Annotated in this window: 52 protein-coding genes and 9 pseudogenes (1 of these 61 only partly in view); 28 read left to right on the top strand and 33 right to left on the bottom strand. The window is 71.3% G+C overall.

Translation table 11 applies throughout. The features are described from left to right. From IE277_RS27645 to IE277_RS27630, 4 genes and pseudogenes are all read left to right on the top strand, one after another. A protein-coding gene (locus tag IE277_RS27645; protein ID WP_229881997.1) for a methyltransferase family protein crosses the window boundary here: on the top strand, positions 1–11 show its final stretch. 388 nt of this gene lie to the left of the window's left edge; 11 of the gene's 399 nt are visible here — the last part of the coding sequence; its start codon lies off the left edge, out of view; its stop codon occupies positions 9–11. Between the two features lie 97 nt (positions 12–108). Next, complete coding sequence (locus IE277_RS27640) at positions 109–858, top strand: SDR family NAD(P)-dependent oxidoreductase (protein WP_189956421.1); 750 nt, start codon at positions 109–111, stop codon at positions 856–858. A gap of 61 nt (positions 859–919) precedes the next feature. Beyond that, on the top strand, positions 920–1516 hold the full coding sequence (locus tag IE277_RS27635; RefSeq protein WP_373310885.1) for a YdeI/OmpD-associated family protein: 597 nt from the start codon (positions 920–922) through the stop codon (positions 1514–1516). 37 nt (positions 1517–1553) lie between these two features. Continuing rightward, positions 1554–2072: pseudogene (locus IE277_RS27630) on the top strand (aldo/keto reductase); the annotation flags it as partial. Positions 2073–2161: 89 nt separating this feature from the next. Here IE277_RS27630 and IE277_RS27625 read toward each other — a convergent pair. The 5 genes from IE277_RS27625 to IE277_RS27610 form a co-directional block, all read right to left on the bottom strand. Further along, positions 2162–2611 carry a peptidoglycan-binding domain-containing protein gene (locus IE277_RS27625; RefSeq protein ID WP_189956419.1) on the bottom strand — a complete coding sequence of 150 codons (450 nt, stop codon included), beginning with the start codon at positions 2609–2611 and terminating at the stop codon, positions 2162–2164. 184 nt (positions 2612–2795) lie between these two features. Continuing rightward, on the bottom strand, positions 2796–4220 hold the full coding sequence (locus IE277_RS27620; RefSeq protein WP_189956418.1) for a phytoene desaturase family protein: 1425 nt from the start codon (positions 4218–4220) through the stop codon (positions 2796–2798). A 211-nt stretch (positions 4221–4431) separates the two neighbouring features. Next, complete coding sequence (locus IE277_RS50260; protein ID WP_465270132.1) at positions 4432–4509, bottom strand: 50S ribosomal protein bL37; 78 nt, start codon at positions 4507–4509, stop codon at positions 4432–4434. A 61-nt stretch (positions 4510–4570) separates the two neighbouring features. After that, a complete protein-coding gene (locus IE277_RS27615) occupies positions 4571–4798 on the bottom strand; it encodes a hypothetical protein (RefSeq protein ID WP_308433429.1) in 228 nt (75 codons plus the stop codon). An 18-nt stretch (positions 4799–4816) separates the two neighbouring features. Next, positions 4817–7345: an ATP-dependent Clp protease ATP-binding subunit gene (locus tag IE277_RS27610; protein ID WP_189956417.1), complete on the bottom strand. Its 2529-nt coding sequence runs from the start codon at positions 7343–7345 to the stop codon at positions 4817–4819. 205 nt (positions 7346–7550) lie between these two features. Between IE277_RS27610 and IE277_RS27605 the strand changes: the two are divergent. Further along, positions 7551–8477: pseudogene (locus IE277_RS27605) on the top strand (LysR family transcriptional regulator). Between the two features lie 22 nt (positions 8478–8499). On the opposite strand, the pseudogene IE277_RS27600 reads toward IE277_RS27605, so the two are convergent. Further along, positions 8500–10805: pseudogene (locus IE277_RS27600) on the bottom strand (FdhF/YdeP family oxidoreductase). 178 nt (positions 10806–10983) lie between these two features. On the opposite strand from IE277_RS27600, the gene IE277_RS27595 reads away from it, so the two are divergent. After that, positions 10984–12228, top strand: coding sequence for a molybdopterin molybdotransferase MoeA (locus IE277_RS27595; RefSeq protein WP_189956416.1), 1245 nt, complete (start codon positions 10984–10986; stop codon positions 12226–12228). Between the two features lie 67 nt (positions 12229–12295). Beyond that, positions 12296–12667, top strand: coding sequence for a thioesterase family protein (locus IE277_RS27590; RefSeq protein WP_189956415.1), 372 nt, complete (start codon positions 12296–12298; stop codon positions 12665–12667). A gap of 19 nt (positions 12668–12686) precedes the next feature. Here the strand turns inward: IE277_RS27590 and IE277_RS27585 are convergent, their stop codons facing one another. The 3 genes from IE277_RS27585 to IE277_RS27575 all read right to left on the bottom strand — a co-directional run bounded on the left by IE277_RS27585 (position 12687) and on the right by IE277_RS27575 (position 15729). After that, positions 12687–13064 (bottom strand): NUDIX domain-containing protein, encoded by a 378-nt coding sequence (locus tag IE277_RS27585; RefSeq protein WP_189956414.1) that lies wholly within the window; start codon positions 13062–13064, stop codon positions 12687–12689. Between the two features lie 139 nt (positions 13065–13203). Further along, positions 13204–14085, bottom strand: a complete 882-nt coding sequence (locus IE277_RS27580) for a diacylglycerol kinase family protein (RefSeq protein ID WP_189956413.1) — start codon at positions 14083–14085, stop codon at positions 13204–13206. Between the two features lie 51 nt (positions 14086–14136). Continuing rightward, complete coding sequence (locus tag IE277_RS27575) at positions 14137–15729, bottom strand: FAD-binding oxidoreductase (RefSeq protein ID WP_189956412.1); 1593 nt, start codon at positions 15727–15729, stop codon at positions 14137–14139. A gap of 127 nt (positions 15730–15856) precedes the next feature. Here IE277_RS27575 and IE277_RS27570 point away from each other — a divergent pair, with 127 nt between their 5' ends. Together IE277_RS27570 and IE277_RS27565 are read left to right on the top strand one after the other, a co-directional pair. Then, positions 15857–16456 (top strand): TetR/AcrR family transcriptional regulator, encoded by a 600-nt coding sequence (locus tag IE277_RS27570; RefSeq protein WP_189956411.1) that lies wholly within the window; start codon positions 15857–15859, stop codon positions 16454–16456. Continuing rightward, positions 16453–18036, top strand: coding sequence for a glycerol-3-phosphate dehydrogenase/oxidase (locus IE277_RS27565; protein ID WP_189956410.1), 1584 nt, complete (start codon positions 16453–16455; stop codon positions 18034–18036). The genes IE277_RS27570 and IE277_RS27565 overlap by 4 nt, the downstream gene beginning before the upstream one ends. A 75-nt stretch (positions 18037–18111) precedes the next feature. Here the strand turns inward: IE277_RS27565 and IE277_RS27560 are convergent, their stop codons facing one another. Next, the gene (locus IE277_RS27560; protein WP_189956409.1) at positions 18112–19563 is read right to left on the bottom strand and encodes a WGR domain-containing protein; all 1452 of its coding nucleotides are present in this window, start codon (positions 19561–19563) and stop codon (positions 18112–18114) included. A 107-nt stretch (positions 19564–19670) separates the two neighbouring features. Next, positions 19671–20321, bottom strand: a complete 651-nt coding sequence (locus IE277_RS27555; RefSeq protein WP_189956408.1) for a TetR family transcriptional regulator — start codon at positions 20319–20321, stop codon at positions 19671–19673. A 160-nt stretch (positions 20322–20481) separates the two neighbouring features. Here IE277_RS27555 and IE277_RS27550 point away from each other — a divergent pair, with 160 nt between their 5' ends. After that, a complete protein-coding gene (locus IE277_RS27550; protein WP_189956407.1) occupies positions 20482–21267 on the top strand; it encodes an SDR family NAD(P)-dependent oxidoreductase in 786 nt (261 codons plus the stop codon). A gap of 44 nt (positions 21268–21311) precedes the next feature. Here the strand turns inward: IE277_RS27550 and IE277_RS27545 are convergent, their stop codons facing one another. From IE277_RS27545 to IE277_RS27530, 4 genes and pseudogenes are all read right to left on the bottom strand, one after another. Then, a complete protein-coding gene (locus IE277_RS27545; protein WP_189956406.1) occupies positions 21312–22916 on the bottom strand; it encodes an ABC-F family ATP-binding cassette domain-containing protein in 1605 nt (534 codons plus the stop codon). Positions 22917–23125: 209 nt separating this feature from the next. Continuing rightward, the gene (locus IE277_RS27540; protein ID WP_189956405.1) at positions 23126–24094 is read right to left on the bottom strand and encodes a threo-3-hydroxy-L-aspartate ammonia-lyase; all 969 of its coding nucleotides are present in this window, start codon (positions 24092–24094) and stop codon (positions 23126–23128) included. A 205-nt stretch (positions 24095–24299) separates the two neighbouring features. Further along, positions 24300–25286, bottom strand: a pseudogene (locus tag IE277_RS27535) (aldo/keto reductase). Between the two features lie 535 nt (positions 25287–25821). Next, positions 25822–26454: a M15 family metallopeptidase gene (locus IE277_RS27530; RefSeq protein ID WP_189956404.1), complete on the bottom strand. Its 633-nt coding sequence runs from the start codon at positions 26452–26454 to the stop codon at positions 25822–25824. A 305-nt stretch (positions 26455–26759) separates the two neighbouring features. Here IE277_RS27530 and IE277_RS27525 point away from each other — a divergent pair, with 305 nt between their 5' ends. Continuing rightward, entirely contained in the window at positions 26760–26981 is a 222-nt protein-coding gene (locus IE277_RS27525) for a hypothetical protein (RefSeq protein WP_189956403.1), read from the top strand. A gap of 321 nt (positions 26982–27302) precedes the next feature. On the opposite strand, the gene IE277_RS27520 is transcribed toward IE277_RS27525, so the two are convergent. Then, on the bottom strand, positions 27303–28007 hold the full coding sequence (locus IE277_RS27520; protein WP_189956402.1) for an SDR family oxidoreductase: 705 nt from the start codon (positions 28005–28007) through the stop codon (positions 27303–27305). Positions 28008–28147: 140 nt separating this feature from the next. Between IE277_RS27520 and IE277_RS27515 the strand changes: the two genes are divergently transcribed. Further along, on the top strand, positions 28148–28390 hold the full coding sequence (locus IE277_RS27515) for a hypothetical protein (RefSeq protein ID WP_189956526.1): 243 nt from the start codon (positions 28148–28150) through the stop codon (positions 28388–28390). A 355-nt stretch (positions 28391–28745) separates the two neighbouring features. Here IE277_RS27515 and IE277_RS27510 read toward each other — a convergent pair. The 4 genes and pseudogenes from IE277_RS27510 to IE277_RS50245 form a co-directional block, all read right to left on the bottom strand. Beyond that, positions 28746–29517, bottom strand: a pseudogene (locus IE277_RS27510) (ABC transporter ATP-binding protein); the annotation flags it as partial. Next, positions 29514–29732, bottom strand: coding sequence for an iron chelate uptake ABC transporter family permease subunit (locus IE277_RS50255; protein WP_506005345.1), 219 nt, complete (start codon positions 29730–29732; stop codon positions 29514–29516). The pseudogene IE277_RS27510 and the gene IE277_RS50255, both read right to left, overlap by 4 nt. Before the next feature lie 130 nt (positions 29733–29862). After that, a pseudogene (locus IE277_RS50250) lies at positions 29863–29949 on the bottom strand (hypothetical protein); the annotation flags it as partial. A 113-nt stretch (positions 29950–30062) separates the two neighbouring features. After that, positions 30063–30203 (bottom strand): annotated as a pseudogene (locus IE277_RS50245) (ABC transporter substrate-binding protein); the annotation flags it as partial. 98 nt (positions 30204–30301) lie between these two features. Here IE277_RS50245 and IE277_RS27500 point away from each other — a divergent pair. Continuing rightward, positions 30302–31105 (top strand): SAM-dependent methyltransferase, encoded by an 804-nt coding sequence (locus IE277_RS27500; protein WP_189956401.1) that lies wholly within the window; start codon positions 30302–30304, stop codon positions 31103–31105. A gap of 432 nt (positions 31106–31537) precedes the next feature. After that, positions 31538–33016 (top strand): glutamate-cysteine ligase family protein, encoded by a 1479-nt coding sequence (locus IE277_RS27495; RefSeq protein ID WP_189956400.1) that lies wholly within the window; start codon positions 31538–31540, stop codon positions 33014–33016. 6 nt (positions 33017–33022) lie between these two features. Here the strand turns inward: IE277_RS27495 and IE277_RS27490 are convergent, their stop codons facing one another. Together IE277_RS27490 and IE277_RS27485 are read right to left on the bottom strand one after the other, a co-directional pair. After that, a complete protein-coding gene (locus tag IE277_RS27490; RefSeq protein ID WP_189956399.1) occupies positions 33023–34396 on the bottom strand; it encodes a S41 family peptidase in 1374 nt (457 codons plus the stop codon). 152 nt (positions 34397–34548) lie between these two features. Further along, complete coding sequence (locus IE277_RS27485; RefSeq protein WP_189956398.1) at positions 34549–34941, bottom strand: winged helix-turn-helix transcriptional regulator; 393 nt, start codon at positions 34939–34941, stop codon at positions 34549–34551. Between the two features lie 148 nt (positions 34942–35089). Here IE277_RS27485 and IE277_RS27480 point away from each other — a divergent pair, with 148 nt between their 5' ends. Next, positions 35090–35740 (top strand): FMN-dependent NADH-azoreductase, encoded by a 651-nt coding sequence (locus IE277_RS27480; RefSeq protein WP_189956397.1) that lies wholly within the window; start codon positions 35090–35092, stop codon positions 35738–35740. A 63-nt stretch (positions 35741–35803) separates the two neighbouring features. Here IE277_RS27480 and IE277_RS27475 read toward each other — a convergent pair whose 3' ends face one another. Then, positions 35804–36142: a branched-chain amino acid transporter permease gene (locus IE277_RS27475; protein WP_189956396.1), complete on the bottom strand. Its 339-nt coding sequence runs from the start codon at positions 36140–36142 to the stop codon at positions 35804–35806. Then, positions 36135–36833, bottom strand: a complete 699-nt coding sequence (locus IE277_RS27470) for an AzlC family ABC transporter permease (protein WP_229881996.1) — start codon at positions 36831–36833, stop codon at positions 36135–36137. Before IE277_RS27470 ends, IE277_RS27475 begins: the two co-directional genes overlap by 8 nt. 49 nt (positions 36834–36882) lie before the next feature. Between IE277_RS27470 and IE277_RS27465 the strand changes: the two genes are divergently transcribed. From IE277_RS27465 to IE277_RS27445, 5 genes are all read left to right on the top strand, one after another. Next, positions 36883–37086: an Lrp/AsnC ligand binding domain-containing protein gene (locus tag IE277_RS27465; RefSeq protein WP_229881995.1), complete on the top strand. Its 204-nt coding sequence runs from the start codon at positions 36883–36885 to the stop codon at positions 37084–37086. A gap of 103 nt (positions 37087–37189) precedes the next feature. Further along, a complete protein-coding gene (locus IE277_RS27460) occupies positions 37190–37984 on the top strand; it encodes a thioesterase family protein (protein ID WP_189956394.1) in 795 nt (264 codons plus the stop codon). A 29-nt stretch (positions 37985–38013) separates the two neighbouring features. Continuing rightward, positions 38014–38622: a flavin reductase family protein gene (locus tag IE277_RS27455; RefSeq protein ID WP_189956393.1), complete on the top strand. Its 609-nt coding sequence runs from the start codon at positions 38014–38016 to the stop codon at positions 38620–38622. A 151-nt stretch (positions 38623–38773) separates the two neighbouring features. Beyond that, positions 38774–39454 carry a maleylpyruvate isomerase N-terminal domain-containing protein gene (locus IE277_RS49265; protein WP_189956392.1) on the top strand — a complete coding sequence of 227 codons (681 nt, stop codon included), beginning with the start codon at positions 38774–38776 and terminating at the stop codon, positions 39452–39454. Between the two features lie 199 nt (positions 39455–39653). Continuing rightward, positions 39654–41402, top strand: coding sequence for a carbohydrate binding domain-containing protein (locus IE277_RS27445; RefSeq protein ID WP_189956391.1), 1749 nt, complete (start codon positions 39654–39656; stop codon positions 41400–41402). Positions 41403–41560: 158 nt separating this feature from the next. Here IE277_RS27445 and IE277_RS27440 read toward each other — a convergent pair whose 3' ends face one another. Together IE277_RS27440 and IE277_RS27435 are read right to left on the bottom strand one after the other, a co-directional pair. Continuing rightward, on the bottom strand, positions 41561–42226 hold the full coding sequence (locus IE277_RS27440; protein ID WP_229881994.1) for a WecB/TagA/CpsF family glycosyltransferase: 666 nt from the start codon (positions 42224–42226) through the stop codon (positions 41561–41563). Next, entirely contained in the window at positions 42223–43221 is a 999-nt protein-coding gene (locus IE277_RS27435; protein WP_268252658.1) for an NAD-dependent epimerase/dehydratase family protein, read from the bottom strand. Before IE277_RS27435 ends, IE277_RS27440 begins: the two co-directional genes overlap by 4 nt. 183 nt (positions 43222–43404) lie before the next feature. Between IE277_RS27435 and IE277_RS27430 the strand changes: the two are divergent. Next, positions 43405–43977 (top strand): annotated as a pseudogene (locus IE277_RS27430) (sugar transferase); the annotation flags it as partial. On the opposite strand, the gene IE277_RS27425 reads toward IE277_RS27430, so the two are convergent. Both IE277_RS27425 and IE277_RS27420 read right to left on the bottom strand, forming a co-directional pair. Continuing rightward, positions 43971–44687 carry an MATE family efflux transporter gene (locus tag IE277_RS27425; RefSeq protein ID WP_229882008.1) on the bottom strand — a complete coding sequence of 239 codons (717 nt, stop codon included), beginning with the start codon at positions 44685–44687 and terminating at the stop codon, positions 43971–43973. The pseudogene IE277_RS27430 and the gene IE277_RS27425 overlap by 7 nt on opposite strands. Then, positions 44633–45238 (bottom strand): oligosaccharide flippase family protein, encoded by a 606-nt coding sequence (locus IE277_RS27420; protein WP_189956387.1) that lies wholly within the window; start codon positions 45236–45238, stop codon positions 44633–44635. Before IE277_RS27420 ends, IE277_RS27425 begins: the two co-directional genes overlap by 55 nt. 419 nt (positions 45239–45657) lie before the next feature. Between IE277_RS27420 and IE277_RS27415 the strand changes: the two genes are divergently transcribed. The 3 genes from IE277_RS27415 to IE277_RS27405 are packed head-to-tail and all read left to right on the top strand — an operon-like array spanning position 45658 to position 49113. Beyond that, positions 45658–46665 (top strand): UDP-glucuronic acid decarboxylase family protein, encoded by a 1008-nt coding sequence (locus IE277_RS27415; protein ID WP_189956386.1) that lies wholly within the window; start codon positions 45658–45660, stop codon positions 46663–46665. Between the two features lie 10 nt (positions 46666–46675). Then, positions 46676–47704 carry a UDP-glucose 4-epimerase GalE gene (galE, locus tag IE277_RS27410; RefSeq protein ID WP_189956385.1) on the top strand — a complete coding sequence of 343 codons (1029 nt, stop codon included), beginning with the start codon at positions 46676–46678 and terminating at the stop codon, positions 47702–47704. Between the two features lie 20 nt (positions 47705–47724). Beyond that, positions 47725–49113, top strand: a complete 1389-nt coding sequence (locus IE277_RS27405) for a UDP-glucose dehydrogenase family protein (RefSeq protein ID WP_189956511.1) — start codon at positions 47725–47727, stop codon at positions 49111–49113. A 15-nt stretch (positions 49114–49128) separates the two neighbouring features. Here IE277_RS27405 and IE277_RS27400 read toward each other — a convergent pair whose 3' ends face one another. Next, positions 49129–50406, bottom strand: a complete 1278-nt coding sequence (locus IE277_RS27400) for a glycosyltransferase (protein ID WP_189956384.1) — start codon at positions 50404–50406, stop codon at positions 49129–49131. 324 nt (positions 50407–50730) lie between these two features. Between IE277_RS27400 and IE277_RS27395 the strand changes: the two genes are divergently transcribed. From IE277_RS27395 to IE277_RS47490, 3 genes are read left to right on the top strand one after another with little or no spacing between them, the layout of a single operon-like run. Beyond that, a complete protein-coding gene (locus IE277_RS27395) occupies positions 50731–50898 on the top strand; it encodes a Wzz/FepE/Etk N-terminal domain-containing protein (RefSeq protein ID WP_189956383.1) in 168 nt (55 codons plus the stop codon). 54 nt (positions 50899–50952) lie between these two features. After that, entirely contained in the window at positions 50953–52185 is a 1233-nt protein-coding gene (locus IE277_RS27390) for a tyrosine-protein kinase domain-containing protein (protein ID WP_189956382.1), read from the top strand. Positions 52186–52234: 49 nt separating this feature from the next. After that, positions 52235–52549 carry an arsenate-mycothiol transferase ArsC gene (locus IE277_RS47490; RefSeq protein WP_229881992.1) on the top strand — a complete coding sequence of 105 codons (315 nt, stop codon included), beginning with the start codon at positions 52235–52237 and terminating at the stop codon, positions 52547–52549. 31 nt (positions 52550–52580) lie between these two features. On the opposite strand, the pseudogene IE277_RS47485 reads toward IE277_RS47490, so the two are convergent. The 4 genes and pseudogenes from IE277_RS47485 to IE277_RS27370 all read right to left on the bottom strand — a co-directional run. Next, positions 52581–52799, bottom strand: a pseudogene (locus tag IE277_RS47485) (DUF4012 domain-containing protein); the annotation flags it as partial. 99 nt (positions 52800–52898) lie between these two features. Continuing rightward, complete coding sequence (locus tag IE277_RS27380; RefSeq protein WP_189956380.1) at positions 52899–53312, bottom strand: hypothetical protein; 414 nt, start codon at positions 53310–53312, stop codon at positions 52899–52901. A gap of 149 nt (positions 53313–53461) precedes the next feature. After that, positions 53462–54274, bottom strand: a complete 813-nt coding sequence (locus IE277_RS27375) for a dynein light intermediate chain family protein (protein WP_229881991.1) — start codon at positions 54272–54274, stop codon at positions 53462–53464. Further along, a complete protein-coding gene (locus IE277_RS27370) occupies positions 54271–54912 on the bottom strand; it encodes an RNA polymerase sigma factor (RefSeq protein WP_189956379.1) in 642 nt (213 codons plus the stop codon). Before IE277_RS27370 ends, IE277_RS27375 begins: the two co-directional genes overlap by 4 nt. 361 nt (positions 54913–55273) lie before the next feature. Between IE277_RS27370 and IE277_RS27365 the strand changes: the two genes are divergently transcribed. Continuing rightward, positions 55274–56023, top strand: coding sequence for a hypothetical protein (locus IE277_RS27365; RefSeq protein ID WP_189956378.1), 750 nt, complete (start codon positions 55274–55276; stop codon positions 56021–56023). The last annotated feature ends 98 nt before the right edge of the window (positions 56024–56121 follow it).

Genomic DNA, 56121 nt, shown 5'->3' with positions numbered 1-56121 from the left:
TCGTCTTCTGATCTCCGCCGACCTGCTCCGATCTCCGCTGACGTGCTCCGGCAGGTCGAGGTCCGTTCGCCGCCAGCGTCCCTCTCGTCCCGCCGGTGAGATGGACACATGACTTCACACACGAACCTGAACGGCAAGAAGGCCCTCGTCACCGGCGGCAGCCGGGGCATCGGTGCGGCGACGGCACTGCGACTGGCGCGGGAGGGCGCGGATGTGGCCGTGACCTATGTGCACGGGAAGGAGGCCGCGGAGGAGGTGGTGCGGGCCGTGGAAGCGCTGGGGCGGCGGGCGGTCGCCCTGCGCGCCGACGCCGCGGACGCGCAGGAGGCGGCAGGTGCGGTGGTCCGTGCGGCCGAGGCACTCGGAGGTCTGGACATCCTGGTGAACAACGCGGCCGTCGGCGTCATGCGACCGCTGGAGGACATGTCGCTCACCGACGTCGACCACGTGATCGCGGTGAACGTACGCGGGGTCTTCCTGACCGCCCAGGCCGCCGTCGCGCTCATGGCACCCGGCGGGCGGATCATCACCGTCGGCAGTTGCCTCACCCGGCGCACACCGGGCCCCGGCAGCACGCTGTACACGATGAGCAAGTCGGCGGTCGTCGGGCTGACCAAGGCGCTGGCCCGCGAGCTGGGCGGGAGCGGGATCACCGCGAACGTCATACATCCGGGTCCGATCGACACGGACATGAACCCCGCGGACGGCCCCTTCGCGTCCGACCAGGCAGCCATGACATCTGTGGGCCGTTACGGCACGGCGGAGGAGGTGGCGACCGCGGTGGCCTATCTGGCGGGACCGGAGACGGCGTATGTGACGGGCGCGGAACTCTCGGTGGACGGGGGGTATGCGGCCTGAGCGAGCGGGGCACCACGCGCTCCGCCGGGATGGATTGACCCCATCGACGGGACGGGTTTTGATGGGGCACATGTCGGACGGAGCACCGATCGGGGCCGATCCGATCCTCGCTTTCGCCTCGCAGGAGGCATGGGAAGGGTGGCTGGAGGAGCGGCACGCCGACGTGCGCGGTGTCTGGCTGAAGATCCCGAGAAAGGACTCCGGGATCGACGGCGTCGGCTACCCGGGGGCACTGGAGTCGGCGCTCTGCTTCGGCTGGATCGACGGGCAGAAGAAGAAGCTGGACGAGCAGCACTGGCTGCAGCGCTTCACCCCGCGCCGGCCGGGCAGCAGATGGTCGAAGGTGAACCGGCAGAAGGCCATCGAACTGGCGGAGCAGGGCCGGATGCGACCGGCCGGTCTGCGGGAGGTGGAGAAGGCAAAGGCGGACGGTCGCTGGGAGGCGGCGTACGCCAATCAGCGCACGGCCACGGTCCCCGACGACCTCCGGGCGGCCCTGGACGCCTCGCCTGCGGCGCGTGACTTCTTCGCCACACTCGACAGCCGCAACCGGTACGCGGTCCTCTACCGGATCCAGGACGCGAAGAAGCCCGAGACGCGTGCGGCCCGCATCGAGAAGTTCGTCGCCATGCTCGCCGCGCACCAGAAGCTTCACTGATCGCCGAGGGCACTTGCCTCAAGCGCACTTGAAGGAGATGGCACAGGTGTGCGGTCACATGCCGGTCAACGCCGGTTCGACGAGCGGGACCTGGAGCATCAGCGCGGCCTACGGACAGACCGACGAGGCCCTCATCGACACCGCCGACATGTACGGCGTCGGCGCCAACGAGGAGTTCCTCGCGCCGTTCGTGGCCGCGCATCGCGACGAGATCATCCTGGCCACCAAGTTCGGTATCGGATACCGCGCGGACGACCCCGCATACCGGGCCATCCGCAACGATCCCGGCTACCTCAGGACGGCGGTCGAGGCGAGTCCGCCCCGGCTGAACGTCGAGGTCATCGGCCTGTATTACATGCACCGTCGCGACCCCGTGATCCCGCTGGCCGAGTCGGTCGGCGCCATGGCCGAGCTGGTGCGGGCGTCGCTGTTCAGCCGGGACGTGGAGCGCAGTGTGGTGGGCGCGGCCGCCGAACCGGGTGTCGCCTTCGTGCCGTACTCGCCCCTAGGCGGCGGCTTTCTGACCGGCTCCTTCTCCGACGCGGACAAGGAGCTGTGAAACGCAACGGCCCGCCCCCGTCCCGGACTTCTCGTCCGGAACGGGGGCGAGGGAAAGGACGGACCGGTCAGCCGGCCCGGGGGGACTCAGCGGCCGTTGGCGAAGTGCTTGAAGGCGGCCCTGGTGCCGGAACCGGCGATGCCGTCGATCCCACCGGTGTAGCCCCAGTAGGCCTTCAGCAGGCGCTGCAGGCCCTGGACCGTGCCCTTGCCGACGATGCCGTCGATCGGGCCGGTGTAACCCCAGTACTTCTTCAGGCAGCGCTGGAAGGCCTTCCAGCTGTTGGTGCCGAGCCGGCCGTCGATGGCGCCGGTGTAACCCCAGTACGTCTTCAGCCAGTGCTGGACCTTCTTGGCCTCGGTGGCGTTCAGGCCGAGGTTGTTCACCGCCTGCGGGGTGACGGCCTCGGTGGTCGCCGCCGGGCGGGCGGCCGAGGGCGCGGCGAAGCCGGTGCCCGCGGCGGCGAGGCTGCCGGCGGCCAGGGCGACGACGGTCGTGGCGCTGAGGAGCGTCCTACTGAGGATGGTGGTTCGCATGGTTCTTTCCCCCTGTTGTCGAGTGCCCATCGGCACGCCACAGAAGCTATGCGTACCTGCTTCCGCCGTCGCCAACCGGGGAGTTGACTCCTGGCTCCACCGACCGCGGTAGCGCGGCGCGGCGTACAACCCGCGCGGTATCCGGGCGGGCCGCGGAGCGGTCGGTTCCGGCGGTCAAGAGCGTCTAGCCGGACCCGCCCCGGAGGTGGCGCAGCGCGGCGGCCGCGGCGCCGGCACCGCACATGCCGTGCGCGCCGGGGCCGGGCGGGGTCGCCGCCGAGCACAGGTACACACCCGGCAGGCCGGTCGCGTACGGCTCGGCGGTCGGGCGGGGGCCGAGGATGAGCTGCGGGGTCGTCCGGGCGCCGGTGATGATGTCGCCGCCGGCGAAGTTGGGGTTGGCGGTGGCGAACGCGGCGGGCGGGGTGGCCTGTCGGCCCACGACACGGTCGCGGACGCCGGGGGCGAACCGTTCCAGCTGACGGAGTATCGCTTCGCTCGCGTCCCCGTCGTAGCCGTGCGGGACATGGGCGTAGGTGTACAGGGGGTGGACGTCGCCCACCGAGCGGGAGGGGTCGGCCAGGTACTGCTGGCCGACCAGCACGAAGGGGCGCTCCGGCATACGACCGGCCACGACGTCCCGCTCCGCACGGACCACCTCGGCCGACGGGCCGCCGAGGTGCACGGTGCAGGCCCGTCGCGCGTGTTCGTTCGTCCAGGGCACGCCCCCTTCGACGGCCAGGTCGAGCTTGAAGGCCGCGGGTGCGCGGCGAAAGCGCCGGTAGGCGCCCCGCACCCGGGCCGGGAGCCGGTCCCCGTAGAGCGCGGCGACCTGGCCGGGGTCGAGGTCGAGGAGGGTGACGTCGGCGGGCGGGAGCTGCCGGTGGTCGGTGACGCGGACGCCGGTGTGGATGGTGCCGCCGTGCTTGCGCAGCACCGTTTCCATGCTGCGGGCGATGGACTGTGAGCCGCCTTCGGCCACGGCCCAGCCGGCGGCGTGTCCCGCGGTGAGGATGCCGAGCCCGCTCGCCGAGGTGAACGGGCGCGACAGCGGACGGAAGGCGTGCGCCGCGACGCCCGCCCACAGGGCCCGCGCCTGCGGGGTGGTGAAGAGACGGGCGAGGACGGTGGCGGGAAGGGTGGTGGGCAGGCCGAAGCGGGCGAGCAGCAGCGGGTGCGAGGGGATGCGTAGCAGGGGGCCCATCACCTCGTGCGCCAGTGCGTCCCAGTGCCGTACCGGAGTGGCGAAGAGGGCGCGGTAGCGGTCTCCGTCGGGCCCGAGCATGCGGGCGGTGGCCTCGACGGACCGCAGCAGTACCCCGGCGCTGCCGTCGTCCAGCGGGTGGACGCAGTCGATGTCCGCCGTGAGCCAGCGCAGCCCGTGTTCTTCGAGGCCGAGCGCGCGCAGGGCCGGGGAGGTGACCGCCGTGGGGTGGACGGCCGCGCAGTGGTCGTGCAGGAGCCCCGGCAGCAGTGCCTCATGGCTGCGGGTGCCGCCGCCGACCTCGTCGGCCGCCTCCAGCAGCGTGACGTCCAGTCCCGCCCTGGCGAGCAGAGCGGCGCCGGCGAGCCCGTTGGGTCCGCCGCCGACCACCACGGCGGACGTCATGCGGTACACCTCGACCTGATCGCGTTCGAGGGGGCGCGAGGTGGCGTCGTGGGTCTCATGGGTCCGAGTCTGCCGGTGAACAGGTCCGTTCTCCCAGTGGATCCGTGCGCTCACCGCTCGCCGCGTGGCTCGAAGCCGCCGCTCGCACGAGGAGGGCGCCGGCCACGGATGCTGCCGGCGCCCTCGGTCCCCTCCCGGTCCCTCCCGGGCTTCAGGACTGGGGCCGCTTGCCGTGATTGGCGGCGTGGTTGCGCCGCGACTTCTTCTTCCGGCGTCGCTTCGAGGACATCGAAACCTCCTGTGGGGAGCGGGGATCTGGTGAGGGCAGGGGCTCGGACACCGTGCCGGTGTCAGCTCTGCTCGCGGTCGGTCTCGGGCTGTTCCTCCTCGCGCTGGGGTCCGGAGTCCTCCCACTTGCCGACCGGCAGCCCCGTCTCCCGGCGGTCCTCGCGGGTGCGCTCGTCGCGTTGTGCCTCGTCGGGCCGGCGCGGCGCGCCCCGGCCGTGACCGGTGTCCGGGTCTTTCCCGACCCGCTCGTCGGGCTTGTGGTGATGGTGCGCCATGGAGACCTCCGTCATCGCTGCGTCATCGCTGCGTCATCGCTCCGTCGGCGCGGCGCCGGTCTCGGCGGGCTCGTCGGAGCTGCTGTTCTTCCGCACCGTGCAGTGCAGGGAGTCGTGCTGGACGTCGGCGACGATGGTGTCTCCCGGCTCGGCCTCGCCGCCGAGCAGCAGGGTGGCGACCCGGTTGTCGAGTTCCGCCTGGATCGTGCGGCGCAGCGGCCGGGCACCGAACTCCGGCTGATGGCCGTGCGCGATCAGCAGCTTCTTCGCGGCCTCGGTCACCTCCAGCGTCATCCCCTGGGCGTGGACGCGGCGCTTGCTCTGCTCCAGCAGATGGTCGACGATCTCCCCCAGGTGGTCCTCGGTCAGACCGTGGAAGATGATGATGTCGTCGATCCTGTTGAGGAACTCCGGCAGGAACCTCGTCCGCAGATCCTCCGTCAACGCGTCCTTCAGCTCCGACACATCGCCCTTGTGATCGAGGATCCGGTGTGCCCCGATGTTGGAGGTCATGATGATGACGCAGTGCCGGAAGTCGACCGTGCGGCCCTGGGCGTCGGTGAGCCGGCCGTCGTCCAGGATCTGCAGCAGTGTGTTGAAGACGTCCGGGTGTGCCTTCTCCACCTCGTCGAACAGCACCACGCTGTAGGGCCGGCGGCGCACCTTCTCCGTCAGCTGGCCCGCTTCCTCGTAGCCGACGTATCCGGGAGGGGCACCGACGAGCCGGGCGACGGTGTGCTTCTCCTGGAACTCGCTCATGTCGAACCGGATCATCCGGTCCTCGTCCCCGAACAGCAACGCGGCCAGGGTCTTGGCGAGTTCGGTCTTGCCGACACCCGTGGGGCCGAGGAAGAGGAAGGATCCCACCGGCCGGTTCGGGTCCCCCATCCCGGCCCGGTTCCGCCGTACCGCCTGGGACACGGCCGTGACGGCCTCGTCCTGGCCGACGATCCGGGCGTGCATCTGCTCCTCGAGCCTGAGCAGCTTCTCCTTCTCGCTCGCCGTCAGCTGCGCCACCGGGATCCCGGTACGGCGCGAGACGACATCGGCGATGTCCGCGGCCGTCACCGACACCACACCCTCGCGGCGCTCCTCGATGCCGGCGAGTTCGCCCTCCACCTCCGCGATCTGCCGCTTCAGCTCCGACGCCTTCTCGAAGTCCTCCACGGACACGGCCTGTTCGAGTTCGCGGCGGAGCCCGGCGACGCGGTCCTCGCGGCTGACGATCTCCGTGGACCGGCCCGCGCTGCGCAACCGGACCCGGGCCCCGGCCTGGTCCATCACGTCGATCGCCTTGTCGGGCAGGAAGCGGTCGGTGATGTAGCGGTCGGACATCTCGGCGGCGGCCGCCAGCGCGCCGTCGTCGAAGCGGACCTGGTGGTGTGCCTCGTAGGAGTCCCGCAGTCCCTCCAGGATCTGTACGGTCTCCTCGACCGTCGGCTCGGGCACCATCACCGGCTGGAACCGGCGCTCCAGCGCGGCGTCCTTCTCCACGTACTTGCGGTACTCGTCGATCGTCGTGGCGCCCACGACATGCAGCTCGCCTCGGGCGAGTGCGGGCTTGAGCATGTTGCCGGCGTCCATCGACCCCTCGCCGGTCGCCCCCGCGCCCACCACCGTGTGCAACTCGTCGATGAACAGGATGATCTGGCCCTTGGCCGCCCGGACGTCCTCGATGACCTTCTTCAGCCGCTCCTCGAACTGCCCCCGGTACTGCGCGCCCGCCACCATGCCCGACAGATCCAGCGCCACCACCCTCTTGTCCTTCAGGGTGTCGGGCACCTCCCCCGCCACGATCCGCTGTGCCAGCCCCTCCACGATGGCGGTCTTGCCGACACCGGGTTCGCCGATCAGGACGGGGTTGTTCTTGGAACGCCGGGAGAGGATCTCGACGGTCTGCTCGATCTCCTCGCCGCGCCCCACCACCGGGTCGAGCCTGCCCGCCCTGGCTTCTTCGGTCAGGTCCCGGCCGAACTCGTCCAGCGTCGTGGCCGGCTGTCCGCGTTCCGCGGGCAGTGCGTCGGCGCGGGCGGCCTGTTCGGTCAGATCCGCCAGCTTCTGTGTGTCCCGGCCTTCGGCGCGCAGCAGCTTGGCGGCGCCCGTGTCTCCGTCGCCGAGCAGCGCGCCGAGGATGTGCTCGGGGCCGATGTAGGACACACCGGCGGCCTGCGAGTGGGCGTAGGCGGCACCGAGGGTGCGTTTGGCCGCGGGGGTGAGGCCCGGTTGCGCGGACGGCTCGCCGGACTCACGCGGCAGGATCTTGGCGATCTCGGCCGCGAGCGCGTCGGGATCGACACCCACCTGGGAGAGCAGTCTGCGGGACGGCTCGACCTGCGTGGCCGCCCACAGCAGATGTTCCGTGTCCAGATCGGACGTGCCGTCCTCGACCGCCCGCCGCGCGGCGAGGCTCAGCAGTTCCTGCGACGACTCCGTCAGCAGCCGGCCGATGGGCACGCGCTGTACCGCGGGAGGTGAGGACGCCGGCGACATCCCGAAGAACCGGTTGAACAACTCGCTGAAGGGATCCGACGAACCGAACGGTGCACCGAACGACATCGACATGACTGCTCCTGGACGTGGGGCCGGTGATCCGCGCGGGGTCGTTGTTCCGGGGTCCGTACTCACTGAACCCCGCCGGACACAGCACCGCAAACGGAGGACACGTATCACCACGTCCGACAACGTTGAGTCACCGCCCCTCGCTCGTCCGTAGCTCCCGCACGGCCGCGGACTGGCTTTGCGAGCGGCGGTCGGGTACACCCGTGCCGTGCTCTTCCGTCAGCTGGAATATCTCGTCGCCCTCTCCCGGGAGCGGCATTTCGCCCGTGCCGCCCAGTCCTGCCATGTCTCCCAGCCCGCGCTGTCGGAGGCGCTGCGCAAGCTGGAGGAGGAGCTCGACATGCCGCTGGTGCGGCGCGGCCGCAGGTACGAGGGCCTCACCCCGGAGGGGGAGCGCATCGTCGTCTGGGCGCAGCGGATCCTCGCCGACCGTGACGCCCTGTAGGACGGGGTCGACGCGCTGCGCAGCGGGTTGAGCGGCCGGATACGGATCGGTTCCGTGCCGACCGCGTCCGGCGCCGTCGCCCAGCTGACCGGCCCGTTCTGCGCGGCACATCCACCGGTCACGGTGGAGGTGATCGCGGATCTGCAGTCGGTGGACATCCTTCGGCAGCTGCAGAACTTCGAGCTGGACGCCGGGATCACCTATCTGCGTGAGGATCTGTCGGCGCACTTCCACACGGTTCCGCTGTATCAGGAGCGCTACGTCCTGCTGCTCACGGCCGCCGACGGCCTGGCCCGGCGTACGACGGCCACGTGGGCGGAGGCGTCACGGCTGTCGCTGTGCCTGCTGACCCCGGCGATGCAGGGGCGCCGGGTGCTGGACGAACTGTTCGCGCGGGCCGGGACACAGCCCTCGCCACGGCTGGAGACCGACTCCGTGGCGGCGCTGTTCGCCCATGTGCGGACGGGACGGTGGGCGAGCGTCGTACCGCATGCCTGGCTGCATGTGTTCGGTGTCCCGCCGGGGATGCGGGCCGCACCGCTGGTCGAGCCCGCCGCCGCGGTGCCCGTGGGCCTGGTGGTCGCCGCCCGGGAACCCGACTCGGTGATGGCGCGGGCCCTGACGGACATCGCCCGCACGACCGACGTGGCCGCCGCGCTGGAACGCGTGCCCGGAGACCCGGGCCGCTAGCCGTGTCCGGGCGGGTGCGGATTCAGCTGGGGCGGTCGGCGTCGGCGGATGTGGGCTCCATGCGGATCAGCACGGCTTTGGACGTGGGGGTGTTGCTGATGTCGGCGACGCTGTCCAGCGGCACCAGGACATTGGTCTCGGGATAGTAGGCGGCGGCGGAGCCGCGGCTGATGAGGTAGGCGACGACGTGGAAGTCCCCCGCCCGGCGCTCCGGCCCGTCGTGCCAGACGGCCACCAGGTCCACCCGGTCACGGTCGGCGAACCCGAGGGCCGTGAGGTCGGCGGGGTTGACGAGCACGACCCGGCGGGCGTCGTGGATGCCGCGGTAGCGGTCGTTCATCGCGTACGGCACGGTGTTCCACTGGTTGTGGGAGCGCAACGTCTGCAGCAGCAGACGGCCCTCGGGGATGTCGGGCATCGTGAACTCGTTGACGGTGAACACGGCCTTGCCGCCCGGTGTGCGGAACACCCGCTGGTTGACCGGGTTGGGCAGCCGGAAGCCACCGGCCCCGGCCACCCGGGCGTTGAAGTTCTCGAAGCCTGGTACGACGCGGGCGAAACGGTCGCGGACGGTGCCGTAGTCCGCCTCGAACTCCTCCCAGGGGATGGCCGGTGTGTCGCCGAGGGTGGCGCGGGCCAGCCGGCTGATGATCGCGACCGCGCTGAGCAGGTGCGGGGAGGCGGGTGGCAGGCGGCCGCGGGAGGCGTGCACCTCGCTCATGGAGTCCTCGACGGTGATGAACTGCTCGCCGGACGCCTGGACGTCGCGGTCGCTGCGGCCGAGGGTGGGCAGGACGAGGGCGGTGTCTCCACAAACCGTGTGGGAGCGGTTGAGCTTGGTCGAGATGTGCGCGGTGAGCCGGCAGCGGCGCATCGCCTCCTCGGTGACCCGGCTGTCGGGTGTGGCCCGTACGAAGTTGCCGGCCACGCCGAGGAAGACCTTCGCGGTGCCGTCGCGCATGGCCAGGGATGGCGTCGGCGGAGTCCAGTCCGTGGTGTGCGGGCGGGGTGAAGCCGAACTCTCGGCCCAGGGCATCGAGGAACGTCTGGGGCATGCGCTCCCAGATGCCCATGGTGCGGTCGCCCTGTCCGTTGCTGTGGCCGCGCACCGGACACACCCCCGCGCCGGGCCTGCCGATGTTGCCGCGCAGCAGCAGGAAGTCGACGACTTCGCGGATGGTGGGGACGCCGTGCTTGTGCTGGGTGAGTCCCATGGCCCAGCAGACGATGATCTTCCCGCTCCGCAGCACGAGGTCGTGGACGCCTTCGATCTCCTCGCGAGCGATCCCGGTCGCGGCGAGGACGCCCTCCCACGAAACCTTCCGGGCATGGTCGGCGAAATCGGTGAAGCCGGTGGTGTGCGCGCTGATGAAGGCGTGGTCGAGCACGGTGCCGGGCCGCTCGTCCTCGGCCTCCAGCAGCAGCCGGTTGAGCGCCTGGAACAGGGCGAGATCGCCGCCGGGGCGGATCTGCAGGAACCGGTCGGCTATCGCCGTGCCCCGGCCGAGGACTCCGCGGGCCTTCTGCGGATGCTTGAAGCGGATGAGTCCGGCCTCCGGCAGCGGGTTGACCGCGATGACCTTTCCGCCGTTGCGCTTGGTCTCCTCCAGCGCGGTCAGCATCCGCGGATGGTTGGTGCCCGGGTTCTCCCCCACGGCGAAGACGAGGTCCGCGGTGTGGATGTCGTCCAGGGAGACACTGCCTTTGCCGATGCCCAGTGTCTCCTGCAGCGCGGAGCCGCTGGACTCGTGGCACATGTTGGAGCAGTCCGGCAGGTTGTTGGTGCCGTAGGCGCGGGCGAAGAGCTGCAGCAGGAAGGCGGCTTCGTTGTTGAGCCGGCCGGAGGTGTAGAAGAGGGTCTCGTCCGGGGAGTCCAGCCGGCGCAGTTCCCCGGCGAGGACGTCGAACGCCTCGTCCCAGCCGATCGGTTCGTAGTGGGTGGCGCCCGGCCGCTTGATCATCGGCTCGGTCAGCCGGCCCTGCTGATTGAGCCAGTAATCGGATCTGGCGCCCAGTTCGGCGATCGAATTCCGGCGGAAGAACTCGGCCGTGATCCGCCGCGAGGTGGCTTCGTCGGCGATGTGCTTGGCGCCGTTCTCGCAGTATTCGTTTCAGGTGCCGTTTGCCCGGCGCGGGCTCGGGCCAGGCGCATCCCGGACAGTCGAACCCTTTGGCCTGATTGATGTTCAGCAGGGTCAGCGCGGTGCGTCGTACGGTCGCCTGGCCCAGCACGTACTGCAGTGCGTGCGTGACCGCCGGCACACCGGTCGCCCAGCTCTTGGGCGGGGTGACCGTCAGATCGTCGCCGGGGTCCTCGATCTCGCTCAGGATCCGGTCCGCCTCTTTCTGTTGTGACCGCAGGACAGAATCCGCCCCTGCCCGCAGACAAGTCAAAGAGGCCTTCTCGATCACTTGATAAGTGCGGGCTATCGAATAGGAGCCGCCTATCGGTAAACAAACCAGGCCTCTTTGAGTTTCGCCGGACGGCTGTTCAACGATGACCGGCATGACGGCATCCCGGACGGCCGACGGCCTGGCAGCGAACGGATCGCGGACCGAGCCCGGCGCGCTCCGGTCCGCCCGGACCTGGGAGCGGGCCCGCTCGATCGCCCGGTCCTGCGCCGGGCAGCCGCTGCCCTCGGTCCCCCGCGCCCTGGCCGACGCGCTGGGGCACGCGCTGGCCGAACCGCTCCTGGCACTCACCGACCTGCCACCGTTCGCGACGGCCGCGATGGACGGCTGGGCCGTGTCCGGACCGGGCCCCTGGCGGCTCGCCGGCGCCGGTGTCCTGGCCGGCCAGGAGCCCCTGCCGCTCGGGCGGGACACGGCCGTCCCCATCGCCACCGGCGCCCCGGTGCCCGCGGGCGCGACCGCCGTGCTGCGGCACGAGCACGGTGCGGCGGACACCGCGCGGGGCAGGCTCGACGACCGCTCCCCCGCACCGGTGCCCGAGAGTCAGGACATCCGGCCGCGCGGCCAGGAGTGCCGCTCCGGCGAGCCGCTGCTCCCCGCCGGCACCACCGTGACCGAGCGGGTGCTGGGCCTGGCGGCGGCGGCCGGGTACGACCGGCTGACGGTGCACCGCCGGCCGAGTGTGGAACTGTTCGTCCTCGGCGACGAGTTGCTCACGCGGGTCGCGCCGCGCGCGGGGCGCGTCCGTGACGCGCTCGGCCCACTGCTGCCGCCGTGGCTGCACGCGTGCGGCGCCGAGCTGATCGGCCGCCGGCTGATCGCCGACGACCTCGCCGCGCTGCGGGAGGCCGTGCTCCGCTCGCCCGCCGATGTCGTGGTCACCACCGGCAGCACGGCCGCCGGACCGGTGGACTTCCTGCACGACACGCTGCGGGCGGTGAACGCCCGGCTCCTGGTCGACTCCGTGGCCGTACGCCCTGGTCACCCCATGCTGCTCGCCGAGCTGCCCGCCACCGCCGACGGACGGGCGCGCCGGCTCGCCGGGGTGCCCGGCAACCCGCTGGCCGCCGTGGCCGGCCTGGTCACCCTGGCCGAGCCGCTGCTCAGCCGTCTCGGCGGGCGTCACGGTGCCGAGCCGCTCCGGCTGACGGCCGGCTCCGCACTGCCGGGGCATCCGCGCGACACCCGGCTGCTGCCGGTGTTCACGGCGGGCCAAGAGGTCTCGCCGCTGCCGTTCGACGGTCCGGCGATGCTGCGGGGCCTCGCCCTGGCGGACGGTCTCGCGGTGCTCCCGCCGGGCGGCGCCCCGGTGGACCTGCTGGAACTGCCCCGCCGCTGAGGCCTCGGCGGCCCGCCCGCCGGGCCCATGACCGTGTCGTGCGCGGGACAGGACCTAGCATGACAGCATGCGCCATGTGGTGACCGATGCCGACACCGCTGCGGTGGTGGGCAGCGGGGATGTGCCCGTTCTCGCCACCCCCCGGTTGATCGCCTGGCTGGAGGCGGCCACCGTACGGGCCGCCGCCCCCTTCACCGAGCCCGGACAGACCACGGTCGGCACCGAGGTGCGGATCCAGCATGTACGGGCCACGCCGGTCGGCGGCCGGGTGGAGGTGAGCGCCGAACCCGCCGCCTCCGTGACGGGCGGGCGGCTCACCTTCGCGGTGCGGGCCGTCGACGGCTCGGGCCAGCTGGTCGCGAGCGGCGAGATCGATCGGGCGGTCGTCGACCGGCAGCGGTTCCTGGCGCGCACACCGCACCCGGCGGCGGACCGCTGACCGGCGGGTCCGCCCGGTCTCACACGGGCGTGTGGCCCCGGAGGTATTCGCGTACGACGGCCGGGAGCGCGGCGTCGACGGCCTCGCGGACCGGCGCCCAGCGCACCCGGTCCCGGGCGAGGTCCGCCCCGTCCGACGGGGACTCGCTCAGCAGCTGGCACACCACGGCCGACGCGCCGTCCGCCGGGACGCGGCCGTGCGGGGTGAGGCTCTCGGTGCCGTCGACGAGGTACCCGGTGAGTTCGTAGACGACGCGCGCCGCGGTGGCCTCCGCCGGTTCGGCCGGTTCGGGGGTACCCGATGGCAGCGCCCAGCCGTCTCCGTCGTCCACCAGCAGCAGCCGTCCGTCGTACAGGACGACGGCCTGTACGACGCCCTCGGCGGGCTCCAGCGCCATGACACGGACCAACCCCTCTCCCGGCGCGCTCGGCCGGGTTCCCCTCCCCTACCCAGGGCCGGCCGGTCGTGCACCGACGCCGTGACACTTCTCGGTCCGCGCCCGGGGTTTCCGGTGCGGTGAAGGGTGGAGCGGGCGGTCAGTACAGCATCAGCAGGTCTCCGGGCCGTACCCGCACGGTGACCGGGAGGGTGGCGTCGACCTCGCCGTCGGCGCCGTAGGGGACGGGCCGGGCGGCCTCGATGCGCAGTTCCTTGCCGCGCAGGACGCGCACCTCGGGGCGGCGGACGTGGCCGCCCGTCTTCAGCTCGCTCATGAGGGTGAAGAAGAGCCGGCGCGGTGCCTCGCGGATCATCACCACGTCCAGCAGTCCGTCATCGACCCGCGCATCAGGGGCGATGAGCCGGCCGGAGCCGTAGTACGGGGAGTTGGCGGCGACGACCGTGTAGCCGCGGTGGGTGTGCTCCTCGCCGTCGACGGTGACGCGGTAGTCGGCCGCTCGCCAGGTGGTGACGGCGCGCAGGCCGCCCGCGTAGTAGGAAGCGGCACCGCGCAGCAGCCGGGCGTGGTTGGCGTGCCGGTTGGCGACAGCGTCCACGCCGGCATAGACGCTGCCCAGGACCACGGTGCGCGGATGGACCGCCGACTCCACCTCGATGGTGTCGACCGGCCGCGGCTCGGCGTGCAGCAGGATGCCGGCGAGTGCGGCGGGGTCGGCGGGCAGCTTCAGCGCGCGGGCGAAGTCGTTGCCGCGTCCCGCGGGAACCAGACCGAGGACGGTTCCGGTGCCGCTCAGTGCCCCGCCGATGCCGCCGGCGATGCCGTCACCGCCGACGGCCAGGACGATCCGGCCACGCTCACCGGCGCGGCGGGCGATGTCCTGGGCGTGGGCGAGGCTGTGGCTGTACTCCGTCTCCAGCTCGGCCCCGGCCTCACGGAGCAGCCGGGCCAGCCGCAGCAGCGTCGCCGCCCCGGTGGAGCCGCCCGCGGTGGGGTTGACGACGGCGGTGAACTGTCGCATCGGTGTGCCTCCGAAGCAGGCGGGTCGGGTGGGTCGGTCGTGTGTGGTGGGTCAGTCGGTGGGGAGCAGGACACCGGGGTTGAGCAGGCCCTCGGGGTCGAGGCGGTCCTTCACGGCGCGCAGCGCCGCGATGCCGAGCGGTCCGGCCTCCCGGACGTACCAGTCCCGGTGGTCGGTGCCGACCCCGTGGTGGTGGGAAATGGTGCCACCCGCCGCCAGCACCGCTTCGTTGGCCGCGTGCTTGGCGGGCGTCCAGTGGGCCAGCGGGTCCTCGCCCTGGGCGCTGACGACCGTGAAGTAGAGCGAGGCGCCGTTCTCGTACACGTGGGAGATATGGCACATCACCAGGGGCGGGGTGCCGGCCTCGGCGAGGGTCTCGGTGAGCGCGGTGCGCACCGTCGTGTAGAGGTCGGGGATACGGGACCAGAAAGCCGCCGTCTCCAGGGTCTCGGCGAAGGCGCCGACGTCGAGCAGGGCGTCACGCAGATACGGCGCCGAGAAGCGGCCGTGCGCCCAGCGCTCGCCCGGTTCGGCGCCGACGAGGGTGCCGCCGCAGGCGGTGAGGACGGCCGCCGCCTGCTCGCGGCGCTGTGCGGTGTCCTCGGCCGTGCCCTCGTAGCCGGTGATGGCGAGGCAGCCGGCCGCGCTCTGGGACAGGTCGCCGCCGATGGCGTCGGGCTGGGCCAGGCCGATCAGCGTCTCGGTCTCGTCGGACAGCCGCAGCACGGTCGGCCGGGGTCCGTCCTGGGCGAGCCGGCGCAGGGCCGCGCCGCCCTCCTCGAACGAGGCGAACCGCCAGCCCTCGTAGACGCGTACCTCGGGCAGCGGGCGGATGCGGACGACGACGGAGGTGATGACACCGAAGGCGCCCTCCGAGCCGAGGATCAGCTGCCGCAGGTCGGGGCCGGCGGCCGAGCGCGGGGCGCGGCCGGTCTCGACGGTGCCCTCGGGGGTGGCGAGGGTCAGGCCGAGGACCATCTCGTCGAAACGGCCGTACCCGGCGGACGCCTGGCCGCTGGAGCGGGCGGCGGCGAAACCGCCGATGGTGGCCCATTCGAAGGACTGCGGGAAGTGACCGAGGGTGAAGCCGTGTCCGGCGAGCAGGGCCTCGGCCTCGGGGGCGCGCAGTCCGGGCTGGAGGACGGCGGTGCGCGAGACGGCGTCCAGGTCCAGCAGACCGTTCATCCGGCGCAGATCCAGGGCGATGAAGGCGGCGCGCTCGGGGGCGAGTCCGCCGACGACCGAGGTGCCACCGCCGAAGGGGACGACAGCGAGGCCGTGCGCCGCGCAGGCGCGCAGGACGGCGAGGACCTCGTCGTGGGTGGCGGGCAGGACCACGGCCCGCGGGACGTCCGAGAAGTCCCCGGCGCGGATGCGCAGCAGGTCGGGGGTGGACTTGCCGCGGGTGTGGCGGACCCGGCTCTCGCTGTCGGTGCGCACATGCTCCTCGCCGCCGACGGCCTCGGCGAGCGCCTTGAGCGCGGCCGGGTCGGCCGTGGTGCCGGGCAGGCGGATGTCGTCCAGGCAGAGCGCGGGGGTGGTGCGGGGCTTGACGCCGAGCAGGTCGCGCAGCAGGCCGGTCACCGAGTCGGGCAGCGGTGCCGCCTTGGCCGGGTCGCCCCAGCCGTTCCACAGCATGTCCATCGAAGGGTCGTCCTCACAGATCGGTGTGCTCGGTTCGGTGTGCTCGGTTGCGCGCGGCGGCCCGGCGGCCGTCCCGGGACGGCGGTGTCCGCTCCCGTCCGGCCCCCGGGGCGTTACACTGTGACACATGACGCCTATTCGTCACAACGGTTCGGACAATGATCATGTGCTCGACGCGGTACGCGACTGTGTGCTGGCCGTCGGAGTGCGCCGCACCACCCTCGCCGACGTGGCCCGCCGCGCCGGCGTCTCCCGGATGACGCTGTACCGGCGCTGGCCGGACCTGCGGACCCTGGTGGGCGATCTGATGACCCGTGAGTGGATCGACGTGGCCACCCGCGCGATTCCCGAGCCCGCCACCGGCATCGCCACGCGCACCCGGATCGTGGACGGACTGGTGGCGGGGGTCGAGGCGTTCCGGGCGCACCCGCTCTTCCGCAAGATCGTCGACGTCGATCCGGAACTGCTGCTCCCCTATGTGCTCGACCGGCGCGGAGCGAGCCAGGAGGCGCTGCTGGCGCTGCTGGCCGACGCGCTGCGCGCAGGCCGCACGGACGGGTCGGTACGCCCCGGCCATGTCGAACGGCAGTCCCGCGCCCTGCTGTTGACCGTGCAGTCCTTCGCCCTGTCCCTGCGCACGATGACCGACGAGGACGATCCGGAGCTGGACTCCGCCGCCTTCCTCGGTGAGCTGCGCGCCCTCCTGGAGAGGACCCTCACGCCATGAGCCACACCAGCGCCCACCCCGGCTCGTCCCTCGACGCCCCCCGTCGCGGCCGGGAACTGGCCGAGGCCACGGACGGCAGGATCGCCGACGTCCTGGTCGTCGGACTCGGCGCCACCGGGGCCGGAGCCGCGCTGGACGCGGCCGCCCGTGGGCTGGAGGTCGTCGCGGTCGACGCCCATGACCTGGCCTTCGGCACCTCCCGCTGGAGCTCGAAGCTCATCCACGGCGGGCTGCGCTATCTGGCCTCCGCCCAGTTCGACGTCGCGCACGAGAGCGCGGTCGAACGCGGGGTGCTGATGACCCGCACCGCCCCGCACCTGGTGGCCGCCCAGCCCTTCGTCCTGCCGCTCACCCCGCTGGTGTCCAGGTCCCAGGCGTCACTGGCGTGGGCCGGATTCCGCGCCGGGGACATGCTGCGGATGGCGGCCCGGACGCCCCGGCAGGTGCTCCCCGCGCCCCGTCGGCTGTCGGCCACGGAGGCCCGGCATCTGGCGCCCTCGGTGCGCTCGGCCGGGCTGCGCGGCGGACTGCTGTCCTGGGACGGCAAGGTGACCGACGACGCCCGGCTGGTCACCGCACTGGCCAGGACGGCCGCCGCACGCGGGGCACGGGTACTGACCCGGGTCAGGGTGCTGGAGCTGACCGGCACCGGCGCCCGGATCCGCGACGAACTCACCGGCGAGGAGGGCGAGATCAGGGCCCGCGCGGTGATCAACGCGGCCGGGGTGTGGGCGGGCGACCTCGTCGAGGGCATCCGGATCCGGCCGTCCCGCGGCACCCATCTGGTCCTGCGCTCGGAGCGGCTCGGCGCATTGCCGGCCGGACTGCACATTCCGATCCCCGGTGAGACCAACCGCTTCGTCCTGGTCCTGCCCCAGGGCGACGGCCGGGTCTACGTCGGCCTCACCGACGAGCCGGTCGAGGGCGGCATACCGGATGTCCCGGAGGTGCCCGAGACCGACATCGGTTTCTTGCTCGACGTGCTCGGATCCGCGCTGGACACTCCCGTGATCCGGGAGGAGGTCGTCGGCGCCTTCGCGGGACTGCGTCCGCTGCTGGACATGTCCGGGCACGACACCCGCTCCGGCGCGCCCGCCCGCACCTCCGACATCTCCCGACGGCACGCGGTGCTGACCTCCCCGGACGGCATCACGACGATCGTCGGCGGCAAGCTCACCACCTACCGGCGGATGGCGCAGGACGCCGTGGACGCCGCGATCACCGCCCGGGGGCTGCCCGCGGCGCCCTCCCCCACCGCCGTGCTGCCCCTGGTCGGCGCCGCCGCGCCCGAACGGCTGCGTGCCCTGTCCGCGCCCCGCCGGCTGGTCCGCCGCTACGGCACCGAGGCCGAGGCCGTCCACGCCCTGGCGGCCGAGGACTCCGCCCTGGCCGAGCCCGTGCTGCCGGGCCACCCGGTGACCCGCGCCGAACTGCTGTGGGCCGTCCGGCACGAGGGCGCCCTGGACGAGTCCGACCTCCTGGACCGGCGCACCCGCATCGGCGTGGTCCCGAAGGACCGCGCCGAGGTGCTTTCCGTGGCACGCAACCTGCTGGCGGAGGCGACGGCCACACGGCGCTGAGGTGCCGGCCGGACCGGACGGCGGGAAGGCTCGGCAGCGGCAGCGGCAGCGGGAACAGGGGCGGGAGCGGGAGCGTCAGAGCAGACGGCGGATGTCGCCGCGGACGCGGTAGAAGCCGCCGGACGCGGGGTGCAGGGCGTCCACGACGTAGCGGGCGCCCGGCTGCCGTATGGCGCGCGGGAACTGGACGTTCCAGGAGGTGTCATAGCCCTCGGACACCACGTGCACGCGGAGCCGGCCGCTCTCCTGCACGCACTCCACCACCACGGCACCGGCGGGAGCCTGGGCGACGGTGGACACCTCGGCCACGGCGGTCGCGGGGGCGTACGTGGGCAGGGCGGCGGCGAGTTTGACGTCCCGTGCCACCGGCACCGTGCCCTGCTGAGCCGCGGTGATGGCCGACTCGCTCGCGTCGACGCATACGAGCGAACCCTCGGTGGTCACCAGATACAGCCGTTCGTCGCGGTACTGCATCGACAGCGCCGAGCCGCCGCCGGTGCCGAGCTTCCACAGGCGTGTGCCGTGCCGGTCGAAGCAGTAGACGGACGAGGCGGAGTCCCCGGCGAAGACGAACCGGCCGCCCGGAGAGGTGGCACACGAGTAGACCGGGCTGTCGCAGGAGTACGTCGCCTCGATCGAGCCGGTCGCCTTCGACAGCCGCTGGACCACGCGGTGCCCGGTCCCGGCGTAGACGGCGTCGTCCTCCTGCCAGCCGAAGAGCACGCTGCCCCGGGTGGCGGTGTGCCACAACTCGCCGCCGCCGTCGGGTGCGTAGGCCGTCACGCCGCGGTGGTGGCCGTGGTAGACGGCGCGGTCGTCGGCGCGGACCATCCAGGCGTGCTCGCCCTGGCTGCGGCGGGCCCACTGGTGTTCGTCCTCGTGGTCGATGACGGTGAGCCGGCCGTCGCGGTCCGAGACGTTGAGGATGCCTTCGTGGATGTCCAGCCAGAAGATGTCGACGTCGGCGGCGATGTCGTAGGCGGCGAACGGCAGCTTGGAGGAGAGGTCGTAGACCTTGCCGTCGTCACAGCCCGCGTAGATCCAGAAGTCGTCGGCGACCAGGCACTTCACCCCGTCCGGCAGGCTGAACCGGGCGAGGACGGCGCCGTCGTGGCCCAGGGTGTAGACGTCACCGGCCTGATTGCCCACCCAGCAGTGCTCGTCGTCGACGTGGATGCCGAACGCGGCGGAGCCGGTGCGGAACCGCCACAGCACGGGTGCCACGGCCCGAGCGGTCGACGGGGCGGAGGCGACCTGGCGCCGGGTCACCGCGCGCGGGGCGCGCCGGCCCTGGACGGCCGGGGCGTAGCCCTTGCGGACCTTCTCGCCCACCTTCTTCGCGGCGGCCGCCCTGGCCTTCTCGACGGTCGGGAAGGACGTCGTCTGGACCTGCCCGGCTGCGCCGATCCTGCCGTACCGCACCGTCACCACCAGGCCGTCGACGGTCACTTCGTAGAACTTGTGGGCTCCCCCGCCCTCCTGCGACAGCTCCAGATACGTCGTCGACACCGCGGACGCCGTGGACATGGCAGACCCCTCCCCAGGGACGGGCCCGCGGCCGTTTCCGGCAGGCCCTCACTGATCAAACCGTAAGGGCGACCACTGACAACGGGCCGCGCCCGGCGGGCGCCGCCTCAGCTCCCGCTGTCGCCGCGAGACGTCAACGCGCCCATTGCGCCCACCAGTTGGCGCAGGCAGTCGACCGCAAGGGCGGCCGGTGCGGCCTCGCCCGTGACGGCGGCCTCCGTGCCGGCCCAGGTCTCGAGCGCGATCCGGATGGCGTCCGTGGCCGCCGCCGCGACCAGGCGCACCTGCATCGCGTCGAGGTGCCCGTCGGCGAGGCGGGCCACCACCGGCACGAGCCGTTCCTCCGACTCCTGGTTGACGCGGTACCAGACCGCGCGCAGGGCGGGATCGTCGGCCGCCGCCCGCAGCAGTCCGCGGGTGCGCAGCAAGGCCCGCGCGGCCTCCGCGTCCGGCGCCGCCAGCGACCGCTCCACCGCGCTCTCCAGCGCCAGGGCCAGGTCGGTGCCCGGCTCCGCCGCCTCCAGCAGGGCACGCCATCGGTCGGCCCCGTCGGCGAGCAGCGGGCTCACCGCGTCCTGCTTGGAGCGGAAGTAGCGGTAGAAGGTGCGGAGCGCGACGCCCGCGTGCCGGGCGATCTCCTCGGCCGTGGTCGCGTGCGGCCCCTGCGTGGCGAACAGTTCGGCCGCCGCGTGTGCGATCTCGAGCTGGGTGGCGGCCTTGCGGCGCTCGGTCAAGGAGGAGGGCTGCTTGGTGCTCACCCCAGAAGGGTACGGCCCGACGACAAAGAGTGGCACGTATAGGCGTGATGGCAAAACGTGCCACCTAGGCGTAACATGAATGGAGTGAGGGCGTCGGCGGGCAAGGGACCCGGCGTCGTGAAGGCCCTGCCGCGCTGTGGCAGGGCGGGCAGGAGAAGACATGAACCGCTACGAAGGCCGCCGTGCGCTGATCACCGGCGGCGGCTCGGGCATCGGCCAGGCCACCGTGCTGCGCCTCCTCGCCGAGGGCGGCACCGTCGTGGCCGCGGACGTGAGCGAGCGGGGCCTGAGGGACACGGTGGAGAAGGCCGGGGCCGATGCCGACCGGCTGACCACGGTCGCCATCGACGTCGCCGACGAGACCTCTGTACGGGAGGGGGTCGCCACGACCATCGCCGCGCTCGGCGGTCTGGACGTGCTGGTCAACGCGGCGGGCATCCTGCGCTCCTCGCACACCCACGAGACGAGCCTCGCGGACTTCACCCGCATCCTGACGGTCAACCTCGTCGGCACCTTCCTCGTCATCCGCGAGTCGATACCGGCGCTGCGGGCGGGCCGGGCCGCGGCGGTCGTCAACTTCAGCTCCACGTCGGCCCAGTTCGCGCACCCGTACATGGCGGCGTACGCGGCGAGCAAGGGCGGCATCCAGTCGATGACGCACGCCCTCGCCGCCGAGTACGCGAAACAGGGCATCCGCTTCACCGCCGTACAGCCCGGCTCCATCTCCTCCGGGATGACCGACGGCAGCGGCGCCAGCGGGCAGAGCGCCGGTCCGGGCCTGCCCGAGGACGCCGACATGACGCTGTTCGCGGGGCTCTCCCCGGCGCTCGGGCAGGGTTTCGCCGGCCCTGGGACGGTGGCGTCGGTCGTCGCGATGCTCGCCTCGGCGGACGGCGTGTTCGTCACCGGCACCGAGATCCGGATCGACGGCGGCACCCATTTCTGAGCGCGAACACGCCGCCTTCTCGGCGCGAACCCACCGCTCGGCGTCTATGCGAGGGCGACCAGGCCGCGGTAGTCCTCGCTCCACAGGTCCTCGGCCGCGTCCGGCAGGAGCAGGACGCGGTCCGGGCGGAGAGCGTCGAGGGCGCCCTCGTCGTGGGTGACCATCACGATCGCGCCCGGGTACGAAGCGACCGCGGCCAGGACCTCGTCGCGGGAGACGGGGTCGAGGTTGTTGGTCGGCTCGTCCAGCAGCAGGACGTTCGCTCCGGAGTGCACCAGTCGGGCCAGCGCGAGCCGGGTCCGCTCGCCGCCGGACAGGACTCCCGCGGACTTGTCCGCGTCGTCTCCGCCGAACAGGAACGCGCCCAGTACGCGCCGCGCCTCACCGGTGTCCAGGTGCGGCGCCGCGGCCCTCAGGTTCTCCAGGACCGTGCGGCCGGTGTCGAGCGTGTCGTGCTCCTGGGCGAAGTAGCCGAGGCGCAGCCCGTGCCCGCGCACCACGCGCCCGGTGTCCGGCCGTTCGGCTCCGGCGAGGAGGCGCAGCAGGGTGGTCTTGCCGGCACCGTTGCACCCGAGCACGACGAGGCGGCTGCCCCGGTCCACCTCGAGGTCCACTCCGTCGAGGACCCGGTGGCCGCCGTAGGACTTGGCCAGGCTGATCGCGCCGAGCGGTGTCCGCCCACACGGCGCGGGTTCGGGCAGCCGGATCCTCGCGGTCTTCTCGGCGCGTCCGGCCGGTTCCAGCGTGGCCAGCATCCGGTCGGCGCGGCGGGCCATGCTCCTGGCCATGGCGGCGGTGGCGGAGCGGGCCTTCATGCGGTCCGCCTGCGCGTGCAGCGCCGCCGCCTTGCGTTCGGCGCCCGCCCGCTCCCGGGTGCGGCGCCGCTCCTCGGTCGCGCGTCGGGTCGTGTACGTGGCCCAGCCGGTGTTGTGGATGTCGATCGCGGCCCGGCCGCCGTCCAGGTGGAAGACACGGTTGACGACGTCGCCGAGCAGCGCGGTGTCATGGCTGACGACGACCAGGCCGCCCTGGTGGTCCTGGAGGAAGCCGCGCAGCCAGCCGAGCGAGTCCGCGTCGAGGTGGTTGGTCGGCTCGTCCAGCAGCAGGGTGCCGTCGGTCCCCGAGAACAGGATGCGGGCGAGTTCCACGCGTCGTCTCTGCCCTCCGGACAGGGCGCCGATCGGTTCGTCCAGCACCCGTTCGGGCAGGCCGACGCCGGCCGCCACCCGGGCGGCCTCCGCTTCGGCCGCATAGCCCCCGCCCGCCTGGAAGGCGGCGTCGGCGCGGGCGTAGGCGTCCAGCACCCGCCGCAGCTCCGCCGGGCGGGCGGCGTCGGCCATCGCGGCCTCGGCCGTGCGCAGCTCGCGCAGCGCGGTGTCGAGGCCCCGGGCGGACAGGATCCGGTCGGTGACCGTCATGGCGGGGTCGGCGGCGCGGGAGTCCTGGGCGAGGAAGCCGACCGGGCCGGTGCGCGTGATGGTGCCGGCGGCGGGCCGGGAGTGTCCGGCGAGCGCGGTCATCAGGGTGGTCTTGCCGGCGCCGTTGCGGCCGACGAGGCCGATCCGGTCGCCGGGCGAGACGGTGAAGGAGGTCTCGGACAGGAGAAGGCGCGCACCGGCGCGCAGCTCGACATCACGAGCGATGATCATGGGGTGACGCTCCGAAACAGCGTAAGGACACACTTCTGGCGTGGAAGCGGGTCCTCAGCTAGGAAATTCGGGGCGTAGACATGCGCTCACGCTAACCGACGCGCGCGGAGCGGCGCACATGGTTTTCCGGCCCGGCGGGAGCCACCGCCCAGCCGGAGCCACCGCCCGACCGCAGCCACCGCCCGGCCGGGCACCACCAGCGCCACCCGTCAGCCGCCGAGGAGTTCGGCGAATCGCCTGGTGTCGACATTGCCGCCGGAGGCGATCACGCCGATGCGGGGCGGGAGGTCCGCGACATGGCCGGCCAGCAGCGCGGCCAGGCCGGTGGCACCACTGGGTTCGAGGACGATCTTCAGCCGCTCGAAGGCGAACCGCATGGCGTTGACGATCTCCGCGTCGCTGACCAGGGCGATGGCGTCGACCAGACGCCGGTTGATCTCGAAGGTGATCTCGCCGGGCGTGGGCAGGGCCTGCCCGTCGGCGATGGTGCGGGGCACGGGCAGGGTGACACGGGCACCGCTCTCCAGCGAGCGCTTGGTGTCGTCCCCGTCCTCCGGCTCCACGCCGACGACACGGATCCCGGGGTGCAGGGCCTTGGCGGCGGTGGCGCTGCCGGCGATCAGACCACCGCCTCCGACGGGTACGAGCAGGGCGTCGAGCGGACCCGTCACGTCGAGGAGTTCGAGCGCGGCGGTGCCCTGTCCGGCGATGACATGTGGGTGGTCGTAGGGCGGGATGAGGACGAGGCCGCGGTCCTCGGCCAGCGCCGTGCCGAGCGCGGTGCGGTCCTCGGTGTAGCGGTCGTAGGTGACGATCTCGGCGCCGTATCCGGCGGTCGCCTCCCGCTTGGAGCGCGGAGCGTCCTCGGGCATCAGGATGACGGCACTGGTGCCCAGCTCGCGGGCGGCGAGGGCGGTGGCCTGGGCGTGGTTGCCGGAGGAGTAGGCGGCGATGCCCTTGGCCAGTTGCGCCGGGGAGAGCTGGGCGGCCGCGTTGTAGGCGCCACGGAACTTGAAGGAGCCGACGCGCTGGAAGTTCTCGCACTTGACGAACACCTCTGCGCCGACGAGGGCGTTGAGGGTGCGCGAGGTGAGGACGGGGGTGCGGTGGGCGACTCCTTCGAGGCGTGCGGCGGCGGCACGGACGTCGGCGAACGTTACGGGCGATGCGGCGGCCATGGCGGTCTCCTCGTCCTACTCTCTCCGGCTCTCTCCGGTTCAGCTCACGTGCGGTCGACTGCTGCGGGGGCAACTCTGACCTTTAGACCAATTTTCTATCTCTGGACAAGAATTCTAGAAACGGGACGCCCGTCTGTCCAGTGCCGGTCAGACGGGCGTGGGGTGACACGGCCCGGGGTGACGGCGTGGTGGCCCGCGGCCGGCCTCAGTGGCCGCTGATCCCTCTTACCGTGTACGGCTCTTCGAGTTCCCGGACCTCGTCGTCGGTGAGCCGGAGGTCGAGCGCGGCGAGCGCGTCCGGGATGTGGTGCGGCTTGGTGGCGCCCACGATGGGGGGCGGTGACACCCGGCCGGGAGGCCACCCAGGCCAGGGCCACCTGGGCCCGCGGGACACCGCGGCGTTCGGCGATCGCGGCGACGGTGTCGACGATCCGCTTGTCGTCCGGCTGGTACAGGGTGCGGCCGACGGCATCCGTCTCGCTGCGGACGCTGACGGCGTCCCAGTCGCGGGTGAGCCGGCCGCGGGCGAGCGGGCTCACGGGATCACGCCGACGCCCTGGTCGGCGCAGAGCGGCAGCATCTCGCGCTCCTCCTCGCGGTAGAGGAGGTTGTAGTGGTTCTGCATGGACACGAACTTCGTCCAGCCGTGCCGTTCGGCGGTGTGCTGCAGCTTGGCGAACTGCCAGGCGTACATCGAACTCGCCCCGATGTAACGGGCCTTGCCCGCCCTGACCACGTCGTGCAGTGCCTCCATCGTCTCCTCGACCGGGGTGTACGGGTCGAAGCGGTGGATCTGATAGAGGTCGACGTGGTCCGTGCCGAGGCGGCGCAGACCGTGGTCGATCTCGGTCATGATCGCCTTGCGGGACAGCCCCGACCGGTTGGGGCGCTCGCTGCGTGCCGCGCCGTCCGCCACAGCGAAGAAGACCTTGGTGGCGATCACGACGTCCTCGCGCCGGGTCATCTCCCCGAGCGCCCTGCCGACGTACTCCCCGCTGGTGCCCGCGGAATAGCTGTTGGCGGTGTCGAAGAACGTGATCCCCGCGTCCAGGGCCTGGCGGATCAGCGGGCGGGCGGCGTCCTCGTCCAGGGTCCACGGGTGCGGTCCCCGGTCGGGCACGCCGTAGCTCATGCAGCCCAGCGCCACCCGGGAGACCTCCAGGCCGCTCGCGCCGAGCTTGACGTACTCCATCGTTCGCATGCCCCTCGTCGGTACGGTCCCGCCGAGTGGGCCGCGGCACGGGTTCGCGGACCGGGCGGGACGTCTCGTCCACGCGATCATGATCGTATCCGGGCGGGGTCGGGTCAGGTCAGGTCACGGCTCGCGTCACCTGTCCTCGGCAAGCCGAAGACGACGATCCGGTCCGCGAGGGGGGCGTTCTCCAGCTGGTGGGTGGGTGACCGCCGTACCGCGCGAACCGGGTCAGCACGGCGAGCGTGCTCTGCACGGCGACCAGCGGGGTGGCGGCGGCGGACAGCACGATCCGCCGGCGTCGCGTCGCTGGTGCTGCACTGTCTGGAGGTCAGCTGTCGACGAACGCGCGGACGGCGATCCGGGACTTCGGGCTGGAGCCGGTATGCGGCGAGGTCACAGCCGCTTGCGCCGGCCGCGAACCTGACTGGCTGGGCGCCTCGTCTCCCACGCCACGACGGAAGTTCCGATCCGGCCCGAGCCGCACGGCCGGCATCGGCACAGCCGTCCTCGCCCGTGCACGGCCCTGTGTGCGTCAGATCGGTCCATAGACGGCGGCGGGGGCACCGGTCATGAGCGCCCAGTACCGGTCCCCGTAGGACCAGTGCCACCACTCGCTCGGATAGTTGACGAAGCCCTCCTCACGCAGGCATCGGGCCAACAGGTCGCGGTTGTCGCGTGCGGCCGGCGACAGCCCCGGAGCGTCGAAGGGACACCACCTCTCATCGCCCGTGCGGTGTCCGTTCACCGCGCCGCCCATGTCCAGTTCCACGCCGTCGCCGTCGATGAGCGTCAGGTCCACTGCCGCGCCGGCGCAGTGCGGGGCCACGTCGACCGGGGAGACAAAGGCACTTGCCTGGCGGAGAAGTTCCGCCGGGTCCGTGATGCCTGAAAGGCGCAGGCGCTCCTCATACAGCGCGAACCGACGTGCCTGTTCGGCCGGGCTGCGATGGCCCTCGATCACAAGGAGCCTGATACCGGCGGGCAGCCTGCCGGAGGCCGAGCCCAGGCGTTGGAGCACGCCGGTCCTGACGCGTCCGTACGACCCCGCCTCGTCCTGTTCTCGCGGATCCAGCGATATCGCCGGAACGGTGGCGATCTCCGCCAGGGGTTCGCCGCAGTCTGCCACCGGGGTGTCGATCACTCGCGGATCGCTAAGCAAGATCATGCGGCGTGAGCCTAACGCCTCGCACCAGCAGCCGCGCGGGCGGACATTCCGCGTCTGCCTCGGTCGCAGCCTGGGCGAGCAGCGTGGTGAACCTTCTCCCAGGTGCCGGCGGCGGCCCAGCTTGCCGCGAGGCGCATCCCCATGCGGGTTCGTGCCCGAAGCGTGCCCAAAAGAAGGAGATCTGCGGTCCAGTTTCGCCTGACCGGGTCTCGAAACCCCAGGTCAGCGGTATGAGGCCGTTGTTGTCGTCCGGATCTGTGCCGACGGCCACAGCGAACGGGATTCTCGTAGGCTCATACTGAGCCATGACAAAGCCTGCTGCGCCGAAGCGTCATTTGCCCACCAGCCCCTTCAAAGCCCCGGTCACACCGGCTCCCAAACACTTCGCCGTGGGCGACCAGGTCACCCACGACATGTACGGCCTCGGCCGAGTGATCGGCATGGAGGACGGAATCGCGGCACTCGTGGATTTCGGCTCCTCACAAATGCGGATCTTGAGCCCGTACAGCAAGATGACCAAGCTGTAGGACTGCCGTGCTGCCACCTCCACCACGGTGAGTGGACCCAGCGCGGCCAGGCCGAGTTGAAGCGCCGGGTCGGTCGGAGAGGCTAGGGCCTGTCCGGCGGATCAGGTCGCGGGTAAGTGACGGGGCCTCATCGGCGCAGGTGACGGGGGCTGGTGCGTCCAGCTGCAAGGCGGAGGAATGAGTCGACACGATGGGGGTGCCCCCGCGGTGGGGGTCCCCCCGCGGGGGCGAAGTCGAGCGTGGGGGAGTCGGCGAGTGACGACAACGCCGCAGATGGGCGTGCCGGCCCCCGCGTCCCCGACAGGATCCGCCGGACAGGCCCTAGTCGGCCAGCTGCGGATAGAGCGCTGCCACGTCTCCCGAGAGTGCCGCCTTCACATTCCGGGAGACGTCGTCCGCCAGCACCTCGTACGCCCCGGCCTCGACGCCGTCCAGCGCTGCGGCGGCGATGTCCTGCGGGACGGACTTGGGGGCGTCGACGTTCGCGGCCATGTCGGTGTCGATGTAGCCGACGTGCAGTCCCGTGACCCCGATGCCGCGTGAACGCAGTTCGAGCCGCAGGGAGTTGGTCTGCGACCACAGCGCGGCCTTGGTGGCGCTGTAGGAGCCGGCGACACCGAGCCAGGAGAGCACGGAGTGGACGTTGAGGAGGTGTCCACCGCCGTTGCGCTCGATGACGGGGACGAAGGCGCGGGTCATCAGCAGCGGCCCGTAGAAGTTGATCTCGAATTCGCGGCGTACGTCCTCCACGGGGGCGTCGAGGAACGAGCTCGCGCCGAGTGAGACCCCGGCGTTGTTGACCAGGATCGTGACGTCCTCGGCCCGCGCCGCGGCGGCCGCGACCGATGCCGGGTCGGTGACCTCCAGGGCGAGCGGCACGGCGTCGGGGTGGGTCACGGTGCGCGGGTCGCGGGCCGTGGCGTACACCTTGGCGGCGCCGCGTGTGTACAGCTCCTCCACCAGCGCCCTGCCCAGTCCACGGCTGCCGCCGGTCACCAGTACGACAGAGTTCTTGAGCGAAGTCATATCCATCTCCCTGCAGGAAACCGATCGGTTTCCCGCAACCGTAAACCGATCGGTTTCAAGCCGCAAGCGCGGCGGCCGGGCGCACGGAGTCGCCCCTTGCCCGGGCCCCCGAGCGAGAGCGTTTTCCGGGCCGTATCTGGGTGGTGGCCCACAAGACGGTCGCCGTGGCCGCCGGGCTGGGCGTGATGGGCCTGCACCGCAATGTCATCCACCCGCGGTTCGGCAACTTCGTGCCGCTCGCCACGGTGCTCGTGGACGCCCCGGTCAGCGCGTTACAGGCAGGAGCTGGGCTACAGCCCCTGCGCGGACTGCAAGTTGTGCGTCGCCGCCTGCCCGGTGGGCGCCATCGGCAAGGACGGCTCGTTCGACGCGCCGCCGGGTGACTGCCGGTGTCCCGGTGTGCTGTGAACCGGTGTGCTGTGAACCGGTGTCACGGTGTGCTGTGAAGTGCTGTGAAAAGGCGCGGCCCTCGCGTGACGGGAGGGGCGGGGACGGACCCGAGCGCATGGATTGACCGTTCCCCGCCCCCGATGCGTCGGCCCGCCTCGTCACAACACGGAGGGACGACTGCCGACCGGTCCGACGAAGCTTCGACTCACCGATCTCGTTCAGACCCTCCAACGCCTGCCGCGCACCGGCCAGCCGAGCCGGGCCGGCCGGGTGACCCGCCGTATCGCGGCGCACACACCGGTGGCGCCCGCCCGCACGGCGCACCCGGCCGACGGGGCAGCCGCCCGAGCGCCGCCGGAAGCGGATCGCCGGGTGGCCGTCCGCTGTGGTGACCTCGGCGTCGACGCCGTACACCCGCTTGATCAGGCCGGCGGTCAGGACGTCACCCGAGGCGCCCTCGGCGACGGCCCGCCCGTGCGCGGGCACGAGCAGCCGGTCGCAGTACATGGCGGCGAGGTTGAGGTCGTGCAGGGCGACGGCGGTCGTGACCGGCAGGCTCGCGACGAGGTCCAGCAGGTCGAGCTCATGCTGGATGTCGAGGTGGCTGGTAGTTCGTCGAGGAGCAGTTCGCGGGGTTCCTGGGCGAGGGCGCGGGCGATCTGGGTGCGCTGGCGCTCCCTCCGGACAGGGCGTGCCAGGGCTGGTCGGCGCGGTCGGTGAGGCCCGTGCGGGCGAGGGCCTCGGTGACGGCCCGGGTGCCGACGGCCGTGGCGGCCGCCCAGGCGCGGCGGTGCGGGATGCGGCCGAGGGCCAAGACATCGCGGACGGTGGGTTCGGCCTGGGTGTGCGCGTGCTGTCCGACGACGGCGACCCGGCGTGCCACCGTACGGCGGCCGAGTCCGGGCAGGGGCCGGCCAGCCAGCGTGATCACTCCGCTGGTGGGGGCGAGGACGCCGGCGAGGAGGCGCGGCAGGGTGGACTTGCCGGAGCCGTTGGGGCCGATGAGTTCGACCGTCTGCCGGGGCCCGGGGCGCGGGGCGCGGGTGAGGCCGCCGATAATGATCCGTCCGCCGGCGCGCCGGGTGACGCGTTCGGCGCCCGGCCCCGTCCCGCCGCTCATGCGGTCCTCCGACCCCGGTGGAGCACGGCCACGAAGGCGGGCACGCCGAAGAGGGACATCACCACGCCGACGGGGATCTCCTGGGGATCGAGGACGGTGCGGGCGGCGGCGTCCACCCACACCAGGAAGACGGCGCCGGCCAGCAGCGACACCGCTCCCCCGCCCACACCGAGGACGACGACGGCGACCGCGCCGGTGGACGCGCCCGAGGACACACCGAGCGCGAACGGGTCGGCGAGCGGATTGCGCGGCAGGCAAGCACCGCATCACCGCCCCGCACAGCGCGAGCGCAGCCCCGCAGAGCGCGAGTCCCGCCCCGCACACGGCGGCCAGCAGGGTGCGGGGCATCCGCAGATCCCACACGGTGCCGTCCCGCAGGGGCGCGAGAGTGCTGTCCCCGAGGCCGGGACGGGCGGCGACAGGCGTCCACACGTCCGCGGCGGAGATGCCGGCCGGGCCGATGGTCACCGGGAACGCGGCGGACAGCACCGGCACGCCGAGCCCGACGGCCGTCGACACGGCCGTCGACACGGCCGTACGCAGGCTCACTTGACGAGTCCGGGCATCCGCAGTCCGGCGGCGACCTGCTCGATGTCCTCGACCGTCCGGATGCCCGGGTTCATCGCCTGCCCGCTGAGTGGCACGACTGGCCTCGGAAGGCCATCAGCAGGTCTGTTCCTCTCCGCCGGCGGAACTGTCGGCATCGGTGAGGCAGTTGATATGGGAAGCTTTGGCCAACCGTTTGCGGGACCGACGCCGTGACGGTCATGGAGGGGAGCCCAGCGTGACTCAGGACGGCGGCCAGGCCGTGCGCATCGACACCAGCAAGCCGCATCCCGCGCGGATCTACGACTACCTTCTGGGCGGCAAGGACAACTACGAGGTGGACCAGGCGGCGGGCGACCGGCTGGCCGCCGTGGCGCCCGAGGTGTGGATCTCCGTGCGGGCCAACCGCGCCTTCCTGCACCGTGCGGTCCGCCATGTCGTCGGCAGCGGTGTGCGCCAGATCCTCGACATCGGCACCGGGCTCCCCACCTCGCCGAACGTGCACGAGGTCGCCCAGGAGCTGGCCGACGACGTGCGCGTCGCCTACGTCGACAACGACCCCATCGTGAAGGCGCACGCCGACGCGCTGCTGAGCCGGGCCGGCACGACCAGCATCGTCCTCGCCGACCTGCGCGATCCGCAGTCCGTCATCGATCATCCGGAGGTCCGCCGGGTCATCGACTTCGGGCAGCCGGTCGCCCTGTTCCTCGTCGCGATCCTCCACTTCATCCCTGACGCGGACGAGCCCGAGCGGATCGTGGCCACCCTGCGCGACGCGCTCCCGGCCGGCAGCTTCCTGGTGCTCTCGCACGCGACCGGCGACTTCGCGGACGACCGCAGTGACGCCGAGGCGGTCTACAACAACGCGACCGCCAGCATGAACCTGCGCTCCCGCGACCGGGTCGAGCGGTTCTTCGACGGCTTCGACCTGGTCGAGCCGGGCCTCACCCAAGTGCCGTTCTGGCGCCCGGACACCACCCCGCCGCCCGGCTCCGCGGAGATCGGCTTCTACGGCGCGGTGGGCCGCAAGACGGAGCGGTGACCGGCCGGTGAGACGGAGCGGTGACCGGACGGTGAGACGGAGCGGTGACCGGACGGTGACCGGACGGTCGCCCGGCGAGAAAGGGCCGGGCGTCCCGCGACCGTCTGCCGGAGTTCGCCGGGGCGGCCGGGACGCCATCGCCGTATGGCGCGTGGACTCCATCGCCGTACGGCACCTGTAAAGCCGCACCGCGCCGCTGCGCGCCGCTGCGGGCCGCCGGCCGGCCCGTGGGCGGCGTCTTCGACCAGGGCTGGGACCCGCTGGTCGCCCCGAGCGGCGGCACGGACGCCGGGGCACGATCCCTGCGCACTTCCACGCTCGCGCCCGCCCCGCCCCGCACCGCCCTCCGCCCGCTTGGTGGGTGTCGCGTGATGGTGCGACGCTGGTGGAGAGGTGTCCGACCAGGGGGGCGAGGGGACTGCTGGAGGGCCGATGGGGCGCGACGTCCCGGCGCTCGTCTTCACGCGCGAGGACCGCCGCCGGTACCGGGTCAAGATGCACGCCTGTCTCGACGCGCTGGCGCAGATGCTGCGCGAGGCACGGTTCGAGTCCGAGCGGCCGCAGGTCGGCCTGGAGATCGAACTGAACCTGGTGGACGACGCGGCCGAGCCGGCGATGCGCAACAGCGACGCGCTCCAGGCCATCTCCGACCCCGCCTGGTCCACCGAACTGGGCCGGTTCAACCTGGAGATCAACGTTCCGCCCCGGCGGCTGATCGCGGGCGGCCCCGACGCATGGGAGTCGGAGATCCGCGCCGCGCTGAACCACGCCGACGAGCGTGCCAGGTCGATCGGCACCCGGCTGATCATGATCGGGATCCTGCCCACCCTGCGCCAGGAGGACATCGGCGCGGAGAGCCTGTCCGAGAACCCGCGCTACCAGCTGCTCAACGACCAGATCTTCGCGGCCCGCGGCGAGGACCTGCGCATCGAGATCGACGGCGTGGACCGGCTGCGCACCTACGCGGACACCATCACCCCCGAAGCAGCCTGCACCAGCACGCAGTTCCATCTCCAGGTCTCGCCCGAGGAGTTCGCCGACTACTGGAACGCGGCCCAGGCGATCGCCGGGGTCCAGGTCGCGCTGGCCGCGAACGCGCCGTTCCTGTTCGGCAAGGAGCTGTGGCACGAGACCCGCGTCCCGCTGTTCGAACAGGCCACGGACACCCGCCCGGAGGAGATCAAGGTGCAGGGGGTACGCCCCCGGGTGTGGTTCGGGGAGCGGTGGATCAACAGCGTCTTCGACCTCTTCGAGGAGAACCTGCGCTACTTCCCGGCGCTCCTCCCGCTGTGCGAGGAGCAGGACCCGGCGGAGACGCTGGACCGCGGCGACGTCCCCGAACTCGGCGAACTGACGCTGCACAACGGCACGATCTACCGCTGGAACCGCCCGGTGTACGCCGTCTCGCACGACCTCCCGCACATCCGGGTGGAGAACCGGGTGCTGCCCGCCGGCCCCACCGTCGCCGACACACTCGCCAACGGCGCCTTCTACTACGGGCTCACCCGGGCCCTGGTGGAGGAGGACCGTCCGGTGTGGTCGCGGATGTCCTTCGCGGCGGCCCAGGACAATCTGCACACCGCCGCCCGGCACGGCATCGAGGCCCTGCTGTACTGGCCCGGGATGGGCGAGGTGCCGGTGCCGGAACTGGTCCTGCGGCGGCTGCTGCCCCTGGCCCACCACGGCCTCGCCCTGTCCGGCATGGACGAGGCCTGGCGGGAGCCGCTGCTCGGCATCATCGAGCAGCGCTGTGTGACGGCCCGCAATGGTGCGGTGTGGCAGAAGGAGGTGCTCCACCACCTCGACGCCACCACACACACCGGCCGCCACGAGGCGCTGCGCCGGATGACCCAGCTGTACATCGACTACATGCACCTCAACGCCCCGGTGCACACCTGGCCGGTGGACTGATCCGGGTCAGCCGCGGCCGCCCAGCAGATTGACCGCCCGGTCGAAGGCCGAGTCGCGGTTCTTGTCGAACTCCTCCTTGGTGAAGACCGGTTCGGTCAGCTGCGGCGGAATTCCGGTGCCGTCGAAGGTGCGGCCGGTGCGGGTCAGGAACTCCTCGTTGGGCAGGCCGAAGGCCAGTCCGTCGGGCAGGCGACGCCCCAGCACGTCGGAGAAGACACCCTGGGTGGCCTGTCCGATGCGTATGGTCCGCCCCGGCCGGTCCATCAGGGCCTGGGTGAAGGTCTCCCCCGCGCTGATCGTCGATCCGCCGGTCAGGACGGCGACCGGGCCGGTGTAGCGGGTCGCGTCGGCCGGGACGACGGGCACGGGCTCGGGATGCGTGTGCCGGGTGGGGTCGGCCGGGTCGTTGCGGACGCGTTTGGCGTAGGCGAGGTACGGCGAGTCGGTCAGCCGCTGGGCGATCCGGATGCCGAGGGTGTCGGCGCCGCCGCCGTTGATCCGCAGGTCGATGACGAGTCCCTTGAGCCGCTCGGTCCGGTCCCGGGTGAGCACCGTGTTCAACATCCGGTCGAGTTCGGCCTGTTCGGCGGTGTACGGCGCGCCGTCGCCGGCGTAGCCGCCGAATCCGGAGATGCGCAGATAGCCGAGGTCGCCCGGCAGGTCGGCGTAGGTGATCCGGCCCGCGCCGAAGTCCTGGCGGTAGGAGGCGTCCTTGAGGTCACGGGCCTCGATGTACTTCTTGACCTTGGCGTCCAGTTCCGGGCCCGCGTTCTCCGTGCCGGGGCGGACCTGGCCGAAGATGCGGCCGTCGTCCATCACCGTGGCATGGGCGTCGTACAGCGGGCGCACCATCTGGCTGAAGATGTCGAAGAGTTCGTCCTTCGTGGTGTCCTTGTGCACCAGCGGCCGGTACCGGTCGCGGACGGCCTGCCAGTCGATGTGCTTCTGGGCGAAGAAGGGGTAGTTCTCCTCGAAGGTCTGCCAGAAGACGTCGAAGGAGGTGCGCGGGTCCTTGGCGGCCGGACGGCCGCAGTCGGCGGGCAGGGCGCTCATGCGGTGCAGCATGCGGTGTCCCACCGAGCTGTCGATGGCGAGCAGCGCGTGATCGCGGTCGTGCACGGTCCGTACGGTGAGCACGGAGCCGTCCGTCGTCGCGTAGGTGCCGGGGCCGGTCTGCCGCGAGGTGTCGCCCTTCAGGCAACTGACGGACGTCGTCTGGTACTCCTGCATCACTCCGCCGCGCAGGACGAGGACGGTGCCGTAACCCTCCATCCGCCACACCCCGTCGGTGGCGGCCGGTCCCGATGGTGAGGCCGCGGCGGCCGGTACGGCGCCGGCGGCGAGGAACAGGGCGGCGGCGGTGGCCGTGAGGGTACGCACGAGCGGGTCCTTCCGATGAGTGTTCGCGGAAGACCACGGTCGCCGACGGGCCCTGCCGCGCACCATCGGGCACCCTGGTGCATCGATACGGGGGACAACCCCCGTACGCGCTCGGCCCGGACCGAAGCTTCGTGCCGTTCGGCGGGGCGGTCCTACGCCGGTGCTCCCGCGGCCCCCGCACGCCGCACGCCGGGGCACGTCGGCGCGTCCGGCAGATGGGCCTTGGCCCATTCGCCCAGCTCGCGAAGGGCCGGCTCCAGGGCGGCACCGGCCTCGGTCAGCCGGTAGGAGACGCGCAGCGGCGGGCCCTCCTCGACCTCGCGGAGCACGAGCCCGGCCGCGCCGAGTTCCGCGAGCCGGTCGGACAGCATGCGTTCGCTGATGCCGGGGACGGCCCGGCGCAGGTCGGCGAAGTGTGCGGGCGCTTCCACCAGCACGGCCACGATGGGGCCGCTCCAGCGCTTTCCGAGCAGCTGGAAGACACGGGTGATGCCGTCGTCCACCTGCTTGCACGCCGCGCTGTCGTGGGTCATGTCCGCCGCCATGCGATCAGGGTACTACTTCACCGTAGGGGGATGAAAAAAAGTAAGTCCCTGTGTTAGAGATAGTCGAGTACGAAACATCAGCCCTCGGCGCACCCGTGCCGTCGGGCTCTCTCCCCCTTGCCCTCTTTCACCCCTTTGTGGAGTCACCATGGCCACCCTGCTGCACATCGACTCGTCCGTACTCCCGGCCGAGGCCTCGGTCTCGCGCGCCGTGACGGAGGCCTTCCGCGCCCATTGGCAGGAGCAGCACCCCGAGGGCACCGTCGTCCACCGCGACCTCGCGATGCGGCCCGTCCCGCACATCAGCGCCGCATCGCACACCGCCGGCTTCGCCGACCCCGCGTCCCACACGCCGGAGCAGGCCGCGGCCTTCGCCGAGCGCGTCCGGCTGATCGAGGAGCTGGAGCAGGCCGACGCGGTGCTGATCGGCGCCCCGATGTACAACTTCACGATCCCCTCGACCCTGAAGGCCTGGCTGGACAACGTGATCCTCATGGGCCGCACCGCGGGCGAGACCCGGTCCGCCGAGGGCACCCCGGTGACCGTCGTCGCCAGCCGGGGCGGCGCATACGGTCCGGGCACCCCGCGCGAGGGACTCGACTACGTGCAGAACTACCTCACGGCCGTCCTCTCCGACGGCCTCGGCCTGGACGTCGACTTCATCGTCCCGGAGCTGACCATGGCCCCGCAGAACCCGGCGATGTCCGAGCTGGTCCCGCTGTACGAGGCCTCGCGCGACCGCGCCCTCCAGGAGGCCGCCACGAAGGCCAAGCAGCTCGCGGAGCGCCTCGCGGCCTGACCGGTCCGTCCCGGTCGTCCGGGTGCCGCCCACCGGTGCGCGGCACCCGGACCGCATCGCACGTCACGGTCCTCGGTGCGCGAAGACCGTGCTGGCGAGCGCGACATGGGCGGCGGTGCCGGCCAGGATGCTCAGCGGGGCGTTGCGGCGCCGCAGGTGCACACCGACGGTGACGGCCAGGGCCGCCGCCGGCGACAGCCCGGCGGTGCGGGTGAGTGGCGTGTCGCGCAGGCAGTACACGACGAGGATCACCATGATCCCGGCGGGTATCCGGGTGCTCAGGTACTGCACGGTCGGGCTCGCGCGCAGCGGTCCGACCACGGCGAAGGGCAGGACGCGCAACGCCCAGGTGACGGCGGCGGAGACGAGGACCGCGACGACGAGGCAGGTCGTGTCAGGCATGGCCCGGGCTTTCTCGGGTGGCCAGGCGGCGGATCAGGAGCCCGGCGGTGAACAGGGCGAAGGCGGCGGGCAGCAGGCCGCCCGGGAAGAGCAGCCGGGCGGTGAGCGCGCTCAGCAGGGCGAGCGGCAGCGTGGGCAGATCGCCGCGCCGGTCGCGGACGGCATCGAGCGCGAGTACGGCGAACAGGGCCGTGAGCGCGAAGTCCAGGCCGGTGACACCCTCCGGGATCAGCGAGCCGAGCAGCGCCCCGGCGGTGGAGCCGCCGGCCCAGTACAGATGCAGGAGGAGCCGCAACCAGCGGATGCGCCGCCCGGACCAGGAGCGGGCCTGCTCCCCGGCGGTCAGCGCACAGGCCTCGTCACACAACGCGAAGGTGCCGTACGCCTTGCCGGGCGGGCCCTCGACCCGGTGCAGTGGGAAGGACAGCGCGGAGAAGACGTGCCGGACGTTCACGAGGAACGCCGAGACGGCGACCGAGGCCAGCGGCAGGGCCGCGGTGGCCATGCCGATCAGCGGGAACTCGAAGGACCCGCCGTAGATCAGCGCGCTGGACAGGCTCGCCCACCACCAGTCGACCCCCGCGTGGACGACGAGCACGCCGGAGGCGACACCGAGCGGGACGAAGCCCAGTCCCACGGAGGCCGGGTCCCCGAGGGCGGCCCGCGCCTCGGAGGGCGTCCGGGACGGCACGGGGGGCGCGGCCGGCGCGGGACCACCGGCGACGGCAGGAGGTATGTGCGTGGAGTTCGAGGAGATCGTCGCGGGCTACGACGAGGTCGTCGAGTTCCGCCGTATGTACGGCCGCCCCGACTATTTCGTCCGCGTGGCCGTCGCCGACCATGCCGCGTACAAGGCCTTCCTGGTGGACAAGCTCGGCGGGCTGCCCTGTGTGCTGCGGACCGACTCCCGTCTGACCATGAAGACGATCAAGACCGGCCCATGAGCGGGCCACCATCCAGGTGTACGGTGCAGCCATCTGCGCAACGCCCCGCGCACCCGGACACGCAACGCCGCACGCACCCGGACACCTTGAGAAGAGGCACCCGTTGGCCGCCAGCTACTTCGAGCGCATCGACCGGCATCGCTACAAGCCCACCCCGCACGCGAGCGGCGCGTGGGACACCGCCGAGCAGCACTTCAGCCCGCTGGCCGGACTCGTGGTGCACGCGATCGACCAGTACCGCGCCGAGCGCCCGCCGACCGGGCTGCTGCTGTCCCGGATCAGCTTCGACATCCTGGGGCGCCTCGCCCTGGACGAGTGCGAGATCCAGGTGGAGTCGATCCGGCCGGGACGCACCATCGAGCTGCTCGAAGCGGTCGTCAGCATCGCGGACCGACCGGTGGTCCGGGCCCGTGCCTGGCTGCTCACCGAGGTGGACACGCGTGCCGTGGCCGGCGGTCCGGTGGACCGCCTTCCCCCGCCGGACGGGCTCACCGGCCACTCGCTGGGCTCGCTCTGGCCCGGCGGCCACTGCGCCTCCGTCGAGGTCCGGCCGGCCGGCCCCGCGCAGCCCGGCCGCGCCGCGGCCTGGATCACCACGGCCCTCGACCTCGTCGCCGGCGAGCCGTCCAGCCCCCTCGCGACCTATGTCGCGCTGATCGACACGGCCAACGGCATCGCCGTGCTCCGGCCGGCGGCCGAGTGGATGTTCCCCAACCTCGACCTGACGATCCATCTGCACCGGCAGCCGGCCGGCCGCTGGGCGGGCCTGGACACCACGGTCGCCTTCGGACCCACCGGCCAGGGCCTCACCAGCAGTGTCCTGCATGACATCGACGGCCCGGTCGGGCAGGCCCAGCAGACCCTCACGGTGCGCCCGCTGCCCGGGGGCAACGCTTAGCCTGCTGCCCTGCGCGTTAGCGTGCTGTCATGCGTGTCGACTACTCACCCGAGTCCATGACGACCGGGGCGTTCTACCGTCTGCTCACCTCCGTCGTCGTCCCCCGGCCGATCGCCTGGGTCTCCACCCTCGCGCCGGACGGCGAGACGGCGAACCTGGCCCCGCACTCGTTCTTCACCGTGGCCTGCACCGATCCGCCCGTCGTCCAGTTCACGTCGGTGGGCCGCAAGGACTCGCTGCGCAATGTCGAGGAGAGCGGCGAGTTCGTCGTCAACTTCGCGCCGGAGCCGCTCTTCGCCCAGATCAACGCGACCGCGACCGACTTCCCGCGCGAACAGGGCGAGTTCGACGCCGTGGGCATCGAGCGGGAGCCGTCGCTGCGGGTGCGTCCGCCGCGGGTGGCGGCGTCTCCGGTCGCCCTGGAGTGCACGCTGCACTCGACGCTGCGCCTCGGTGATTCGACGGTGGTGTTCGGCCGCGTCGTGCACGCCGTCGTCACCGAGGACGTGCTGGTGGACGGCCGCCCCGACATCGGGCGGCTACGGCCGCTGTCCCGGCTCGGCGGAAACGAGTGGGGCACGGTCGGCGAGGTCCACGAGCTGGCCCGGGTGCCGTACCGGGACCACACCGCCGGCTGAGGCCCCCCTCGTGGTCACGGTGCTCGTCCCGGTGCCGCTGATCCCAGTCCACGTCGCCCAGCGGCTGCCGGCGGACACGGCGACGTCGAGCCGGGTGTGACACCCTGTGCGGCGAAGGACGGACAGTCGGCCGGCCGGACCGGGGGGACGGATGAGCACAGGGGATGCCGCAGCCCCGGCGCGGGCGCTGCGCGCGGCGTACGAGGCGGCCTCGGCGGTCGTCGCGGGCCTGGACGACGAGGAGTCGTGGCTGCCCACCGGCTGCACCGGCTGGGCGGTCCGCGATCTCGTCTTCCACTGTGTGCAGGACGCCCAGCGCGGCCTGGTGGCGCTGCACACGCCGTCGTCCGAGCCGGTGGACCGGGACGCGGTGACGTACTGGCAGGACTGGCGGCCGAACACCACCGGGGCGGCGAACGGCCGGCGCTGGGTGCGGGTGAACGGCAGTATGTTCCTCGACTTCGGACAGTTGCGGGGCCTGTATCTGGAGACGCTGGCCGCGGCCGTGCACGCGGCCGAGGCGACCGACCCCGCCCTGCGCGTCGCCACCCAGGGCCATGTGCTGAGGGCGGGAGACCTGCTGACCACCCTCGCGGTGGAGGCGACCGTCCACCACCTGGATCTGACCGTCCGGCTCCCGCACACGCCGGGACCGGCACCCGAGGGTCTCGCCGCGGTGCGGGCCACGCTGGACGGCCTGCTCGGCCGGCCGGGCCTCCCGGAGTGGAGCGACACGCACTACGCGCACGTGGGCACCGGCCGGGCCCCGCTCACCGACACCGAACGGACCGCGCTGGGCGCGGCGGCGGACCGGTTCCCGCTGTTCGGCTGAGAGCGGCGCACCCTCCGGCTCTCCGCCTGTCGTGACACACCGTCAACAGGGGGTCCGCGAGGGCAGTTCGTTTTCTATGAACGCGCAAAAGGCCGCTCCCGCGTATTGACCGGAGCCTGGTCCAGACCAATCATGGCCTAGACCAATAGCCCCGACCGGGCTGCACGCGTGCCTGTCGTTCGCTATCCGGGAGTACCCGATGACCCGTCCGAGACCCGTACGCGCCCTGCTCGCAGGTCTGGCCACCCTGGCCGCCTCCGCAGGGCTCGCCCTCGGGGCCGGGGGCACCGCACACGCGGCCACCCCGTTGCCCGCACACGTCTTCGCGCCCTACTTCGAGGCCTACAACGGCGACAGCCCCGCCGCGCTCTCGCAGGCCTCCGGCGCCGCATACCTGACCATGGCCTTCCTGCAGGCCGACAAGAAGGGCTCCTGCACCCCGTACTGGAACGGCGACACCAGCACACCCGTCGCGTCCTCCGTGTTCGGCACCGACTTCACCACCATCCGCTCCCGCGGCGGCGACGTGATCCCCTCCCTCGGCGGCTACGGGGCCGACAACGCCGGCACCGAGATCGCCGACAGCTGCACGAACGTGGACTCCATCGCCGCGGCCTACGAGAAGATCATCACCACCTACGACGTCTCCCGGCTCGACATGGACGTCGAGGACAACTCCCTCACGAACACCGCCGGGATCGACCGCCGCAACCAGGCCATCAGGAAGGTCCAGGACTGGGCCGCCGCGAACGGCCGCTCGGTGCAGTTCTCGTACACCCTGCCGACCACGACGACCGGGCTCGCCGACAGCGGCCTCGCCGTGCTGCGCAGCGCGAAGAACGCGGGCGCCAAGGTGGACGTCGTCAACATCATGACGTTCGACTACTACGACGGCGCCACGCACCACATGGCCACCGACACCGAGACGGCCGCGAGCGGACTGCACAACCAGCTGGCCGGCCTGTACCCGAACCTGTCGGACACCCAGCTGTGGAACATGGTCGGTGTCACCGAGATGCCCGGCGTGGACGACTACGGCCCGGCGGAGACCTTCACCACCGCCGACGCCACGGCCGTGTACGACTGGGCGGTCTCCAAGGGCATCAACACGCTCTCCTTCTGGGCCCTCCAGCGCGACAACGGCGGCTGCCCCGGTGGCAGCGCCTCCGACACCTGCTCCGGAATCGCCCAGGACACCTGGTACTTCTCCCACAGCTTCGCGCCCTTCACCGGCGGTACGACGACCCCGCCGGCCAATGACTTCTCCGTCTCCCTGTCCCCCGCGACCGCGTCGGTCGACCCCGGTGCCGGCGCGACGGCGGCGGTGCGGACGTCGGTGACCTCCGGCAGCGCCCAGAGCGTGGATCTGGCGGTGAGCGGCGCGCCGAGCGGGGTCACCGCCTCCCTGAGCCCGTCCTCGGTCACCGCGGGCGGCACCTCCACGCTCACCGTGAAGACCGCCGCCGGCACGGCACCCGGCTCCTACCCGCTGACCGTCACCGCCGCGGCCGGCTCGACCCGGCACAGCGCCACGTTCACCCTGACCGTCAACGGCTCGGGCGGCACCACCACCCTCGCCAACGGCGACTTCGAGAGCGGCTCGCTCACGCCGTGGACCTGCGACACCGGGGCCGCTGTCGTCTCCTCCCCCGCACACGGCGGCTCGCACGCGCTGAAGACCGCGCCGTCCGCCTCCCAGACCGGCCAGTGCGCGCAGAGCCTGACCCTGAAGCCCAACACCTCCTACACCCTGAGCGGTTGGGTGCAGGGTCCGTACGCCTACCTCGGCGTCAGCGGGGGTGCGACGGCCAGTTCCTGGACCTCGTCCTCGTCGTGGTCGAAGCTCACGGTGCCGTTCACGACCGGCGCCTCCGGCACGGTCACGGTGTACGTCCACGGCTGGTACGCCCAGGGCGCGGTGTACGCCGACGACCTGAACGTCAGCTGATTCCCCCCCACTCCCCCCACCCCCCACCCCCTCGGCCCCGCCCGTGCCCACCGGGCGGGGCCTGCGGCGGCCTTCACTTCCGGAAGTGGGATCGCATCCGGTCGGAATCGGACAACTCGACTCCACCGCCCGTGAACCGCGTAGCCGCGGTTCGCGGCTCACACGGGAAACTCCGTCGGCCTGTCCGTCGCGGGGGAAGGCGGGGACGCCGGCCCCAGCCGGGTCCACTGTGCGGCGAGAAGTGCCAGGTAGTGCGGGTTGAGCAAGAGGTACCGCCGCCACAACCGACGCGGTTCCGAGCCCAGCCGCCACAGCCACTCCAGTCCGGCCCTCCGCATCCACACCGGCGGCCGGCGCAGGATCCCCGCGTGGAAGTCGAACGCGGCACCGACCGCGAGCAGTGGCATCGGCGACAGTGGACGCATGGCGTGCACGAAGAGTTCCTGGCGTGGGCAGCCGAGCCCGACCAGTACCATCCGCGCCCCGGACTCGGTGATCCGGGCAGCGATCTCCACGCCCTCGCCGGGGCGGACCGCGCGGAACTTGGACGGTTCGTGACCGGCGATCTTCAATGCGGGCAGCCTGTTGCGGAGGTTCAGCATCAGCAGATCCAGCGTCCGCTGCGTCGAGCCGTACAGGTACACCGGCATGCCCTCGCCGACGGCTGCCTGGAGGACGTGAAGTGTCAGGTCCGGGACGCACACCGGCTCGGTGAGGGCCGCGCCGTGGAGCAGGTTCAGCGCCCAGCGCACGGGCTGGCCGTCCGGCGTCACCAGGTCATGACTGGTCGCGTCGACGAGGACGCCGAGAACGTTCCTCTTCACCGGGCCGGGACCCATCTGTCCGCGTTGGTCTCGTAGATCTCGTTCATGATCAGGGGCACGTCGTACGTCACCTGCCACTCCGGGTAGTGCTGCCGGAAGCGCGCGTTGGAGCTGATCCACCAGATGTGGTCGCCGGTCCGTGGGGTGCCGAGATGCTCGACGAGCATCTCGTTGCCCGAGATCTTCTCGGCCAGCGCGATCGCTTCGAGGTTGGAGGCGTTGGAGTGCCGACCACCGCCCAGGTTGTACACGTCGCCGCTGCGGGGGTCGCGGAAGAACGCCTCGAACGCGGCGACCACGTCACGGCTGTGGACGGCGTCCCGCACCTGCTTCCCCTTGTATCCGAAGAGTTTGTACGTCCGCCGCTCCATGGCACAACGCATCACGTAGGCGAGAAAGCCGTGCAGTTCCGTGGCGGAGTGACCCGGGCCGGTGAGAGTGCCCCCGCGGAAGCAGGCCGTCCTGAGTCCGAAGTGGCGGCCGTATTCCTGGACCAGGATGTCAGCGGCCACCTTCGAGGCGCCGAAGACCGAGTGCAGACAGGCGTCGATGGACATGTCCTCGGTGATGCCGGCCGCGTAGCGGTGATCGGGAGTGATCTCCCAGCGCGTCTCCTGCTCCACCATCGGCAGGGCGTTGGGGCGGTCGCCGTAGACCTTGTTGGTGGAGCAGTGGATCAGAGGGGCGTCGACGCACTGCTCGCGGACGCTCTGCAGGACGTTGAGCGTGCCCACGGCGTTGATGTCGAAGTCCGCGTACGGATCGCGTGCCGCCCAGTCATGGGACGGCTGTGCCGCGGCGTGGATCACGACGGCGATGTCCCGGCCGTAGTGGCGGAAGACGGCCGACAGTGAGTCCCGGTCGCGGATATCCGCGTCGTGGTGCACGTAACTCTTGCCGAGCTCCGCCGACAGGCGATCGACGTTCCACGCGGTCGACGCCTCCGGGTCCGAAGAACCGCGAACGCATGTCGTTGTCGATGCCGACGACGACAAGACCCAGGCCCGCGAAGTGCCGTACTGCCTGAGAGCCGATCAACCCGGCCGAACCCGTCACTACCGCCACGCTCATGCCGCCGCCTCCTGAGGAGATCCGCCATAGGTGTTCTGTTCCGGGTTCCGCCGGAACCGGGCCCGCTGTGATCGCTCACCGGCCAGCAGGACTCCGGTTGCCCAGAAGACCGGGTGGGCGCCGTGCTGCTTCTCGTGGTGCTCGCCCCTTTGTTCGCCGCTGTGGCGATCGCCGTACGACTGGATTCGCCAGGAACGATCCTGCACCGCCAGACCCGCGTCGGGCAGGACGGCCGCCACTCCAGTCTGGCGAAGTTCCGCACCATGGTCGCCGACGCCGAGCAGCTGAAGCACCAGCTCGCCGGCACCAACGAGCACGACGGGCTGATGTTCAAGATCCGCCGCGACCCCCGGATCACGCGCGTGGGCCGAGTTCTGCGCCGCTTCTCGCTGGACGAGCTTCCCCAGCTGCTCAATGTGCTCCAGGGGCACATGTCCCTGGTCGGTCCCAGGCCCCCGCTGGCCGACGAGGTGGCGAAGTACAACGAGGTGGAGCTGCGGCGCCTGAGCGTCAAGCCGGGGCTCACCGGTCCGTGGCAGGTCCGCGGGCGCTCCGACCTGTCCTGGGACGAGACCATCACGCTGGACCTGCGCTACGTCGACAACTGGTCCCCCTCCGTCGACTTCGGCATCCTGCGACGGACGGTGCGGGCCGTCGTCGAGGGCCACGGCGCCTACTGATCGGAATGCGTCGGCCGCCAGTGAGCGGCCGATGAAACGGGCTTGTCAACACGCCTTTTGAGCTCCATACGGGACAGCATCCCGGGCAGCAGCCCGCGTTCACGCGCGACCCGCATGCCGTGCAGCCCGGCCCCGTACCGCACACAGCCCAGCATCAGCACACCCGCGGCCGACCACTGGGCCGCGAGGACCAACGCCACCGGGCACCGGCCCTCCAACGCCTGCTGGACGGCCCACAGAGCGAGCCAGATCAGGGCCGTGAGAGCGGCGGCCTGCGCGTACGCTTGCGCGACCAGCCGCCGCGAGGCCGGGAAGAGCCTGTCGAGCCATGCGTAGAACAGGACCTGTTTCACCAGACAGCTCACCAGTACCGCCACCATCAACCCATGCACGCCGCAGCGCAGAAGCAGGGCGACGGAGGTGCCGGCGATCAGAACGATCAGCTGCACCAGATGGATGACCACCTTGCCCCCCCACCGCGCCCAGGGCCTCGACGAGCGTGCCCGAAACTGCGCCACCAGACCGACCGCGCTGACCAGGTCGAGGATCGGTACCAGTGCGGCGCTGCCACCCCACTGACCGCCGAGCAGCAGGGTCACCAACTGCTTGCCGCTCGCGCCGATCACCGCCCGCAGAGGAACGAGGATCAGTGTGGTCAGGGAAGCGCAGTCCGCGTGGGAGGCACCGAGCCGGCTGTTGTCATGCTGGATGCGGCTGTAGGCGGGAAGGAGAACCTTGCTCGCCGCCTGCTGGATCTGCAGCAGCGGTCACGCATGGCCCGTACATCGAACAGCGGCCGCAGTGAGTGCCGGACCAGGAGATAGGGCAGAAGAGCCTGCAACCCGTACCACCCGAGCGTGCCGTAGACGAGGCTCCACACGCCGGCACCGAGGAGCCCGGAGACGATTCCGGTGACGCAATAGCCGACGACGAAAGAGGAGAAGTCGGTGACGGCGACGGCCCGGTACCGCATGCCGCGGCTCAGCAGTCCACCGGCGGGGGCACCCAGGGCCATGAACACCAGCATCAGCGCAGTCGTCCGGATCAGGCCCGTCAATTCGGCCGGACTGTGGACGAGTTCGGTGGCGTACGGCGCGATGAACCAGATCGCCGCGAAGGAGCAGGTGCCGACGGTCAGGGCCGGAGCGAAGACCACCCGCACATCGCGGTCGGTGAGCGAGACGCGTTGTACCACCGCGGAGCGCAGACCGCCCTGGGCGAAATTGTGGGCGAAACGCAGAATCAGGTGGGCCAGCGCCATCCAGCCCGAAGTCCTCGGGGGTGAGCAGCCGGGCCATCGCCGCCGCGTAGGGAATCTGGACAGCGATGCCGACCGCCCTGGCGAGATAGGTCCAGCGCACGCCTCTGACTGTGGCTGAGGTCAGCTGCGTCATGACCAGGACCTTCTCACGGTGTGGTCCCGGGGTACGTGCGACGCGCGAGGCGCCCCGTTCACGCCTGAGAGTGAATGACCTGCACATGGAGATGAGGGTTCGCACCCGCGGCCGACTCCCGCAGGAGTGGCTTCTCCCCCCGCTTGACCGAGTTCCTGTCTCCTTCCGGGGTGCCACCAAACAGTGCACTGCTCAAGTTGCGCACACGAAGCGAATGAGGCATGTACTCATATCCTTTTCATAGCTTTGAACGAATATTCCGACTCGTGCGTTTCTGGAGAGAGCCATGCGTGTTGTTGTGACAGGTGGCGGTGGTTTCCTTGGCTCACACCTCTGTGAAGCGTTGCTGCGACGTGGAGACGCCGTCGTGTGCCTGGACAACTTCAGCACCGGCCGGCCGGCGAACATCGCACACTTGCGGAAACATCCCGCCTTCGAACTCGTCCACGCCGATGTGAGCGTGACCGCGGACGTTCCCGGCCGGATCGATGCCGTGGCCCATCTCGCAAGTCCCGCGTCACCGCCGGACTATCTGCGGATGCCTCTCGAAACGCTCGCCGTGGGAAGCCGAGGGACCGAGAACGCTCTGGAGCTGGCCCGGTTCAACAACGCCCGGTTTCTGCTTGCCTCGACGAGTGAGGTGTACGGCGACCCGCTGGTCCACCCTCAGGACGAGGGGTACTGGGGAAACGTCAATCCGCTCGGACCGCGCAGCGTGTACGACGAGGCGAAGCGATACGCCGAGGCCGTCACGATGGCCTGCCGACGCAGTCTGGCCGTCGACGTGGGAATCGTCCGGATCTTCAACACGTACGGTCCGCGCATGCGCAGGCACGACGGCCGGGTCGTCTCCAGCTTCATCGCCCAGGCGCTGGGCGGCGAGCCCCTGACCATCTACGGTGACGGCAGGCAGACCCGCAGTTTCTGCTATGTGGACGATCTCGTCCGTGGCCTGATGGCGATGCTGGACTCCTCCGAGACAGGGCCGGTCAATCTCGGCAATCCAGAGGAGTGGACCGTGTCCGACCTCGCCGAACTCGTCCGCGACATCACGGGGTCGGACTCAGAGATCCAGTACCACCCGCTCCCCACGGACGACCCGGTCCGCCGCCGTCCGGTCATCACCCGTGCCCGTGAACACCTCGGCTGGTACCCGGAAGTGCCGGTCGCGGACGGGGTACGCCGGACCGTGGACTGGTTCAGAAGCCGGCCGTACGAGGATGTCACCGAGGGCAACGTCCCGCATCCGCACGGCGGCAGTCCGCTCCTGACCGCCGCGGATTCCGCGGTCTGAGAGGAAGCCCATGCCCCGTCGCACCACTGTGTTGGTGACCGGTGGCGCCGGTTTCATCGGCAGCCACACCTGCGTCGAACTCCTCGACCACGGCTATGACGTGGTAGTCGTCGACAATTACTCCAACAGCTCGCCCGGCGCACTGGAACGCGTCGCGAAGATCGCCGAGCGCCCGCCGGCGGCCGTTCACGAGATCGACGTGCTCGACCGGCACGCGCTCTCCTGGGTGTTCGACCAGCACGACATCGACGCCGTGATCCACTTCGCCGCGAAGAAGGCCGTCGGGGAGTCCGTGGAACTGCCCGTCGAGTACTACGACACCAACGTCGGCGGTACCACGGCGCTGCTGCGCGCCATGCATGACCACGGCGTCCACCGTCTGGTGTTCTCCTCGTCCTGCTCGATCTACGGCAACGCCACCAAGGTGCCACTCGCGGAAGAGGACCCGGCAGGACCCACCAACCCGTATGCCAGGTCGAAGTGGCTCTGTGAACGGTTGCTCGCCGACATCTGCCGTCACCTGGACGGGCTTTGCGTCCTCGCACTGCGCTATTTCAACCCCGTCGGCGCGCACCCCAGTGGGCTGCTCGGAGAAGTGCCCCGGGGAGTTCCCAACAACGTGATGCCGTATCTCGCCCGGGTCGCCGCCGGTCGGCTCCCCAGGCTCAGCGTCTTCGGGGACGACTATCCGACCTCCGACGGCACCGGCGTCCGCGACTACATCCATGTGATGGACGTTGCCGCAGGGCACCGCGTCGCGCTGGAACACCTCGACGAGGAGACCGGCATGCGGGTCTTCAACCTCGGTACGGGGCAGGGCACATCGGTCCTCCAGCTCGTCGCCGCCTTCGAGCGCGCCTGCGGTGTGCCGATCCCGTACGAGATCATCGGCCGCCGCCCCGGCGACGTCGCGGCGCTCATCGCGGACCCGGGCGCCGTGGCCCGGGCCTGGGCATGGACCACGACGAGAGATCTCACCGCGATGTGCGAGGACGCATGGCGGTTCCAGGAACTCAATCCCTCCGGCTACCCGAACTGACACAGCATGGGGTGAGCAAGATGCGAGTGACCGTCATCGGAACGGGCTACCTCGGCGCCGTGCACGCCGCGTGCATGGCGGACATCGGGCACGAGGTGCTCGGTGTCGACATCGACGTCGAGAAGATCACGGCCCTCGGCGAAGGCCGGGTCCCCATCCACGAGCCAGGACTGCAGGAAATTCTGGGCAGAACCGTCGCCTCCGGGAGGCTGCGCTTCTCCACCTCCCTCAGCGAGGCCGCGGAGTTCGGCGATGTGCACTTCGTGTGTGTGAGCACGCCGCAGCGTCGCGACGGGCTGTCCTGCGATCTGCGGGCGGTCGACGCCGTCGTCGACGGACTGGCACCCCGACTGCGCGGCCGCTGCCTGATCGTGGGCAAGTCCACGGTGCCCGCGGGAACGACGGCCCGGCTGGCCGCGCGTGTCCAGGAGCTCGCTCCGGAAGGGACGAACGTCGAGGTCGCCTGGAACCCGGAGTTCCTCAGGGAGGGCTACGCGGTGCAGGACACGCTCCGCCCGGAGCGGCTGGTGGTCGGCGTCATGTCGCAGCGGGCCGACCAGATCCTGCGCGAGGTGTACGCACCGATGCTGAGCGACGGCGTGCCGTACATCAGCACGGACCCGGCGACAGCCGAGCTGGTCAAAGGCGCGGCGAACTCGTTCCTCGCCACGAAGATCTCGTTCATCAACGCCATGGCGGAGGTCTGCGATGCCACGGGTGCCGATGTCACCACCCTGGCCGACGCCCTCGGGTACGACAGCCGAATCGGCCGGCGGTTCCTCTCCGCGGGCCTCGGCTTCGGAGGCGGGTGCCTGCCCAAGGACATCAGAGCGTTCACAGCCCGCGCTGACGAACTCGGCGTCGGCGGCGCGGTGTCGTTTCTCCATGAGATCGACGAGATCAACTCGCGGCAGCGACAGCGCACTGTCGACATCGCCCGGGACATGGTGGGCGGAGGGTTCGTCGGCCGCCGCATCGCCGTTCTCGGGGCCACGTTCAAGCCGGACAGCGACGATGTCCGCGACTCGCCCGCGCTGGCCGTCGCCGGTGCGATCCACCGGGAGGGCGCGGACGTACGGCTCCACGACCCTGAGGGGATGGACAACGCCCGGGCCGTTCTGCCCATGCTCGATTACGTCCACGATGTGAAGAAGGCATGTCTGGGCGTCGATCTCATCCTTCATCTGACCGAGTGGGCCGACTACCGTCGCATCGATCCGGCCGCGCTCGCCGTTGTGACACCCGCACGGAAGATCCTCGACGCGCGCAACGCCCTCGACGCGTCGCTGTGGCGGTCGGCCGGCTGGACCCTGCGGGCGCTCGGCCGGCCGACAGCGCCCGCGCTGCCGAGCCAGCAGGCGGCCGTCGACCAGGTGACATCTGTCGATCTGGGCTGCGGCCCGGGGTAGCGTCAGCTCTCGGTGTCATCTCTCCGCGTCATTTCTCGGTGTCATCTCTCGGTGGACAGGATGGCGTGATAGAGCCTTTCGGTGATTTCCGCTTTTGCCATGTATGTGTGCTTCCGCGCCCACGACAGTGCCTCGTTCCATGCAGTGCCGGGTCTGCTGCTCCTTGAGCACACCGCTGAGGGCCCAGGCGATGCGCTGAGGCAGATCCGCGGGGCTGCCGAGCGGCACCGAGACCGCCCCGCCCGGTGCCGAGAAATCACTGATGCCGTGGTGGCCGAGATGAACGACGGGAAGACCTCTGGCCCACGCTTCCAGAGTCTGTGTACTGGAGGAATCCCGCAGACGTGTCATCAGAAAGGCATCAGCGTCGTCGCAGGCTTGGAAAACCTGCGCCCGGGGCAGCAGACCACGGAATTCGACGGATTCACCCACACCGAGGCGGCGGGCGAGTCGTTCCAGAGGCTGTCGCAGAGGCCCGTCACCGAGGATCACGAGGCGGGCGTCCGGGAATTCCACCCGGAGATGCGCGATCGCGCGCACCGCGAGTTCAGGGGTTTTACGGGGATGCAGCCTGCCGACCCACAGAACGGTGGGCGGGCGGTCCGGGCGAGCCGGCCGAGTCTCCGCCGGCTCTCGGATCAGAGACTCCTGGATGCCGTCGGCCAGCATCAGATGGGTGGTGGTACGGCTCAGGCGCCGAGCAAGCCGCTCGGTGTCCCGGTTGGTGGTGAGGACCACCGCGGCCTTGCGCAGCGCCCTGCGGCATGACGGCCGACGGCTGAGGCAGCGCACCCACACGAGAGTCCGCAGCGCCTCCTGCCAATAGGCGGTGCCCATGAAACGCCGGTGACTGCGCGGGGCGGTCTGGCCACCGCCGACGGGACCGAACACCAGGGGAGGGCCCGGGCGACGCAACGCGCTGCCGCCCTGCAGGGATCCGTAGGAGACGTGGTGTACGAGGTCGGCGCGGCCGAGGCCCCGCCCGCGGGCGTAGGCCAGGGCCTCGCGCTGCCAGCCGTCGTAGCTCTTGACCTCTTTGGCCATGTCGCTCAGGCAGCCGGGCAGCAGCCCGGTCCACGAAGGGGCCCGCGGAAGGGGGACGACATGCACTCTGATGCGTTCGCCGAGCGCCCCCAGCTCCGCCACTCGCTGCTTGATGTTCCGCTCGTTGTCGTACTCGGGGTGGGTCAGGACGTCCACGGTGTGCCCGCGCTTCGCCAGCGACTCGGCCCAGCCCCACCCGATGGCCGGTTCACTCCCGCGCGTCGGATCGCAGGCGAAGGAGACCAACACGATATGCAGTTTGCGTGATGCCGTACCGGATTCGGATCCGACCTCGTTCACGATTGTCCTACTCATAAAACCCCTGCTCCATCAGACATGCCGTCCCGCCGTCAGGCATATTGCTGCCGGGCCGGGTGTAATTCAGTGGTGAAACGTCTTGGCTCGCTGCGTTTCCGGGGGGCTTTTCCCTCGATCGGCTCATGGATATCCGCATCCCGTACGACCATGCTGTCGTGGCTGCCAGACGCATGGAGTGTCTGCACCTATTCTGGGCTGGCTATTCTCTGTCGAATTTCCAAAAGGTGACATCTCCAGTTCTCTGAGGGGTACACGTTGGACCTTCGTGGATATCTCAAAGTGCTGGCCAGGCGCTGGCCGACCATCCTGATCTGTCTGATGCTCGGTGTCGTCGCGGCCGAGGCGGCGATTGCCGTGAGCACACCGGTCTATGCGGCCCGTACCCAGCTCTTCGTCGCCACCCGGTCCGGTGCACACCGCTGAACTGAACCAGGGGCAGTCCTTCTCCCAGGCCCGTGTCAGTCGTATGCGGCGATCGTGGCTACTCGACAGGTCACCGAGCCCGTCGTGCGCGAACTGTGGCTCAAGGACACGCCGGAACAGCTCGCGTCCCGGATCACCGCCGAGGCCCCACTCAACACCGTGCTCATCGACATCACGGTGCGCGACGGGATTCCGTCACGTGCGGCGCGCATCGCCGACGCCGTGGCGAAGCACTTCGCCGCCGTGGTCGAGCGCTTGGAGACACCGAAGACGAACCGCGCCCCGCGCGAGGGCGCTTCCGCATCCGAGTCCCCGGCGTCGCCTGTTTCGCTCGGCGTGACCGAGCCGGCGAGCGTCCCGACGCATCCGGTCTCCCCGAAGCGGCTGCTCGACCTCGCTGCCGGGCTGGTCGGCGGATCGCTGCTCGCCGCCGGACTCGTGGCGCTGCGCGAGGCCCTCGACACCACGATCAAGACGAGTGACGCCCTCGGAGAGCTGACCTCGTTGCCGGTCCTCGGCTCCATCCCCTACGACAGGGGGGCGGCCCAGCAGAGGGTCGCGATGAACACCCTCAGCAGCTCCGCGCGTGCCGAAGCCTTCCGTAAACTGCGCGCCAACCTGCAGTTCGCGCAGGTCGACGACCGGCCGCGGGTGATCGTCGTGACCAGCCCGGTGACCGGGGAAGGAAAGACCACCACCTCCGTCAACCTGGCACTCGCGCTTGCCGACGCGGGTATGCGAACCTGTCTGATCGACGCCGACCTGCGCCGCCCGTCCGTCGCCGGTACCTTCGGGCTGGTCGAGGGGGCCGGGCTGACCACGGTGCTCATCGGCCAGGCCGGCGTCGAGGACGTGGCGCAGCAGGCCGGCGGCAGGCTGACGGTGCTCACCAGTGGTCCACTGCCGCCCCATCCGACCGAACTGCTCGCCTGCGGCCGGATGGCCGAGTTGTTGCGCGAACTCGCCGACACCTACGACGTGGTCGCCGTGGACAGCGCTCCGGTACTGCCGGTCGCCGACACCGTCAGCCTCGCCCCGCTCGCCGACGGAGTACTGCTCGTCGTACGGGCCTCCAAGACCGGCCGGGAGCAGATCCGCAACGCGGCCGATTCGCTGAGCCGGATCGGCGTACGCGTCCTGGGCGCCGTCTTCAGCATGTCCCCTGCCTTCAAGGGCAAGGAGTACGGCTACGGCTACGCTTCGGCCGAGGTGCCCGTGCCCCGTCCGCCGGCCCAGGGCGAGGGGCCGACCGCGGCGGCCCCGCTGTCTCCCACCGGTGAGAAATGAGCCGCCCCGCCGACAGCCGCCCTGTCGTCATCCACGAGGTGAGGGCCCGGTGACCGCCTTCGAGGTGCTGTTCGTCTGCACCGGCAACCGGCACCGTTCACCGGTCGCGGAACGGCTCCTGGCCGCCGCGCTTCCCGAGCCCGATTTCCATGTCCGCAGCGCGGGCACCGAGGCCCGGCCGGCTCCGCTGGACGCCGTGACGCGCGCGATCATCGCCGAACTGGGCGCGGAGGCAGGGGACTTCACCGCACGGCGCCTGCGCGCCGGCCATGTGGAGCGGGCCGACCTGGTGCTGGGCCTGGAGCGGTGTCACCGGGACGCCGCGGTGCGGTTGCCGTGGTGTCCGCGGCGTTGTCGGCGCTGAGTTCGGTGCCGTCGGGCAGCCGGGCGGGCCCGGTGGCGCGGAGCAGCATGCCGAGGGCGGAGGGGTCGATGGCCATCGCACCGTCGAGGCGCTGACCGCTGTGGCTCCGCCAGTCCGCGGACCAGATGCGGGCCGCGTCCGGAAAGCGCGGGCTCATGTTGGAGTTGGCCCAGAGGCTTTGGGGTCCGTTGTTCCCGTACTGGGCTGTGAACTCGGCTCCGAGGTCGATGTCCGCGTGGCTGCCGACCATCTCGATCCGGTCGGCCGTGAACGCGCCGACGTGCCCGGGGCGCGTCCGGCGGGCGACCGGGGCGCCCGAGAGGGGAAGACGGACGGGCCTCGGGCAGCGTCATGAGTTGCTGCGACGACGCACGATCAGAATCGTGCCGGCACCCGCTGCGATCAGAGCCGCGGCTGCACTACTCAGGATCACTTCTTTCGTGTGGTCGGCACCGGTGTGCGCGAGGTGCTGGTCGTCGATGTCGCAGACGTGGTCGTGGTCGTCGCAGCCGTCGTCGCAGCCGTCCTTGTCCGGTCCGTGCCCGTCTTGTCCGTACTCGTCGCAGTCGTTGTCACCGTGGTGGCGCGGCGGCTTCGGCGGGTAGGGAGGGTATGGCGTGTGGGTCGGATGCGGGGGGTAGGGGTGGTTGCCGTCGGCGTGGGCGGTCGCCGCACCTGCCAGCGGTGCGGTGAAGAGCGCAGCGGCCGCGGCTGCCGATGCCGCTACAGATCGCCATCTAGGCGATGTCGTCATCTTTTCCACTCTCCTCGACTTGGGGACGCCTGAACTCGGTCAGGGCAGCTCCAGCACCTGGATAATGGAATAAATAGGAATTTGATGACATAAATAGCATGACCCTCCGTACAAGCCACCGGATGGTGTAGCGCAAACGGAACGCCGACAGCGGGGGGCTAGGAGTGCTTTCCGCCGCCCTGGCCGCTCGCTCGGCCCTTGTCGGCTGCCTTGTCCGTGCCCCCGCTCTTGCTGTCGGACGTGCCGTTGCCGGTGCCTGCGGCGCCTTTGCCGGACTTGCCCGTGCCGGCGGACTTGCCTGGAGCGGCCGTCGCCCGCCGCAGTTGCTCCGAGCAGTACGCGGCGACCTCGTCCTCGCCGCCGGCCGCCGCGACGAGCCGCTGCCAGGCTTTCGCGTCGAGTGTCCTGCCGTGGCCCTGGACCTGCTTGTAGGCGCGGCAGTGGGCTTCGGTGTCCCGGGCGGGGGCCGGCCTCCCCGTCGGCCGGGAGCCACCGGAGGACGTTGACGTGGCCGCATCGCCCGGCCGGTCCGGAGCGGCCGCCGACGGGCGCGCGGCCCCCTGGTCGCCCCCTGTCCGATCCGAACGCGAGCTGACGGAATCGATGGCCGCGACGGCGACACCGCCCAGGGCGAGGCTGGCGACCACCACGCCGAACGTTGTCTTCACCGGGCGTCGGGCACGCCGCTCCTCGGGCACCCGCCAGTCGTCCCGGCGCCGGGTACGTGCTCGGTGCGGGTTCGCGGCGCGGGCGGCCCGGAAGGCGGCCACGGCCCGCCGTTCGGCCTGGGGATCGAGATCGGCTTGGCGTATGGCGGCGGCCAGGGCCGTTTCCAGGGTGGCGACGTCACGCACGTCCCACGAGTCGGACACGGCGCCGCCAGGCTGCGCATGATGACGGCCCGGTACTCCGTCGCCGCTCAGCCGTTCACCCATGTCTGCCCTGCCCGCCGGACCGCTGTTGTCGTTCATCTCGATTTCCCCAGCGTGCGGGAATCCTCATCCGTCACATCTGTCATTCCCTCGTCCACCTCGCTACCGATCCCGAGCTGGCGAGCGAGGCGTTTCAGGCCCCGATGGCCAGCCGTGCGTACCGCTCCCGGGCGCTTGTCGAGGACACGTGCGGCGGCGGGACCGTCCAGGCCGATCACGACCCGCAGGAGCACGGCCTCTGCCTGGTCCCGGGGCAATCCGCGGACCAGTTCCAGCGCCCGCTCGGTGGAGAGGGACTCCAGCGCCTGTTCATGGGTGCTGTGCGGACCAGGCAGGTCCAGTACATCCTGTTCGGTCCCTCCGGCCCGGGGCCGCACACGCTGGCGACGCAGATGGTCCAGCGCCCGGTGCCGGGCGATGGTCGCGGTCCAGCCGCGAAAACCCGCGCCGTCGCCCTGGAAACGCCCGAAGTCGCGGGCTATCTCCAGCCACGCGTCGGACGCCACGTCCTCTGCGTCGTCGCCGACGATGCCGCGCAGGTAGCCGAGCAGGCCCGGTTGGACGATCCGGTAGGCGACCGTGAAGGCGGCCTCGTCGCCGTCCTGGGCCCGCGCGACCGCCGCGCCCAGTTCCCCGTCGCGCGCCTGCACACGACGGGGCTGCCGTACCTGGCCCAAGATTTTCCTCGTTCGCACCGGTTCATTCTTCGCACCGGTTCATTGCGAGTCCTTGCCGTCCGCCGCGCTCCGATCGCACCGACGGCCCATGATGGCCAGCGTCCGCCGCCACAGAAATGTCACAACGCACCCTCAGGCCTGCCCGTTCTCGCAGGTCTCCCGGCGCCTGCCGGTGGATCGGCTGCACGTACGTCGGGGCGTGACCGGCATTGGGGCATGAGTGACGACGGCCGAGTGCGGAGACACGGTGGTGAAGTGACTGTCCGTGGCGTGAGTTGTGTGTGAGGTGTAACAGTTCCGGCCGCCGCGCTCTGTTCAGACAGGCGACCACATCGGCCGTCCAGGACAGGGGACACGACTCGTGCAGTGGACGAACGGAAGCGGCGGAGCGTACGGCGAGGAGCCGTACGACGGTGCTGGGTACGCCTTTGCTTACGGCCACGAGAGCAGCGGCACCTTCACAGAGACGGCCACGCCGACCAGGGCCCCGGCGCAACACACGCAGTGGACGCAGCCGCACCCGACGGCGTGGGACACCGCCCACGGTGACGTCCTCACCGTGCCGTACCCCGAGGCCGACACCCAGCCCATCCCTTTCGCGCCGGAGTCGGCACCGGCACCCTGGTCGGTATCAGGGTCGGTATCGGGGTCGGGGTCGCAGACGGCGGAGAGCGAGCCGGCGCGGCCGGTCTTCGTGGATGTCTCGGGGCGACGCCGGCGCCGTGTGCTGCGTGCCGCCCGGCTGCTGGTGATCCCCGCCGGCGGCTATGTCGCCCTGCTGGTCAGCACCGTGCTGGGCGGCACCGGCATCAGCGCCCCGTTCGTCCCGCAGCCGGACTCCGCGCACCGGGCGCCGCCCCGCGTGACCGCCTCCGACTCCCCACCCGCCCCCGGCCACTCAGCGGGGCGTGCGGGCTCCGCCGCAGGGCACGCCGACTCCCGCCCCACGGCGCAGCGGACCTCCCCGCCCGTCCGGCCGACAGCCTCGACCGCCCCCGCGACCACCGCACCGCCCACCAGGGCCACTTCCCCGACGGCCACCGCCAGTCCGACCCCGACCTCCTCCTCCCGGGGGCGTGCCCTTGGGACGTCCCACAAGCCCGTGAAGTGACCCAAGGCCCTGACGTGACCGACCGCCGCCGCACCGCTCCGCCACAGCCGTACCCGCCACATCACCCCCCGCACCCACTGGCTGCTGATGAGTGTGCT

The organism is Streptomyces alanosinicus (assembly GCF_014650595.1).
Taxonomy (GTDB): domain Bacteria; phylum Actinomycetota; class Actinomycetes; order Streptomycetales; family Streptomycetaceae; genus Streptomyces; species Streptomyces alanosinicus.
This window is presented reverse-complemented; position numbering and strand designations above follow the sequence as displayed.

Bases quoted from the DNA above. Each gene is read 5' to 3' on its own strand.
- IE277_RS27405 (WP_189956511.1), top strand. From the start codon at position 47,725: ATGCGAGTGACCGTCATCGGAACGGGCTACCTCGGCGCCGTGCACGCC.
- galE (WP_189956385.1), top strand. From the start codon at position 46,676: ATGCCCCGTCGCACCACTGTGTTGGTGACCGGTGGCGCCGGTTTCATC.
- IE277_RS27480 (WP_189956397.1), top strand. From the start codon at position 35,090: ATGGCCACCCTGCTGCACATCGACTCGTCCGTACTCCCGGCCGAGGCC.
- IE277_RS27560 (WP_189956409.1), bottom strand. From the start codon at position 19,563: ATGTCCACGGCGTCCGCGGTGTCGACGACGTATCTGGAGCTGTCGCAG.
- IE277_RS27530 (WP_189956404.1), bottom strand. From the start codon at position 26,454: ATGATCTTGCTTAGCGATCCGCGAGTGATCGACACCCCGGTGGCAGAC.
- IE277_RS27525 (WP_189956403.1), top strand. From the start codon at position 26,760: ATGACAAAGCCTGCTGCGCCGAAGCGTCATTTGCCCACCAGCCCCTTC.
- IE277_RS49265 (WP_189956392.1), top strand. From the start codon at position 38,774: ATGAGCACAGGGGATGCCGCAGCCCCGGCGCGGGCGCTGCGCGCGGCG.
- IE277_RS27550 (WP_189956407.1), top strand. From the start codon at position 20,482: ATGAACCGCTACGAAGGCCGCCGTGCGCTGATCACCGGCGGCGGCTCG.
- IE277_RS27545 (WP_189956406.1), bottom strand. From the start codon at position 22,916: ATGATCATCGCTCGTGATGTCGAGCTGCGCGCCGGTGCGCGCCTTCTC.
- IE277_RS27575 (WP_189956412.1), bottom strand. From the start codon at position 15,729: ATGGACATGCTGTGGAACGGCTGGGGCGACCCGGCCAAGGCGGCACCG.
- IE277_RS27540 (WP_189956405.1), bottom strand. From the start codon at position 24,094: ATGGCCGCCGCATCGCCCGTAACGTTCGCCGACGTCCGTGCCGCCGCC.
- IE277_RS27420 (WP_189956387.1), bottom strand. From the start codon at position 45,238: ATGGCGCTGGCCCACCTGATTCTGCGTTTCGCCCACAATTTCGCCCAG.
- IE277_RS27475 (WP_189956396.1), bottom strand. From the start codon at position 36,142: ATGCCTGACACGACCTGCCTCGTCGTCGCGGTCCTCGTCTCCGCCGCC.
- IE277_RS27610 (WP_189956417.1), bottom strand. From the start codon at position 7,345: ATGTCGATGTCGTTCGGTGCACCGTTCGGTTCGTCGGATCCCTTCAGC.
- IE277_RS27445 (WP_189956391.1), top strand. From the start codon at position 39,654: ATGACCCGTCCGAGACCCGTACGCGCCCTGCTCGCAGGTCTGGCCACC.
- IE277_RS27585 (WP_189956414.1), bottom strand. From the start codon at position 13,064: ATGGCGCTGGAGCCCGCCGAGGGCGTCGTACAGGCCGTCGTCCTGTAC.
- IE277_RS27570 (WP_189956411.1), top strand. From the start codon at position 15,857: ATGACGCCTATTCGTCACAACGGTTCGGACAATGATCATGTGCTCGAC.
- IE277_RS27520 (WP_189956402.1), bottom strand. From the start codon at position 28,007: ATGACTTCGCTCAAGAACTCTGTCGTACTGGTGACCGGCGGCAGCCGT.
- IE277_RS27495 (WP_189956400.1), top strand. From the start codon at position 31,538: ATGGGGCGCGACGTCCCGGCGCTCGTCTTCACGCGCGAGGACCGCCGC.
- IE277_RS27565 (WP_189956410.1), top strand. From the start codon at position 16,453: ATGAGCCACACCAGCGCCCACCCCGGCTCGTCCCTCGACGCCCCCCGT.
- IE277_RS27625 (WP_189956419.1), bottom strand. From the start codon at position 2,611: ATGCGAACCACCATCCTCAGTAGGACGCTCCTCAGCGCCACGACCGTC.
- IE277_RS50260 (WP_465270132.1), bottom strand. From the start codon at position 4,509: ATGTCCTCGAAGCGACGCCGGAAGAAGAAGTCGCGGCGCAACCACGCC.
- IE277_RS27595 (WP_189956416.1), top strand. From the start codon at position 10,984: ATGACGGCATCCCGGACGGCCGACGGCCTGGCAGCGAACGGATCGCGG.
- IE277_RS27590 (WP_189956415.1), top strand. From the start codon at position 12,296: ATGCGCCATGTGGTGACCGATGCCGACACCGCTGCGGTGGTGGGCAGC.
- IE277_RS27580 (WP_189956413.1), bottom strand. From the start codon at position 14,085: ATGCGACAGTTCACCGCCGTCGTCAACCCCACCGCGGGCGGCTCCACC.
- IE277_RS27615 (WP_308433429.1), bottom strand. From the start codon at position 4,798: ATGACGGAGGTCTCCATGGCGCACCATCACCACAAGCCCGACGAGCGG.
- IE277_RS27620 (WP_189956418.1), bottom strand. From the start codon at position 4,220: ATGACGTCCGCCGTGGTGGTCGGCGGCGGACCCAACGGGCTCGCCGGC.
- IE277_RS27485 (WP_189956398.1), bottom strand. From the start codon at position 34,941: ATGGCGGCGGACATGACCCACGACAGCGCGGCGTGCAAGCAGGTGGAC.
- IE277_RS27455 (WP_189956393.1), top strand. From the start codon at position 38,014: ATGCGTGTCGACTACTCACCCGAGTCCATGACGACCGGGGCGTTCTAC.
- IE277_RS27640 (WP_189956421.1), top strand. From the start codon at position 109: ATGACTTCACACACGAACCTGAACGGCAAGAAGGCCCTCGTCACCGGC.
- IE277_RS27635 (WP_373310885.1), top strand. From the start codon at position 920: ATGGGGCACATGTCGGACGGAGCACCGATCGGGGCCGATCCGATCCTC.
- IE277_RS27375 (WP_229881991.1), bottom strand. From the start codon at position 54,274: ATGAACGACAACAGCGGTCCGGCGGGCAGGGCAGACATGGGTGAACGG.
- IE277_RS27415 (WP_189956386.1), top strand. From the start codon at position 45,658: ATGCGTGTTGTTGTGACAGGTGGCGGTGGTTTCCTTGGCTCACACCTC.